This window comes from Paenibacillus sp. Aloe-11 (assembly GCF_000245715.1).
In the GTDB taxonomy this organism is placed as follows: Bacteria; Bacillota; Bacilli; order Paenibacillales; family Paenibacillaceae; genus Paenibacillus; species Paenibacillus kribbensis.
Genome location: NZ_JH601050.1, coordinates 15,826 through 73,496, shown reverse-complemented (window position 1 = coordinate 73,496; position 57,671 = coordinate 15,826). Strand labels below are relative to the sequence as shown.

The 57,671-nt window shown below is 44.5% G+C and carries 53 protein-coding genes, 2 pseudogenes, 3 CRISPR repeat arrays and 1 riboswitch (1 of these 59 running past the window's edge); of the genes and pseudogenes, 20 read left to right on the top strand and 35 right to left on the bottom strand.

All coding sequences use genetic code 11. From position 1 onward, the window contains the following. The 5 genes from WG8_RS06410 to WG8_RS06390 all read right to left on the bottom strand — a co-directional run. A protein-coding gene (locus tag WG8_RS06410; protein WP_007429319.1) for a hypothetical protein crosses the window boundary here: on the bottom strand, positions 1-1,952 show its 5' portion. Its footprint begins 73 nt before the window's first position; 1,952 of the gene's 2,025 nt are visible here — the first part of the coding sequence; its start codon is at positions 1,950-1,952; the stop codon falls past the left edge of the window. 21 nt (positions 1,953-1,973) lie between these two features. After that, positions 1,974-2,687 (bottom strand): CRISPR-associated protein Cas6, encoded by a 714-nt coding sequence (locus WG8_RS06405; RefSeq protein WP_232289063.1) that lies wholly within the window; start codon positions 2,685-2,687, stop codon positions 1,974-1,976. 299 nt (positions 2,688-2,986) lie between these two features. Then, positions 2,987-3,278: direct repeats of the CRISPR family, unit length 30 nt. A gap of 692 nt (positions 3,279-3,970) precedes the next feature. After that, positions 3,971-4,192 (bottom strand): hypothetical protein, encoded by a 222-nt coding sequence (locus WG8_RS06400; protein WP_007429317.1) that lies wholly within the window; start codon positions 4,190-4,192, stop codon positions 3,971-3,973. A gap of 92 nt (positions 4,193-4,284) precedes the next feature. Further along, positions 4,285-5,242: a CRISPR direct-repeat array (repeat unit 30 nt; unit sequence ATTTCAATACATCACATGTTGTGGTTAAAG). Between the two features lie 715 nt (positions 5,243-5,957). Further along, positions 5,958-6,083 carry a hypothetical protein gene (locus tag WG8_RS29300; RefSeq protein WP_007429316.1) on the bottom strand — a complete coding sequence of 42 codons (126 nt, stop codon included), beginning with the start codon at positions 6,081-6,083 and terminating at the stop codon, positions 5,958-5,960. Next, positions 6,076-6,273 carry a hypothetical protein gene (locus tag WG8_RS06390; RefSeq protein WP_007429315.1) on the bottom strand — a complete coding sequence of 66 codons (198 nt, stop codon included), beginning with the start codon at positions 6,271-6,273 and terminating at the stop codon, positions 6,076-6,078. Before WG8_RS06390 ends, WG8_RS29300 begins: the two co-directional genes overlap by 8 nt. Before the next feature lie 297 nt (positions 6,274-6,570). Beyond that, positions 6,571-6,930: direct repeats of the CRISPR family, unit length 30 nt; unit sequence ATTTCAATACATCACATGTTGTGGTTAAAG. Between the two features lie 840 nt (positions 6,931-7,770). Between WG8_RS06390 and WG8_RS06385 the strand changes: the two genes are divergently transcribed. The 6 genes from WG8_RS06385 to WG8_RS06360 all read left to right on the top strand — a co-directional run bounded on the left by WG8_RS06385 (position 7,771) and on the right by WG8_RS06360 (position 14,726). After that, positions 7,771-8,478, top strand: coding sequence for a response regulator transcription factor (locus WG8_RS06385; protein WP_007429314.1), 708 nt, complete (start codon positions 7,771-7,773; stop codon positions 8,476-8,478). Position 8,479: 1 nt separating this feature from the next. Beyond that, a complete protein-coding gene (locus WG8_RS06380) occupies positions 8,480-9,424 on the top strand; it encodes a sensor histidine kinase (RefSeq protein WP_007429313.1) in 945 nt (314 codons plus the stop codon). Positions 9,425-9,525: 101 nt separating this feature from the next. Beyond that, positions 9,526-10,449 (top strand): ABC transporter ATP-binding protein, encoded by a 924-nt coding sequence (locus tag WG8_RS06375; protein ID WP_007429312.1) that lies wholly within the window; start codon positions 9,526-9,528, stop codon positions 10,447-10,449. Continuing rightward, positions 10,442-11,137 (top strand): ABC transporter permease, encoded by a 696-nt coding sequence (locus WG8_RS06370; RefSeq protein ID WP_007429311.1) that lies wholly within the window; start codon positions 10,442-10,444, stop codon positions 11,135-11,137. Before WG8_RS06375 ends, WG8_RS06370 begins: the two co-directional genes overlap by 8 nt. 75 nt (positions 11,138-11,212) lie before the next feature. Further along, positions 11,213-11,357: riboswitch (FMN riboswitch) on the top strand. 137 nt (positions 11,358-11,494) lie between these two features. Beyond that, the gene (locus WG8_RS06365) at positions 11,495-12,442 is read left to right on the top strand and encodes a DMT family transporter (RefSeq protein ID WP_007429310.1); all 948 of its coding nucleotides are present in this window, start codon (positions 11,495-11,497) and stop codon (positions 12,440-12,442) included. A 256-nt stretch (positions 12,443-12,698) separates the two neighbouring features. Further along, on the top strand, positions 12,699-14,726 hold the full coding sequence (locus tag WG8_RS06360) for a methyl-accepting chemotaxis protein (protein ID WP_007429309.1): 2,028 nt from the start codon (positions 12,699-12,701) through the stop codon (positions 14,724-14,726). A gap of 126 nt (positions 14,727-14,852) precedes the next feature. Here WG8_RS06360 and WG8_RS06355 read toward each other — a convergent pair whose 3' ends face one another. Together WG8_RS06355 and WG8_RS06350 are read right to left on the bottom strand one after the other, a co-directional pair. Beyond that, positions 14,853-16,334: a carboxylesterase/lipase family protein gene (locus WG8_RS06355; protein ID WP_007429308.1), complete on the bottom strand. Its 1,482-nt coding sequence runs from the start codon at positions 16,332-16,334 to the stop codon at positions 14,853-14,855. 196 nt (positions 16,335-16,530) lie between these two features. Beyond that, a complete protein-coding gene (locus tag WG8_RS06350) occupies positions 16,531-17,094 on the bottom strand; it encodes a GbsR/MarR family transcriptional regulator (protein WP_007429307.1) in 564 nt (187 codons plus the stop codon). A 425-nt stretch (positions 17,095-17,519) separates the two neighbouring features. Here WG8_RS06350 and WG8_RS06345 point away from each other — a divergent pair, with 425 nt between their 5' ends. Further along, the gene (locus tag WG8_RS06345) at positions 17,520-18,743 is read left to right on the top strand and encodes a quaternary amine ABC transporter ATP-binding protein (RefSeq protein WP_007429306.1); all 1,224 of its coding nucleotides are present in this window, start codon (positions 17,520-17,522) and stop codon (positions 18,741-18,743) included. After that, positions 18,718-20,472, top strand: coding sequence for a glycine betaine ABC transporter substrate-binding protein (locus WG8_RS06340; protein ID WP_007429305.1), 1,755 nt, complete (start codon positions 18,718-18,720; stop codon positions 20,470-20,472). The genes WG8_RS06345 and WG8_RS06340 overlap by 26 nt, the downstream gene beginning before the upstream one ends. A 106-nt stretch (positions 20,473-20,578) precedes the next feature. Here WG8_RS06340 and WG8_RS06335 read toward each other — a convergent pair whose 3' ends face one another. The 6 genes from WG8_RS06335 to WG8_RS06310 all read right to left on the bottom strand — a co-directional run bounded on the left by WG8_RS06335 (position 20,579) and on the right by WG8_RS06310 (position 27,244). Next, on the bottom strand, positions 20,579-21,802 hold the full coding sequence (locus tag WG8_RS06335) for an ABC transporter permease (protein WP_007429304.1): 1,224 nt from the start codon (positions 21,800-21,802) through the stop codon (positions 20,579-20,581). Position 21,803: 1 nt separating this feature from the next. After that, positions 21,804-23,168 (bottom strand): HlyD family secretion protein, encoded by a 1,365-nt coding sequence (locus tag WG8_RS06330; RefSeq protein ID WP_007429303.1) that lies wholly within the window; start codon positions 23,166-23,168, stop codon positions 21,804-21,806. Between the two features lie 22 nt (positions 23,169-23,190). Further along, on the bottom strand, positions 23,191-23,775 hold the full coding sequence (locus WG8_RS06325; RefSeq protein ID WP_007429302.1) for a TetR/AcrR family transcriptional regulator: 585 nt from the start codon (positions 23,773-23,775) through the stop codon (positions 23,191-23,193). 259 nt (positions 23,776-24,034) lie between these two features. Continuing rightward, positions 24,035-25,402, bottom strand: a complete 1,368-nt coding sequence (locus tag WG8_RS06320; protein WP_043890906.1) for an ABC transporter substrate-binding protein — start codon at positions 25,400-25,402, stop codon at positions 24,035-24,037. Positions 25,403-25,460: 58 nt separating this feature from the next. Then, on the bottom strand, positions 25,461-26,282 hold the full coding sequence (locus WG8_RS06315) for a carbohydrate ABC transporter permease (RefSeq protein ID WP_007429300.1): 822 nt from the start codon (positions 26,280-26,282) through the stop codon (positions 25,461-25,463). Continuing rightward, positions 26,279-27,244, bottom strand: coding sequence for a carbohydrate ABC transporter permease (locus tag WG8_RS06310; RefSeq protein WP_043890905.1), 966 nt, complete (start codon positions 27,242-27,244; stop codon positions 26,279-26,281). The genes WG8_RS06315 and WG8_RS06310 overlap by 4 nt, the downstream gene beginning before the upstream one ends. A 210-nt stretch (positions 27,245-27,454) precedes the next feature. Here WG8_RS06310 and WG8_RS06305 point away from each other — a divergent pair, with 210 nt between their 5' ends. The 6 genes from WG8_RS06305 to WG8_RS06280 all read left to right on the top strand — a co-directional run bounded on the left by WG8_RS06305 (position 27,455) and on the right by WG8_RS06280 (position 32,651). Continuing rightward, positions 27,455-27,775, top strand: a complete 321-nt coding sequence (locus tag WG8_RS06305) for a hypothetical protein (RefSeq protein ID WP_007429298.1) — start codon at positions 27,455-27,457, stop codon at positions 27,773-27,775. A 217-nt stretch (positions 27,776-27,992) separates the two neighbouring features. Beyond that, positions 27,993-28,784, top strand: coding sequence for a polysaccharide deacetylase family protein (locus WG8_RS06300; protein WP_007429297.1), 792 nt, complete (start codon positions 27,993-27,995; stop codon positions 28,782-28,784). A gap of 116 nt (positions 28,785-28,900) precedes the next feature. Next, the gene (locus WG8_RS06295) at positions 28,901-29,212 is read left to right on the top strand and encodes a hypothetical protein (RefSeq protein WP_007429296.1); all 312 of its coding nucleotides are present in this window, start codon (positions 28,901-28,903) and stop codon (positions 29,210-29,212) included. 91 nt (positions 29,213-29,303) lie between these two features. Beyond that, complete coding sequence (locus WG8_RS06290; RefSeq protein WP_232289062.1) at positions 29,304-29,945, top strand: class F sortase; 642 nt, start codon at positions 29,304-29,306, stop codon at positions 29,943-29,945. A gap of 2 nt (positions 29,946-29,947) precedes the next feature. Continuing rightward, positions 29,948-31,072, top strand: coding sequence for an amidase domain-containing protein (locus WG8_RS06285; protein ID WP_007429294.1), 1,125 nt, complete (start codon positions 29,948-29,950; stop codon positions 31,070-31,072). Positions 31,073-31,160: 88 nt separating this feature from the next. After that, the gene (locus WG8_RS06280) at positions 31,161-32,651 is read left to right on the top strand and encodes an oligosaccharide flippase family protein (RefSeq protein WP_232289061.1); all 1,491 of its coding nucleotides are present in this window, start codon (positions 31,161-31,163) and stop codon (positions 32,649-32,651) included. 27 nt (positions 32,652-32,678) lie between these two features. Here the strand turns inward: WG8_RS06280 and WG8_RS06275 are convergent, their stop codons facing one another. The 8 genes from WG8_RS06275 to WG8_RS28075 all read right to left on the bottom strand — a co-directional run bounded on the left by WG8_RS06275 (position 32,679) and on the right by WG8_RS28075 (position 39,186). Then, complete coding sequence (locus tag WG8_RS06275; protein WP_043890843.1) at positions 32,679-33,131, bottom strand: SRPBCC family protein; 453 nt, start codon at positions 33,129-33,131, stop codon at positions 32,679-32,681. A 226-nt stretch (positions 33,132-33,357) separates the two neighbouring features. Then, the gene (locus WG8_RS26295; RefSeq protein WP_083837549.1) at positions 33,358-33,768 is read right to left on the bottom strand and encodes a YmaF family protein; all 411 of its coding nucleotides are present in this window, start codon (positions 33,766-33,768) and stop codon (positions 33,358-33,360) included. Between the two features lie 128 nt (positions 33,769-33,896). Further along, entirely contained in the window at positions 33,897-35,222 is a 1,326-nt protein-coding gene (locus WG8_RS06265; protein ID WP_007429289.1) for a prolyl oligopeptidase family serine peptidase, read from the bottom strand. A gap of 97 nt (positions 35,223-35,319) precedes the next feature. After that, positions 35,320-36,204: an AraC family transcriptional regulator gene (locus WG8_RS06260; protein ID WP_007429288.1), complete on the bottom strand. Its 885-nt coding sequence runs from the start codon at positions 36,202-36,204 to the stop codon at positions 35,320-35,322. A 339-nt stretch (positions 36,205-36,543) separates the two neighbouring features. Next, complete coding sequence (locus WG8_RS06255) at positions 36,544-37,425, bottom strand: glycosyltransferase family 2 protein (RefSeq protein WP_007429287.1); 882 nt, start codon at positions 37,423-37,425, stop codon at positions 36,544-36,546. 402 nt (positions 37,426-37,827) lie between these two features. Then, complete coding sequence (locus WG8_RS06250; RefSeq protein WP_007429286.1) at positions 37,828-38,871, bottom strand: fibronectin type III domain-containing protein; 1,044 nt, start codon at positions 38,869-38,871, stop codon at positions 37,828-37,830. A 67-nt stretch (positions 38,872-38,938) separates the two neighbouring features. Beyond that, positions 38,939-39,064, bottom strand: coding sequence for a hypothetical protein (locus WG8_RS28080; protein WP_007429285.1), 126 nt, complete (start codon positions 39,062-39,064; stop codon positions 38,939-38,941). Next, on the bottom strand, positions 39,016-39,186 hold the full coding sequence (locus tag WG8_RS28075) for a phage holin family protein (RefSeq protein WP_232289077.1): 171 nt from the start codon (positions 39,184-39,186) through the stop codon (positions 39,016-39,018). The genes WG8_RS28080 and WG8_RS28075 overlap by 49 nt, the downstream gene beginning before the upstream one ends. Positions 39,187-39,714: 528 nt before the next feature. Between WG8_RS28075 and WG8_RS06240 the strand changes: the two genes are divergently transcribed. Then, the gene (locus tag WG8_RS06240; RefSeq protein WP_043890842.1) at positions 39,715-39,921 is read left to right on the top strand and encodes a hypothetical protein; all 207 of its coding nucleotides are present in this window, start codon (positions 39,715-39,717) and stop codon (positions 39,919-39,921) included. A gap of 25 nt (positions 39,922-39,946) precedes the next feature. Here WG8_RS06240 and WG8_RS26290 read toward each other — a convergent pair. Next, positions 39,947-40,307, bottom strand: a pseudogene (locus WG8_RS26290) (TCP-1/cpn60 chaperonin family protein); the annotation flags it as partial. Positions 40,308-40,504: 197 nt separating this feature from the next. Between WG8_RS26290 and WG8_RS06235 the strand changes: the two are divergent. From WG8_RS06235 to WG8_RS06225, 3 genes are all read left to right on the top strand, one after another. Further along, positions 40,505-41,578 carry a hypothetical protein gene (locus tag WG8_RS06235; RefSeq protein WP_043890841.1) on the top strand — a complete coding sequence of 358 codons (1,074 nt, stop codon included), beginning with the start codon at positions 40,505-40,507 and terminating at the stop codon, positions 41,576-41,578. 2 nt (positions 41,579-41,580) lie between these two features. Then, positions 41,581-42,309 carry a protein kinase domain-containing protein gene (locus tag WG8_RS06230; RefSeq protein WP_043890840.1) on the top strand — a complete coding sequence of 243 codons (729 nt, stop codon included), beginning with the start codon at positions 41,581-41,583 and terminating at the stop codon, positions 42,307-42,309. Positions 42,310-43,242: 933 nt separating this feature from the next. Beyond that, a complete protein-coding gene (locus tag WG8_RS06225; RefSeq protein ID WP_007429279.1) occupies positions 43,243-44,052 on the top strand; it encodes a hypothetical protein in 810 nt (269 codons plus the stop codon). 259 nt (positions 44,053-44,311) lie between these two features. On the opposite strand, the gene WG8_RS06220 is transcribed toward WG8_RS06225, so the two are convergent. Further along, positions 44,312-44,800: an ArpU family phage packaging/lysis transcriptional regulator gene (locus WG8_RS06220; RefSeq protein ID WP_232289060.1), complete on the bottom strand. Its 489-nt coding sequence runs from the start codon at positions 44,798-44,800 to the stop codon at positions 44,312-44,314. A 1,240-nt stretch (positions 44,801-46,040) separates the two neighbouring features. On the opposite strand from WG8_RS06220, the gene WG8_RS06205 reads away from it, so the two are divergent. Next, positions 46,041-46,370, top strand: coding sequence for a hypothetical protein (locus WG8_RS06205; RefSeq protein ID WP_007429276.1), 330 nt, complete (start codon positions 46,041-46,043; stop codon positions 46,368-46,370). Positions 46,371-46,519: 149 nt separating this feature from the next. Here the strand turns inward: WG8_RS06205 and WG8_RS06200 are convergent, their stop codons facing one another. The 9 genes from WG8_RS06200 to WG8_RS06160 all read right to left on the bottom strand — a co-directional run bounded on the left by WG8_RS06200 (position 46,520) and on the right by WG8_RS06160 (position 53,036). After that, positions 46,520-46,723, bottom strand: coding sequence for a hypothetical protein (locus WG8_RS06200; RefSeq protein WP_007429275.1), 204 nt, complete (start codon positions 46,721-46,723; stop codon positions 46,520-46,522). A gap of 110 nt (positions 46,724-46,833) precedes the next feature. Beyond that, positions 46,834-47,550 (bottom strand): hypothetical protein, encoded by a 717-nt coding sequence (locus tag WG8_RS06195; protein ID WP_007429274.1) that lies wholly within the window; start codon positions 47,548-47,550, stop codon positions 46,834-46,836. A gap of 219 nt (positions 47,551-47,769) precedes the next feature. After that, on the bottom strand, positions 47,770-49,398 hold the full coding sequence (gene groL / locus WG8_RS06190; RefSeq protein WP_007429272.1) for a chaperonin GroEL: 1,629 nt from the start codon (positions 49,396-49,398) through the stop codon (positions 47,770-47,772). A 72-nt stretch (positions 49,399-49,470) separates the two neighbouring features. Further along, positions 49,471-49,752 (bottom strand): co-chaperone GroES, encoded by a 282-nt coding sequence (groES, locus tag WG8_RS06185; protein WP_007429271.1) that lies wholly within the window; start codon positions 49,750-49,752, stop codon positions 49,471-49,473. 335 nt (positions 49,753-50,087) lie between these two features. After that, positions 50,088-50,855: a twin-arginine translocase subunit TatC gene (gene tatC / locus WG8_RS06180; protein WP_007429270.1), complete on the bottom strand. Its 768-nt coding sequence runs from the start codon at positions 50,853-50,855 to the stop codon at positions 50,088-50,090. Positions 50,856-50,945: 90 nt separating this feature from the next. Next, on the bottom strand, positions 50,946-51,197 hold the full coding sequence (locus WG8_RS06175) for a twin-arginine translocase TatA/TatE family subunit (protein ID WP_007429269.1): 252 nt from the start codon (positions 51,195-51,197) through the stop codon (positions 50,946-50,948). 60 nt (positions 51,198-51,257) lie between these two features. After that, complete coding sequence (locus WG8_RS06170; RefSeq protein ID WP_007429268.1) at positions 51,258-51,740, bottom strand: MogA/MoaB family molybdenum cofactor biosynthesis protein; 483 nt, start codon at positions 51,738-51,740, stop codon at positions 51,258-51,260. Positions 51,741-51,853: 113 nt separating this feature from the next. Beyond that, the gene (gene moaC, locus WG8_RS06165; protein WP_007429267.1) at positions 51,854-52,342 is read right to left on the bottom strand and encodes a cyclic pyranopterin monophosphate synthase MoaC; all 489 of its coding nucleotides are present in this window, start codon (positions 52,340-52,342) and stop codon (positions 51,854-51,856) included. A gap of 43 nt (positions 52,343-52,385) precedes the next feature. Beyond that, positions 52,386-53,036: a 5-formyltetrahydrofolate cyclo-ligase gene (locus WG8_RS06160; protein ID WP_007429266.1), complete on the bottom strand. Its 651-nt coding sequence runs from the start codon at positions 53,034-53,036 to the stop codon at positions 52,386-52,388. A gap of 278 nt (positions 53,037-53,314) precedes the next feature. Between WG8_RS06160 and WG8_RS06155 the strand changes: the two genes are divergently transcribed. Continuing rightward, positions 53,315-55,279 (top strand): ABC-F family ATP-binding cassette domain-containing protein, encoded by a 1,965-nt coding sequence (locus tag WG8_RS06155; RefSeq protein WP_007429265.1) that lies wholly within the window; start codon positions 53,315-53,317, stop codon positions 55,277-55,279. Between the two features lie 550 nt (positions 55,280-55,829). Here the strand turns inward: WG8_RS06155 and tsaD are convergent. The 3 genes and pseudogenes from tsaD to WG8_RS06140 form a co-directional block, all read right to left on the bottom strand. Further along, entirely contained in the window at positions 55,830-56,894 is a 1,065-nt protein-coding gene (tsaD, locus tag WG8_RS06150; protein ID WP_007429264.1) for a tRNA (adenosine(37)-N6)-threonylcarbamoyltransferase complex transferase subunit TsaD, read from the bottom strand. Further along, on the bottom strand, positions 56,891-57,406 hold the full coding sequence (gene rimI / locus WG8_RS06145; RefSeq protein ID WP_007429263.1) for a ribosomal protein S18-alanine N-acetyltransferase: 516 nt from the start codon (positions 57,404-57,406) through the stop codon (positions 56,891-56,893). The genes tsaD and rimI overlap by 4 nt, the downstream gene beginning before the upstream one ends. Before the next feature lie 17 nt (positions 57,407-57,423). Next, a pseudogene (locus WG8_RS06140) lies at positions 57,424-57,671 on the bottom strand (tRNA (adenosine(37)-N6)-threonylcarbamoyltransferase complex dimerization subunit type 1 TsaB); the annotation flags it as partial.

Genomic DNA, 57,671 nt, shown 5'->3' with positions numbered 1-57,671 from the left:
TTGTCCGAAAATAACCCCGCCAGGAACATCTCTCTTGCATCTTCATGCTGGAATTCTTTGTCTGGCTGGTAGGCATTCACATTCGCTAAAGCCCAATTTAATTTAGTATATTGCAGCAGTATTTTGTGGCGGTGCAAATGATATGCTTCTTCAAGCCGCTTTTTAAGCTGTGTGCTGCGTTTTGCCATGAAAAAAGGTCCAAGCAAATCCCCCTTTTTCTGTTGGGCTTCGGACTGGCTTTTCAAATAAAAGGCAAGTTGTCCTGCCAAATAATAAAACTCATCATCCGTTACTACATAGATCGGCTCTATATTTTCCTTTGGTTTCCGCTTTTCCAACGTATCCAGTTTATCTTTCAGTCCATTGGACACTGCAATCAGACGATTTCCCATAGCTGTGTATTCCTCCCCTTCCAAATATGCCATTAGCGAAAGTCTTACATTCATCGCATCGGCCAATCCACGTAGATCCAACCTCGACTTCTCTTGTCCTGCTGGCTCTACACGTAGTAGCTGTTCCTCTATGAGTCGAAGCGTCACTCGTGCAAATTGAGAGCGGATCGTGGCGGTCGTTCCCTTGAAAAACCAGTCATGGAAGCCCTTTTTGCTCTGCATAAACAATGCAACCATCCCACTGGTAAAATCCTTTTCTCTCGCCTTCGGCTCATCACGAAGAAAGTCACCGTTCATCCGATTGCGAAAAAATTGTCTGCTAATCTCTTTTTGCAGTTGCTCTACATTTTCCAGATAACCGTAATCCTTAACAAACTCTTCACCAGACTTATTTTTGGTCATCACACCCAATACATTCTTGAGTCGGATGTTAACATGAACTTTTTTGGAAAAAGGTACATTCTCAAAGTCTTGTACCTCGTTGTCCTTGCCCTCCACGTAAACCAAAAAATAGCCTTCTGCGACTTTCTCGGAATTCTTGGAAAAATCTGTATGATAGCCAAATTTGTTCATTCGGAACTTCGGCTGAGAAAGGAGCCATTCAGACGCTTCCTTGACCAGCAATGCTTCCTCCAGAGATAAACGGACAGGCGCTCCGACACGCATCGTTTTATGCTCCAAATACGGCTTCTTGCTGTTCATGCTCATATTAAAACCGGGAAGACCTGTCAAAGCTCCGTCTACCATTTGGTTATAGTCATTACTATTAAAGATTTTTGGGATGGTATATAGCAAATATTCATAGCCATACATTTCGTCCCATGAATAAAAGCTGGAAGATTCGTTAGATGGGTGATCCATTGATGAGTGAAGTGGAGTAGATTCTGAGGTGAAAAAGATTTTAACGTAATTCTTAAAAGGAATCGTTCGGATATGGTCGATGAAAGCAGTCAGGTTTGTAGCATACCATTGCTCAATCTGTGCAATACTTGTCCGGCGTTTCTCACTTACGAGATATTCCAGCACAGATGCATAGTCCGTATCAGAGAAAAATTGCTGCGTAGGACTGGTGAAGATAGTCTCGGTGCTGCTTTTCTTACTAACAATCTTGCTGCTAGTCTTCTTGGTACCTATCAGCTCATCCCACTTTTTCTGCACCTCAGATGCCTGAGTCTTGTCCAGAAAACGGGCAAGATGCGTGCTCATCCCGGTAGTTCCATCTGCCAGTGGCTCAGCTAAAAAAACATCCCTTTTTGCATATAGGGTGTACGGATTATTGGAATGAAGCTGTTTGCCGGGATCTACGGCTTTGTTCATGGAGATCAGAGAACTCACATAATCTTTTTGTTGGAACCATTCAAAAAGCTTCTCACGTGCTAAATCAGGTTCTTCTTTGGTAATGATCATATGTTCGCTTTCAAACTGGCTGACCTGTTCGTTCCAGTCTTGATCCGGCCGCAAACGAATATACAGCCCTTCCTTGGGTTGGTGTCTTAGAAATGTGATGTTGGGAAAATCATTCCTCGCCAATAGATAGCTGTTCGTCAAATCCTTCAGCATACCTCGCGCCTCCTTTCCACGTTATTCCAGTCCTTTGGCGATACAAAAGCCTGCCCCAAGGATGCTATTCTTTTCTGCCGCTCCTGAGCCTAATACCACACTTGCCAACTTCTGTGAATACTCATCTTCTCTGACAAGCAGTCGCAGCTTATTACCTAATAGCTTACGTCCTTTGTAGGCCAAGGCAATCGGCTTATGATTCAACACCTGAATCCCTTCGATAAAAGGTTGTTCTAATCGTACAGGCTGGTCGGGGTATAAATGATTGTATTTTTTCTCCGCATTAGCATGAATCCGTTGCAGTAAAAGCTCCACACTCAGACCCGGCACCCACGGTTTGCCTTCAATCGTAACAATAGCAGGAGTAACAGTGGTAAGCTCGGTAATATGCGCCAGCTTCTTGGACTGCACAGGGGATGCGGCGATAAACTGGAAATACTCATCTTCCTGCAAGGCTTGCAATGCTGCGGATATTCGGCGTAGCGTAAGCTCTACGGAACTATGAATCGTAATGACGTATACACGACCTTGCTTGTATACCCCCTCCTTTTCACGCGGGAAAGGCGATCCAAATGTATAGTGCTTGTAGTCCTTGTCGTAGTGCGTCTGCTTCAACGCTTCATCCTTCAACCCAGCCCGACCAATCCACGCTCCAATACGCTCCGGTATCTCCAGATGATGAGATGATTGTTTCATTAACGTTGTTATATGAATTTCATAATACAATACGTTCACCTCCTAATCTGATATAGAGTATAGACCTCGCTCCATGATTTGTAAACTATCATTTTAATTCTATTTAAAATCGGCTCCGATGATACCCGAACCGCTACACGTGCAGATTGTTCTTTCGATTGCTGTTATCCCCGAATTTTATAGGATTGTATAAACCCTTCAAAGGTTAACATTCGAGGATAAAGGCAACCGCTTACGCTTCTCCAGAACAATTCTGCCCGATTGGTTGGCTAGGACTTGGTATATTTTATGTTGAGGTTAAAGTCGTTAAATACGTGGTGTCGCCGCCCCATTACGTAATTTCAATACACCTCATGTTGTGGTTAAAGCGGACAGTGCAATGGTTGTAATGTATTGTTCGATCAATTTCAATACATCTCATGTTATGGTTAAAGCCGGTGGGTGACTATTGGACAACCTTATGTACTCCATTTCAATACATCTCATGTTATGGTTAAAGGCATTCTCACGAGCACCACCATGAGCCTTTTTAACTATTTCAATACATCTCATGTTATGGTTAAAGTGTGCTGGAGTTTTTTCGTGGTTTTTTATACAGATATTTCAATACATCTCATGTTATGGTTAAAGCCTAGTAAAATCAAGCTTTTGAGATTTAACAATGTGCTTATTCTACTACAGCACCAAGGGTTTCGCAATTTTTCCCCAGCCGTAAGTCCCTTCTTGCCAAATATATAGAAAAACGGTTATATCCCTTGTGGTTCTAAGGAATTCACTCTTTCACACCAGCTATGAGGTTGGGAAAAAAATAGACCTTTGGTCTATGTTGAGTTCCCTTGCCCAAGAGTATAATGTAAAATGTGTATCGAAGAAAAAATATGATTTCAACTAAACACTTGGTGTATTGAAATTTTTAATTCTAGTTTAAAACTACTGCAAACTAGACTAAAACCTTAACATTGGATGTTTCTTTTCATCTTGTTCGTGAGTCTTACCAAAAAAGATGCAGCCACTAAAGTTGACCACATCTAATGAAACATCATTGATCAGTAAGTTAAGAATACATGAAGATAACTATCACCGTATCTATCAAAACATAAGCGATAACTGATGCCTTTATTTCAACGCCTCCTTTCGACATACGGGTCCAGTCAGTTGGAACAACTACCTCGTTACTTGAAGGAACTACTACTTTCCCTGAAACATTCAAGACAAACGCCTTGCCTTGATTTTCTACGAGTACAACCTTCTTTTTAACATACTATACAAAAAAGCTCACTCCCATTTTTATTGTTAAAGGAGCAAGCTCAAAATATACTTTTTCAAATTTCTATGTTATCCCACAATTCTAAAATAGTCTTATCGTCAATCTTCCCCTTAGCAAACAGCTCTCGTGCTGATTCAAACGACTGCGAAAAACTGTCTCTTTCCCGAGTAAGAAAGTATTCTTCTTCATTCTGGCTAATCCAGTAGCTATCGTTTTTATAGTAGAACTGAAACTCTTCTCCCATTTCAAAACGTTCTATCAATTCACTGTACTCCAAAACTATCCTCCCTACTTTTTATTGACTCTTTTAAATGTTCCGTCTTCTTTCCACAAGGGCGATCAAGCAAATGATTATGCTGGTAGAATGGCTATTTCAATACATCTCATGTTGTGGTTAAAGCACCCCTCCTGTCTATCAATGGAGGTATCAACCTTTATTTCAATACATCTCATGTTGTGGTTAAAGACATTCACATCTAGGAAGAAATGCAGCACATCATCCAATTTCAAAACATCACATGTTGTGGTTAAAGAGTGAATATGAGGATGCCAACCGTTTGCCCCATAAGATTTCAATACATCACATGTTGTGGTTAAAGGCAAAAACAAGCTGATCCTAATACTGCTGAGTTCTTATTTCAATACATCACATGTTGTGGTTAAAGTTCTTTCTTATCCTGGTCATTTCGATGGTGAGCAAAATTTCAATACATCACATGTTGTGGTTAAAGGATGGTGCGGACCCTATACCAAACTCAACACTGACTGATTTCAATACATCACATGTTGTGGTTAAAGAGCGATCACTATTACAGCAACCGGCCCAGTAGATATATTTCAATACATCACATGTTGTGGTTAAAGGGTGCTAATGGCTGGCATCCACATATACATTTGCTTTATTTCAATACATCACATGTTGTGGTTAAAGCAACGGTCAGATTGACACTATTACCATAACACTGGAATTTCAATACATCACATGTTGTGGTTAAAGAAAGTTGGAGTTTAAATACAAAGATAGCGGCACAACATTTCAATACATCACATGTTGTGGTTAAAGAGACCTATCACCGCAAGAAAAACGGAGAAAAACGCAATTTCAATACATCACATGTTGTGGTTAAAGATCTTTAGAAGTGCTGACGGCATTAGGGTTTGCCTAATTTCAATACATCACATGTTGTGGTTAAAGATGATTTTTTGTGGTTTGGCAGTGATGCGTTTCCAAATTTCAATACATCACATGTTGTGGTTAAAGTCACGGACGACATGTTTCCCGACTTCCAAGAAAAAAATTTCAATACATCACATGTTGTGGTTAAAGACTAGTAGAATCAAGCTTTTCAGTTTTAACAATGTGCTTATTTTACTACAGCCACAAGGGTTTCGCAATTTTTTCCCAACCGTTGGCCCCTACCCTCTGATTGTAGAAAAAAACGTCTAAATCCCTTGTGGCTCTAAGTAATTCCCTGTCTCATACCTTTTAAGAGGTTGGGAAAAAATTTAGGCCTTCGGCTATGTCGAAATGGTCTCTAAGGATAAACGTAAAAATTACCTACAGCGCTTAATGAAATATCTTAATTTATTAAAATTTATAATTTTAGTTATAGGATTGCTGAAAATTAGACTATAACTATAGCATCCCAGTATCGAGATAATTTTCACCTTTGCTTACACAAAAAATGAGAAGCACACAATTACTCAACTTTTGCCCTGTTACAAAGCAAAATCGGACAATGGAACATCGCTAGGATGTACACTATCCGATTCATTCTTGAAATAAAGCCAATCCAATGCCCTCCTTGCTCTACACGTGAAGCAACTCGGTCAATATGCATCTGTACATCCTGAAGTCCAATATAGTACATAATAATATTATAATGATGATCCTTTGCAATCTGCATATGTCTCAAAGCAAAGGTACCTGATAAGGTAGTCTCAACGGCAAAGTTGTCCTTGTTTTTAATTAAAGATCTTATTCGCCTTACTGCTTCTCTGCCAGCAGATAAATCTGCACCTCTAGGGTCCTCCGGCTTTAATTATTTGGCAATTTGATCAGGATCAATGATGGTTCCGATCCAATCTCTCATTTGTAAGCTGATTGTACTTTTTCCCGCACCATTAGTTCCAGCAAAAATCGTCATCGCAGGTGTGGAACTATTCATGGAATTCATACTCTTTACGAATTCCCAAAGTATCGAAGACGATTTCATACTTCTGTCCATTAGCATCTTCGCGTACACGCTTGCCATTTTTAATATAGTAAATAGAAGCTCCTGCTTCCTTTGCTTGCTTACGGGCAAATTCATTTGCTTGTTTTAATATTCGTTGAAGTTCTTCTCTATTCGTATGCATATTCTTTCCTCCTAACAAGTCAGCAGTAATCTTATTTTAGCATAACCGAAAAACATTTATTAAGTACAGAGACTTATTAAAGAGCATCACTACAACCAATTTTTAAATATATCTTTATGTTTTTGTAAAAATCGGACTTTCACCATTGTCGCTTTCATTTCCTTCAATTTCACTGCATCTCATATTGCGGTTAAAGGCTAGGGCGTGGACATGAAAAAAGGTAAATTACTTATAATTTAAATACATCCATGTTGTGGTCAAAGGGCAAGAATCGGCAGCCAGTGGATCTGTATTACCAATTTCAACACATCACATGTTGTAGTTAAAGGATTGGTACCCAAGTGAAACTGTAGCTGCTGACAAATTTCAATACATCACATGTTGTGGTTAAAGCCGGATTTGTCCGGCGTATACAATACCCCAAATTCTATTTCAATACATCACATGTTGTGGTTAAAGGCTTTAAAGAATCGTATAGCCAAGTTGCTGACAGCAATTTCAATACATCACATGTTGTGGTTAAAGCTTCTGCTGCTGCTGGGAATAGCGATCTCAGTACAGATTTCAATACATCACATGTTGTGGTTAAAGTCCAATTCCTGCGCAGCGATCCGGACGGCGACACCGATTTCAATACATCACATGTTGTGGTTAAAGGCTAGCAAAATCAAGCTTTTCAGTATTAACAATGTGCTTATTTTACTACAGCCACAAGGGTTTCGCAATTTTTTCCCAACCATAAGTCCCCTCCCCTTTGAATGTAGAGAAAAACGTCTGAGTCCCTTGTGGTTCTAGGTAATTCCCTGTATCATGCCATTTAGAGGTTGGGAAAAAAAGTTCTTCCTTAGCCCTCCACCTTCTCAATTTCAAGCAACTTCAAGGACTACGATATTTTTATTTTTAATATTGGAATCCGTCCTCAAAATGGACCTTTAGTCTGTATTGTAATGGATTTCTTGGAGGTATAATGGTAAATATATTTGCTATATAATTCGAACTCGAAAATGAACATATAAACGGAGTAGGCGGAATAGTGCTGTACAAGCGAAGCGGTCGCTTTTGTCCCCGGATTTCTACCCTGATCATAGGCTTTATCCAAGAAATCCGGGGGCGGTGGCGATGGGAAGCACTATCCGACTGCGCAGTGGCACGATATGAAACTTTTAAGTTCGATGTATATAGTTCAATACAATGAAATTAACACTTGGTGTATTTAAATTTGTAATTCTTTGTTGAATCTAATGAAGTTTAGCTCAAACCATAACATTTGATGTATTTCTAATCTCCTCCTAAAAGCTATTAAGTTGCCACTTTGCAGTATTCAGTATTTTATTACATTTTTTTAAATTCATCTTAAAATTCCTTGTATTTCATTGTTGATTTTAAAGGCTTAAATATATAGAAATCCTCCCCAGACCCGTATATAATCTAATCAGTTTCATCTAACATTCCTACTTATGAACTGATCCCCAAAATTAGGAGGTGCTACACACACCTATGAATCCCCACATACTACTTATTGAAGACGATCTATCCATCGCCGAAATGCTGCACAAAGCGCTCAGCAAAGAAGGCTACAAACTAACCACCGCCTATGACGGGGAAGACGGGCTTGCTGCCTTTGAACGTCACACCTACGATCTGGTGCTGGTGGATTTGATGATGCCGAAGGTAGATGGCATGGAAGTGATTCGTCGAATCCGTACCAGTAGCGCGGTTCCGATCCTGATTATGTCTGCCAAGGATACCGACGTGGATAAAGCGCTTGGACTGGGATTTGGTGCGGACGATTATGTCGCCAAGCCTTTTTCGATGTTGGAAATGACCGCACGTATTCAATCTGCCATCCGCAGATCCACTACATATGCCCGTCAGCAACAGCAGGAGGAACAACCGAAAGCACCAGTTTTGACCTATGGCAAGCTGCATATTGATTTGGATCATTTTACCGTCATTCGCAATGAAAATGAAATTCAGCTAACCGCCAAAGAATCCGATATTCTCAAGCTGTTTGTAACCAATCCGAACCGGGTATTTACGAAAGCGCAATTATACGGATTTATCTGGAAAGAGGACTATATGGGCGACGAGAACGTGATTAATGTCCATATTCGCCGTCTGCGTGAGAAAATCGAAGAAGATCCCTCTCACCCTGCCCACATTAAGACGCTTTGGGGGATAGGCTATAAATGGGAGAACGGCTGATATGAACATCGAGAACATGTCGGGATGGATTGTCGTCATCATCCTAACCGTCGTTATTTTATGGTTTTGGCGGGAGCGTATGGCCTACAAGCGCAGTATTCAGGATGTCCGAACCCTACTGGAGCGGATTGTGACGGTGAACCATGCGGAAAAGCTGCTATATGTCACAGGTGATGCTGAGCTGCAACGGCTCATGACAGAAATCAACCGTCTGCTGGACCTGAATCTCAGGGTGTCGGTGGATTACAACCGAAGCCAAATCGCCATGCGCAAAATGATTTCAAATATTTCGCACGATCTCAAGACCCCGCTTACGGTGGTGCTTGGATATGCCGAGATGCTGGATGGTGATCCGAATATTTTGCCGGAAGAACGTACAAAGCTGCTATCCAAAATTCATCAAAAAACAAACGAAGCGATTGAACTGATCGGCAGTTTTTTTAGCTTGGCGAAGCTGGAGGCCAATGATACGGACATTCCACTAACACGGCTGGAGGTGGGAGAACTGTGCAGACGCAGCATTTTGGAGTTTTATGATCTGCTGACCGCACAGGGGTTTGCAGTGCATATTGATATCCCGGAGCATCCCGTTCATGCCTTGGGAAACGAAGGAGCCATTGCACGGGTGCTGAACAATCTGATTTCTAATGCAATTCGCTACGGGGCGGACGGCCAGACGCTGGGACTGAGTCTATGGGAACAGCAGGACACCGTGCGTATAGAAGTATGGGATCGTGGGAAAGGCATACAAGAGCCGGAGCAGGACAAGGTTTTTGAGCGTATGTACACACTGGAGGACTCACGCAATAAGGCGGTACAAGGCAGCGGACTGGGTCTTACGATTGCCAAACGACTGGTCGAGACGATGAACGGAGAGATTCAATTGACCAGCAAGCCTTATGACCAGACAGTCTTCTCTTTTACCTTGAAGAAAATCAACTATTAACTATTCATTGAACTTAATAAATTTGTAAGAATCACGAAAGAAAAATGAATATTTCACCCTTTATTCTTGAATCATCAACAGTATACGAAGGGAGAACACCCATGACTTACATATTACGTACACATCAGCTGACCAAAGCCCTGAAGGGCAATGAAATTGTAGCAGAGGTCAGTATGAATGTCCGAAAGGGGGAAACCTATGGCTTTCTCGGTCCCAATGGGGCGGGCAAAACAACGATAATGAAAATGATCACCAACCTGCTCAAGCCGACATCGGGTGAGATTGAATTGTTCGGTGAAAAATTGACGCCAAAATCGTACCATCTGCTCGGACGGATGGGTTCGATTATCGAATATCCGATTTTTTATGACAGGCTGACGGCCCAGCAAAATCTGGAGCTGCACTGTGAATACATGGGCTATTATAACAAGCAGGCTGTTCGGGATGCACTGGAGCTAGTGAACTTGCGCAACGCGGGTGACAAGCCGGTAAAGGACTTTTCCTTGGGGATGAAGCAGCGTCTCGGGATCGCCCGAGCCATCGCGACCAAGCCGGAGCTGCTGATTTTAGATGAACCGATTAATGGTCTGGATCCGGTAGGAATCAAGGAAATCCGCCAGTTATTCCACATGCTGTGCAAGGAATACGGGATGACCCTGCTTGTGTCCAGTCATATTTTAGCGGAAATTGAGCAGATTGCAGATACGGTGGGCGTCATTAATCACGGGCGGCTGATTGAGGAAGTGTCGATGGAACAGGTGCGGGAAACCAATACCGAATACATCGAATTTTCAACCAATGATTGCAAAAAGGCAGTCTACGTCCTCTCGCATCATCTGAATCTGAATAATATTCGGGTACTGAACGAGCAATGTGTACGTATTTACGATACAAGTGTACCGCAAAAGCAAATTACAAAAACCCTCATTATCAATGATGTAGAGGTGGATTCCATTCATCAGAAAAACAGTACGCTGGAAGATTACTTTTTGCGTCTGCTAAATGGAGGTGATCTCCATGCTTAAATTGATGCAGCTAGAATTGAAAAAATTCCATCTGGCAGGATATATCCGTTCAGCCCTGATCGCCAATGTCTGCATTCTTGGGCTTACCTGCCTCATTGCGAAGACCACCCAAAGTGAAGGTATACACGAATTTGCACAGTACACTCAGATTCTGGATCTCATGGACAATTTGGTCAGGGCCACTTTTATCGTATTTGCCTCTGTTCTGCTGTGCCGCTTTATTGTAGACGAATTCAAGTCCAAATCAATTACCATCTTGTTCATGTACCCGATCCACCGTAAAAAGCTGATGATTGCCAAACTCTTGGTCGTGCTACTGTTTACGTTCCTGTCCATTATGATATCGGAAATTGTCATTACAGCTGCCATTCATCTGCTTAATCAATTTGTCGTTATTGTACCCGATCAGCTTACGCTTGCTGTGTTGGGCCAGCAATCAGTACGGACGCTGATGAATGCCGTTGCCGCCAGCTTTATGGGATTGGTTCCGCTGTATATGGGAATGCGAAAATATTCTGTACCCACAACCATTGTGACCTCCATCCTGATTGTAGCATTGCTTTTCTCCAATAATAACGGCCCTACGCTTAGCTCCTTTGCCCTCGTGCAAATTGGCTTTTCTGTGCTGGGAATGCTTGTCGCCTATGCAGCGATTCGCCGCATTGAGTATAAGGATATTACCTCGTAAAATGAGTACACACATTTTTCACTGGACTTCATTCTAAAACGGGTATATCCTATAGGAGAAATTAAAAAACGGAATAAGGATCTTCGGGGTAGGGTGTGATTCCCAACCGGCGGTATGGCTCATGGAGCTAAGCCCGCGACTCTGTATCTGGCAACAGGATACGGACTGATTTGGTGAGATGCCAAAGCCGACGGTAAAGTCCGGATGGAAGAAGATCGAAGCATGAACATGCCGTGAAGTGGATGAGTGCGGCAAGTTTATTTGATCAACCCCCGTCTTGCATGGCCTCTTGCCATGGACGGGGGTTTTTGTGCCATTTGTGCCACCGGTCCTGTATTCGCAAGGAGCTAATTGAATATGAGTCAAACATCAACTGTACTAACTTCCAAGGGTTTTGATCGCAGTTCTCACATGAAAAGCGGTTTTTGGCTAGTCGCGATTGGAGCAGCCTTGTGGGGTGCTGACCCGCTGTTTCGTATTATTTTGTTAAAATCATTCACATCAGCCCAAATTGTACTGATGGAGCACGTGCTGCTTTTTATTGCTTTGGCACCGATCCTGTGGAAGCACCGTGAGGAGCTTAAAGCAGTACGGCTCCGCCAAGCTTTTGCTATTTTGTTCGTCTCGTGGGGCGGTTCAGCTTTGGCCAGCGTGATTTTCACCATGGCACTCAGCAACGGTGATTTGAATGCCGTTCTTTTACTCCAAAAACTGCAGCCGTTGGTCGCTATTATTCTGGCACGTATTATTTTGAAGGAAATGCTGCCGCGTAATTTTGGAATTCTTATTGTTATCGCTTTGTTAGGGACGTATCTTCTTACCTTCGGCTGGTCACTCCCCTTCGGGCATGCTCGTGATTTTGTCCAAGTCGGCAGTCTGCTGGCATTGGGAGCAGCGGTACTATGGGGCGGCTCGACAGTTATGGGAAGCTATTTGCTTCGCTCGATGAAATATGAGACGGTAACCTCCCTGCGCTTCATGGTGGCGCTCCCCATGCTGATTGTTCTCACCTCTGTGGAGCATGCGCCATGGAATATGCCTGCTGGTACATGGGCGGGCGCAGCCGTGATTATCAATCTATTATTGCAGGCACTGCTGCCGGGTCTTCTCAGCCTGCTGCTGTATTACAAGGGATTGAGCACGACCAAAGCGTCTTATGCCACCATGGCGGAATTGAGCTTTCCTATGGTCGGTGTCGTGATTAACTGGATCGCATTCCAGCAAATTGTTACCATAGCACAACTGACTGGTTTTATGCTTATCTGGATTACACTGTTTATGATTTCACGTCAGCAAAAAAACTAACAGGTAAGTTCATATCCATTTCATCACTTATCCGAGTCAAATCCCTAAGCCAAATCGCGATGATGCTTTTGCGTCTCCGATTTGGTTTTTTATGTATAAGTATTAATACATAATATGCTACTTTTGAACTATTTTTAAATAAAAACGTCTAAAACATGCAACTATTCTTCGTTTGCCATAGATTACATCTATAAAATCCACTGCTTTTTGTCGAATAAAACAATGTAGTGATCATCAGACACAGAGGAGAACAACTATGACTAAAGCAAAACAAACAGTTCCATGGTGGACCAGGTTTCTCAGACAGTTTTATTTAATGAGAACAAGATTGATTGTAGCTTTTTTGGCTGTCTTATTGATTCCAAGTGCACTTATTGGATACTTTTCTTATCAAGGTGCTACAACGCAACTCAGTCAGCAAATGAGCGGTTCTGTGTACACGAATCTGTATCTGATTCGAAGCAATGTCAATCAGTATGTATCGCCTATTATGAAGGATGTGGACGTGCTTGCCACTGAAATCAAATCTGATTCCATTGCTGCCGACGAAGATGCCCTTCAGAAAAAATTGAATGTCATCGTCAAGGCTCATCCCGAGTTGGATGCTGCGCTCCTCGGCAATGCGAAAGGACAATATATTCGTACGCCGAAAAAAAAGGAGGCCGATTATGATCCAAGGGAGAGAAAATGGTACAAAAATGCGATGCAGGAAAAGGACAAAGTATCCGTCAGTGTTCCAGCTGTCAGCGTCACGACAGGAAATTTAGTGGTTAATTTATCAAAAACGCTGGAAGACGGTCAAGGAGCTATTGCCCTCTCTTTGAATCTGGACAAAATGAGTCAAAGCCTCCAGTCTGTTAAGATTGGCGAACGCGGGGGACTCTTTATTGTTGATTCTAATCATAAAATTGTGTCTGGAGCTGGAGCAGCCTTTAACAATACAGGCAAAAAACCGGCAGACACCATTGAGGGACTTCCCGAAGCGAAAAACGCTGAAAATGATACTCCTTCCATATCACAAATTCAATTTATGAATAGAGACGTGCTAGCCTTTACACTCAAGGACCCTGTCACCGGATGGAGCATTATCGCACTGTCGGATCTGGAGGATTACAGTGATGCTGCCCAACCGATTTTGAAACAAAGTCTCATCGTTATCGCCATATCCGTACTGGTTGCTGCTATCATTATTTTCCTGATGATTCGTTCATTCCTGATTCCGCTGCGCAAGCTGCAAGCAGGAACACGTATCGTCCGGGATGGGAATCTGACCGAACGTGTTAACCTGTCCAGTAAGGACGAGTTCGGCGAGCTGGCCCAGAATTTTGACCAGATGACACATGCCTTGCATACGATGGTTTCCGAGGTCAATCAAACGTCCTCCCGACTTGCTTCCTCTTCCCTGATGATCAAGGAAAGCACGGAGCAAACAACGGAATCTGTACAGCATGTAGCGGAAACCGTCATGGAATCCGCCGAAAATGCGGCCACCAGCGCCGAGGCATCCGAGCAAACCGCCAATGCCGTTGAAGAAATGGCCAAAGGTGTCAGCACCATTGCCGAATCAGCCAGCTCTATCGTGGATTCAGCAGGACATACCGAGCAGGATGTTGCTCAAGGCAGCAAAATGATTAGCAATGTGCGGGCACAGATGGACCGTATTCTGGAAGCTGTAAGTCAAACGGCTAGCCTGATGGATGAGCTGTCACAGCTCTCTGACAATGCGAAGCAGATGAATAGTGCTATTGCTGCCATTGCCAAGCAAACGAACTTGTTGTCTCTAAATGCATCCATTGAGGCTTCCAGAGCAGGCGAAGCCGGCCGTGGATTTGCCGTGGTCGCTATAGAAGTACGCAAGCTGTCGGAGCAATCCAAGGAAAGCGCCGATTCCATCAGTCAGATTATTACGCAGATGCTGGATCTGATCCAACGCTCTACTGCTACGATGAATGGCAATGTTCGTAATCAGGTGGGTGAAGGATTGCGCATCAGCCAGGATGCAGAAGGTGCTTTTGCGAATATTGAGCGCTCCACGTCTCATATCGTAGAGCAAATTCAAAGCGTATCCGCTGCTGCTGAAGAAATCTCGGCCAGCACGGAAGAGGTTTCGGCTACCGTGACCCATCTGGCAAGCCTGTCCCGCAGTTCGGCGGACAGCTCACAGACTACATCCGCTGCCGCTCAGGAGCAGATGGCGGCCATGGAGGAAATCGCTTCTTCGTCCCAGGAGCTGTCCAGGATGGCACAGGATTTACAAGCACTCGTGAAGCGATTTAAAATTTAGCTTCCACATTAAAACAAGCCTTCGTCCAAATACGAGGGATTGACCCCTGTCTCACTAACAAGGTCAGTCCCTCATTACGAGCGAGGGCCTTTTTAATTAAATGGGCTAAATGAAGTTGTTACATGCTTATACACCTATCTGCCCCATTAACTGGCGCCGTTTATCCCCTTCCGGGTCATACTCCACAGTGATATTCTCATGAAAAATGGTCGTAGCGCGTTTTTCCCTGTCATACGCCGACCATTCCCTTTCTGGCAGCTCAGGCCTTCCAGTACGTGCAAAAGTCACCCATGCCTGCTGCATTTCCTTAGCCAACGTCCGCATCGACGGTTGAATCTCTAATCCGAGCTTGTCCAGCAGCTCCAGATTATCGAAAACAAACGCAATTTCCGCGCCATGAACGGCCTTTCTAAAGGTTGGATGCCCCTGAAATGTCCAGTCAAAACGATACATCCATACTGGCGCATAGGCTGACTGCGCAGCCGCGAGAGCTAAGGCAGGACGCCAAAAAATTAGATCGGTCAGCATTTGCGCCTGACCCTCAATCGTCACAGGAAAAGGTTCTGTCACTTCGGGGATATCCGGCATACCCGTCATCATTTCCAATGCGAGACACGCTGTCTTTTTGTCCATAAGATGGGATTCTTTACGGATGAAATAGTCACCCTCATGCAAGTTTGTTCCGATCAGAACACTTACCTGCTTCGCTGATCCTTGCGCAATCGCAGTCAGAGGCTCGCTAGGCAAAATCACACCGTCCACAACGGGCTGGTAAATCATCGCCATACCCGGTCCAATCACTTCATGCGTCTTCGCCATCGCAAGCATCAGGGCATCCGTCGGCAGCGTAAACAACCGTTCAGGATGTTGAGTGTCCACACCCAATTGCTGCAGATACACAGCTGCTATTTGCTCCGCCTGCGGAGTCGGCAGCACCTGCGAAGCACCGCTCTGCAAGATCGCGCGCTGGAACAAGCCTTCAGCAGCCGGCATCGCCAATAAAGCGGCAATACTCATCGCACCCGACGATTCACCGAACACTGTCACCTCGTCCGGGTTACCACCAAAGACATCAATGTGGTCCCTGATCCATTCCAGTGCGGCAATTTGGTCCAGCAGCCCCGCATTAGAAGTCAGACCATCTCCACGTGGAGTCAGATGCAAAAATCCGAACGGTCCCAGCCGATAATTGATCGTAACAACGACAATATCACCCTTTTGCGCCATTCGCGCCCCATCATATAAAGGAATGATTCCAGACCCGGTGACGAAGGCTCCCCCGTGAATCCACACCATCACTGGACGTCCCTCCACAGGAGCCTCTGAAGCTGGTGTCCACACGTTCAGGTACAAACAATCCTCCGACTGCTCAGGCGGTTCTGCCAGATTCCCGGTCATACTGTCTGCTGATGGCATAGGTTGCGGACAGATCGGCCCAAACCTCGTCGCAGCCCGCACACCCTTCCAAGGCTTCAAAGGCTGAGGTGCGTGAAAACGGAGTTCTCCAACAGGAGGCTGGGCATATGGGACACCTTTCCATGCATGATATCCCTCCCCCGACTCCCCACGCAACTGACCTAGACGGGTATGTACTGTAATACTCTCCATCATCAACCCCCCTTTATCTCGTATGTTCAACACAAACGGCATAATATCAATCCTTACATAGTTCTATTATACCTTGTGCACTGGGACAAACCAAAAATCGAGTTAAGCCAATTAATCCTTTATTAAGTGAAACACAAAAAAACCGGAAGCGCTTTTGGCGCTCCGGCATGTTGTAGACAGGATAGGATATAGGCAATTAATCTTGTACTTCTTCCTTTGGAATCAGCTTGTAAATTTCTTCACTCTCCAAAGAGTCAATTAATCGGTCTAACCACTTATAATAGGCTACGGCCTGCTTCATTTTCAGACGGTCTTGCTGGAGAATCGCCTTAAATTCATCATATTCTCCACCCTGCTCTATCAGCCTGTTCAGCTCATCAATGGCTTTACGCAGCACCAGCAGATTCGTTTCCACCGCTTTTCTCCATTTAATAGCGAAGAAGTCAGTAAATGTTTGATGCCAATCATATTCGACTTCATACAAGTCCTTGCGCGAGCCTTTGCTCCACACCTTGTTCACCATTTTCAAATCCAATAGCGTCCGGACGCCCGTACTCATGCTGGTTTTACTCATTTCCATTTCACGGCCCATCTCATCCAGCGTCATCGGTTTATCCGCAAAAAACAGCAAACCGTACAAATGCCCCGCAGACAGAGTGATCCCATACAAGTCCATGTTTTTACCTATAGCTTCTATGACACGTTTGCGAATTTTTTGCAGCGAAGCCTGCTGCTCATCACCTAACTGGTACAAGCTCATGCTTGCAACCTCCTAATTTTAGAGCATTTTGCATAACTTAGTATGAACGAATTACCCGTGGTCGTTCAAAATCATAATTCGCAAAATTGCTAATGATAGTTAATTTTCAAAATTATGGATATTTATAATTCTTTTTCTTATGGTTATATTTCATTGTCTATTTTAAAAAAAGCACTATCGGTTGTAAAGTTCCGAATGTTTGAGCATTCTAAAGAACGAAGGAGCATTTCGGAGTAAACTTTGTACAGTTTTTTCTGTACGATCTTTATAAACAGTTTTTTCGTTTGAAAAGTAAGCAAGGCTTCTGTTACAATTTATTTTGTCATTAACCGTTCAGGATGCCCGGAATTATGATTTTTTATACCCAATCCATCATGCAACACGGGGTTAATACCAAGCAAAGTATAGAAAGAAGAGGTGTATGTATGACGATTTTGGAAGTCAAAAATGTCAGCAAACTCTTTGGTCCTCACGCAGAGCAAGGTGTTCCGCTCCTGGAGCAAGGCTGGGGCAAGGAAAGGCTGGCCAAAGAGAAACAAATTACTGTTGGTGTCAATAGAGCCAACATGGAAATTAAGCAAGGTGAAATTTTCGTGATTATGGGTCTATCAGGCAGTGGCAAGTCCACCTTGGTGCGAATGCTAAATCGCTTGATTGAGCCTACCTCAGGTGAAATACTTGTCCACGGCAAGGATCTCCGTAAGATGAACAAAGAACAACTCCGCGAAGTTCGCCGTAAAACCATCAGTATGGTTTTTCAAAAATTCGCATTGTTTCCACATCGGACTGTATTGGAAAATGTAGAATACGGCCTTGAAATTCAAAAGGTAGAAAAAGCGTTGCGCCAGGAAAAGGCACAGCAAGCGCTGGAACTGGTAGGTCTTAAAAATTGGGGCGATAAAATGCCCGATGAACTGAGTGGCGGTATGCAGCAGCGTGTCGGTCTGGCACGGGCACTGGCTAACGACCCTGAAGTGCTCCTGATGGATGAAGCGTTCAGCGCATTGGACCCTCTCATTCGCCGCGACATGCAGGATGAGCTGCTGGAGCTTCAAGATAAAATGAAGAAAACCATTGTTTTTATCACCCATGATCTGGATGAAGCGCTGCGGATCGGAGACCGGATTGCATTGATGCGGGACGGGTCGGTTGTACAAATCGGTACACCGGAAGAAATCATGATCCAACCGGCTAACTCATATGTAGCGCGCTTCGTCGAGGATGTGGATCTGTCCAAGGTATTGACGGCCGCCCATGTCATGCTTCGTCCAGAAACAATTACTATGGATCGTGGTCCACGCGTTGCTCTGGAATTGATGCGGGAACGCGGGATTTCCAACCTGTTCGTCATTGACCGTGCCAAAAAGCTCCTAGGTGTTATTAACGCCGAGGATGCTGTTCATGCACTGCGCAACAATTTGAAGATTGAAGATATTTTGATGACAGACGGGCCGCAGGTTGCTGCCGATACCGTCATTAACGATTTGTTTGAAATTACAAGCTCGTCCAAGGTTCCGCTGGCTGTCGTCGATGATAAGCAAAAGCTGCTGGGCGTTATCGTCCGTGGAGCTTTACTGGGCGCACTTAGTGGAGATGTACCCACTACAAAGGAGGTGAATGTCCATGATACCGAAACTGCCAATCGCTGAGTGGATTCAATCCATTGTAGACTGGATGGGTATTCATCTGGCAGGATTATTTAATGTTATTTCTTCCGTTATTGAAGCGGTAGTAGGCTTTTTCTCAGGCTTGTTCATGCTTCCACACCCGCTGGTGTTTATCGTAATTATCGGGATTATCGCCTTTATGATCGGTCGGGTTCAGCTTACGCTGTTTACTGTCATCGGCTTCCTGCTGATTGACAATCTGGGCTATTGGAGCGAAACGATGAACACGCTTGGACTGGTCATCACGTCTGCGCTCATATCCGTTATTATCGGGATTCCCATCGGAATCTGGTGTGCATACAGCAAATCGGCGTCACGCATAATCACGCCTTTGCTTGATTTTATGCAGACAATGCCCGCATTCGTGTACTTGCTACCTGCGGTTACCTTTTTTAGCCTTGGTGTTGTACCGGGCGTAATCGCCTCGGTCATCTTTGCCATCCCGCCGACCATTCGCATGACGAATTTGGGGATTATGCAGGTGTCGGGTGAGCTGATTGAAGCCTCTGACGCATTTGGTTCAACATCAGCGCAAAAGCTGTTCAAAGTACAGCTTCCACTGGCATTGCCCACTCTAATGGCTGGTATTAACCAGACGATTATGCTGTCACTGTCCATGGTAGTTATTGCTTCCATGATCGGTGCGGAAGGCATCGGTGCGGTTGTGTACCGTGCTGTGACACAGCTGCAAATTGGTAAAGGTTTTGAAGCCGGCCTGGCTGTCGTTGTTCTGGCTATTGTACTTGACCGTTTTACGCAAAACCTGTTCAAGCCAGCGAAAAGAAACAAAAGCCGTGTATCCAGCAAACAAAAAGTGTGGATTGCCTCTGCGGTTACAGCCGTCATTCTGATCGCTGGCGCATCACAATATTTTGTTGGAGCCGATCATTCTGCATCTGGCAAAGGTAACGCCGCCGCCAATCCGGTTGGCGAAGAGGTTGATTACAAGATTATCGGGATTGACGCCGGGGCAGGCATTATGAAATCAACTGCCAAAGCGATTAAGGACTACAATTTATCCGATTGGAAGCTGGTAGAAGGCTCCGGTGCAGCCATGACGGCAACACTGGACAAAGCCATTAAAGCGAAAAAACCGATCATCGTTACAGGCTGGACTCCTCACTGGATGTTCAACAAATATGATCTCAAATATTTGGAAGACCCTAAAAAGTCTTATGGTGAAGCAGAGGGAATTCATACGATTGCCCGTAAAGGACTGCAAAAGGATGCCCCTGTCGCTTACGAATTCCTGAAACGCTTCAAATGGACTCCGGAGGATATGGGTGAAATGATGGTTGCCATTCAAGCCGGAACCAGTCCTGAGCAAGCCGCCAAGGATTGGGCAGAGAAGCATGCCGATAAGGTGCAGGAATGGACTCATGGGCTGCAACCTGTCAATGGGGAGCCTTTTAAGCTGAGTTATGTGGCTTGGGATTCTGAAATTGCGAGTACGAATTTGCTGAAATATATTTTGGAAAACAAACTGGGTTACAAAGTAACCGCACTGCAGGTTGAAGCAGGTCCGATGTGGACGGGTGTCGCTAGCGGCGATGTAGATGCCTCGCCAGCTGCATGGCTGCCGTTGACACATGCGGACTACTGGGCTAAATACAAGGATAAGCTTGACGATCTGGGCGCTAATATGACCGGTGTTAAAACCGGATTGGTCGTTCCAGCTTATATGAATGTTAAATCGATTGCTGATTTGTAGGACAGCGGAGCCGCTTCAGCTTCACACTTATGTATTTATAACCAAAAGGCAGATCAGGAGTAGCATCTGATCTGCCTTTTTATATTTGGAATATTTAGAGTTACTTTCAGCCTTTAAGCGTGACACCTTCTTGAGCGGGAACATCGGCATGCTGCCCTGTCGTCTGGTGCTGTCTAAAAAATAGCGGATAAATAGCGAAGGACACCAGAAGAGTCACACAGCCGATGACGCCCAAAGCTATCGTATCCTTAAAGACGTATGTGATGTCCAGTCCTTTGAGCGTAATATTTCGTACAGCATCCAGATAATACGTCAGCGGTAATATTTCGGCAATCCCCCGCAAGAAGCCAGGCATTGCTTCCAGTGGCCACGTATAGCCTGATAGCATAAAGGAAGGAACAGCAATCAGCATCAGGGTTTGAGTAGCATCCACTCTTGTCTTGGAAAAAAGACTGAATAGAAACCCTAAACCGCACAATGCAAAGTTGAAGGCCAGCGACACCATAATCAGCGGAAGAACCTGTCCCCTGAATGGAATATCAAAGTATAACGCGCTGATACTGAATACAGTCAGCACATTGAAGGCTCCTGCCACATAATACGGTGTCAGCTTGGCAATAGCCAAGCGCCAGGGAGTATTTTTCCATGCACCAAATCTCCCCCACGTTCCTGTCTCCTTATCACGTGTGCAGGATAAGGCAATACCAAGCAGCAAGCACTGCTGGAGTGCCGCCGAAATAACCCCTAAGGGCATGAAAAGCTTATAATCATAGACCGGGTTAAACAGAACTCTGGATCGGAACGGGATCGTAGTCAGCGTTGAGGCAGCCTGATCGGCGTTCATTCCCTTTTGCTTCATAGAATTGATAGATACTCCGGCACTTACACTACTGATGACCTGATTCGCGATCCGGCTGGCGCTGTTGGAATACATCATATTGCTGCCGTCAATCAGAGTTAGCACCGGCGGGTTCTCCCCATGCTTAAGCCGAGTGGTGAAATTGTCAGGAATGACGATCCCGACCTTAGCTTCCCCCGTCTCCACCTGATGGACAGCATCCTCCTGATTGGTTGCTTGCCGTGTAACGGCAAATGAATCTGTCGCGTCGAACGCCTGAATGATTTGGCGACTAAGCTGTGAGTTATCTCCGTCATATACCGTGACAGGCATCTCGGTAATCCGCTGATGTGAATACAGGAAGCCGAACAGTATCGTATACACAATCGGCGTAATCAGCAGAATAGCCATAAAGCGACGATCCCGGAAGATGCTCAGCCACTCCTCGCGAAACACATCGCGGATACGAAGTCTTTCCTGTTGATCCTGCATATTATTGCGCCCCTTTGCCTGTAAACAGAACTGTAGAGCCCGTTGGAACCGAGGCAGCAAGATCCGGCAAAGCTACCTTAACGCCAAAGGAACGGACATCCTTATCACCGGAGCTTTGGCTCGGTTTTTGAATGGCGAAGTCGGCAGCGGATTCCAACAGAATCACTTTACCCTTCAGCTCCTTACCACCCGACAGCAGTTTAATTTGAACGGTATCCCCTGCTTGCAGACCATTCAGAGATGTTTCCGGTACATAGAACTTAGCCCAACGCTGTGTCGAAGTTTCAATCGTATAGACCGGGAATCCTGCACTAGCCATTTCCCCCAAGCTAAGTGATTTGGATTTCACGATTCCATCCTCGGACGCACGCAGTGTGGTGTAGCTCAAGTAGGTTTGTGCTTCCTGGAGCGCGGCTTCCGCTTGTGCTACCTGTGCATTGGCACCTGCAACCGCAGATTGTGCCTGCTCCACCGTGGATTGCGCTGCCTTCACTGCAGATTGCGCTTGCTCTACCGAAGCCTGTGCGGCTTTGACATCTTCCTGCTGCAAAGCAACTTTGCCTGCTCCAGCCTGTGCTTCCTTCACTGCAGCCAATGCCTGACGGTACTGCGCTTCAGCCGCTGTGATTTCCTCCTTGCGGCTTCCCTCACGTACCATATTCAGCTGTTGAGAAGCTGAATTGTACTTGGCTTCTGCCTGTTGATGATCCAGTGTTGCTTGATCCAATGACGCCTGCGTTGCCGCTCCGGCTTCTTGGAGCTTTTTGGCACGCTCCAGATTTTTAACGGTCAAATCCAGCGTTTCCTTGGCTGCCTTCACAGCTACTTGCGCTTGCTCCAGCTCCTGCGGTCTTGCACCGCTCTTGAGGGCATCCAGTTTGGCTTTAGCTGCAGCCGCAGCTGCTTGTGCCTGTTCAATCTGGCTGGAGGAAGCCTGTGCAGTTACACCCACTGCTGTTGATCCCTGGCTTTTCTTGGCCTGAGCTGCACTCACAGTAGCCTGTGCCTGGCCTACTCCTGCTTGAGCCTGCAGCACACTGGCTTTCGCTTTGGACACATTACTCTTGGCTGCCAGCAATGCAGCCTGTGCCTGCTTCACCTTATCTTCCAGCTCACGACTTTCCAATTTGGCTAATACCTGCCCCTTTTTCACCTGATCGCCCTCTTTTACGAACATCTGGTCAATGCGTCCTGCCATCTTAAAGCTGGCATTAAGAGTATCCGATTCTACGTAAGCGGTAGGAATCGAAGAGGATTGATCCGCAGATAAGCTGTTGCCTCCTCGTGGGAAAGCCGTCAAGGCATAGATCCCTACAGCGATTAAAATAATAAGTACGGCGTAAATCGTATATTTTTTAGCTTTCATGTTCCATCACTCCATCTGTCTATTAATGATGAATGCCTAGTGCATTACATACAAATAATTCAGTACTTTCACGAACTTCCTGCAGATTCATCGTTTCGCCCCATACCATCGAACGCATCGGAATAAAAATGTAAATACCGAACAGGCAATTTGCCGTCGTTTTTGCATCCAGCTTGCTCGAAATTTTCCCGTAGAACTTGCCGGATTCGATCTCTGCCTCCATAAAATCAAAATAGCCAGCCAGCACCTGCCTGATATTAAAATGCTGCTCTTGTGAAACCCATCCTTTGCTGACCAACAGACGGCAAAAGTCAGGCTCTCTCCCAATAAACTCAATATGTACCTGGATCAGCTTGCGAATCCTTAGTTCTACCTGATCCTTGGGAGTTTGAGCCATTGCTTCATGGATATCCAGGACAAAACGTTCCATCCCCATCTTCAAGATGTAGATGTACAATTCTTGCTTATTTTTAAAATTATAGTACAGGGTTCCTTTGGCAATGCCACATACCTTAGCGATCTCCTCCATATTCGTCTCGTTAAAGCCTCGTTCGGAAAAAGCCTTGAGTGCTCCGTTAAAAATAATTTCCTTTGTCTGCTGTTTCATGCTTCCTCCTCTTTTGAACTGACCGTCCAGTACAAAAATTATGTATTTATTATAAGCCAGCTTTTAGTTATCCAGCAATAGGAAAAATGCAAATCATTCATTTTAGACACTTCGTCTAAACAGTCGTTCTAAAAAGAAAATAACGCAAAAAACGGATTGAATCAGTGAGAGGGTCACTCATTCAATCCGTTATTTTATAAAAGCGGCCGATAAAGGGGGACGTATTACAGTTTACCCGTCGCTTTTAAGGGAAGGCCGATTATTTTTTGACCGTTTGATTATATTGTGCAATTTTGCCTGTAATCTCCTGCGCCGCCTGATCCAATGCCTGTTTTGGCTGTTGCTGGCCGCTCAGAACGGCCTCGATTGCACCTTCAACAATTTGACGCGCTTCCGGGAATACACCCATCACAGCACCTTGTGTAGCGGTAGATTGCACCGAAGCGTGCAATTGGTCAACCGCCGTTTGGAATTGCGGGTATTTGACCATATTGTCTTTGAGTACCTGCTCATGATAAGCCGCTTTGGTGATCGGGAAGTATCCGGTATTCACACTCCATTGAGCCTGCACAGCCGGGGAAGCGACAAATTTAATGAATTCCCAAGCTGCCTTTTGCTGGGCTTCAGGCTTGTTGTTCATAATGTACAAGCTCGCTCCGCCTACAACGACACCGCCTTCTTTAGCATCCGTTGCTCTTGGCAGGAAGCCCGTACCTACTTCGAATTTATCGCCAACCTGCTCCACAATATTACGCAGTGAAGCGGTGGTATCCAGCGTCATCGCAATTTGTCCTGCGGAAAAGGCTTTGGCAGTATCATCCGAGTTACGTCCCAGATTGGATACAACCTTTTCATCCATCATTTTCTTCCACCACGTCAGGGTTTTCACACCTGCATCCGAATTCAGCAACGATTCCGTTGCAGCCTGATTGCGTCCGTTGCCATTATTCACATAATCCGCATTCTGATTGGCAAACAATTGCTCCATAAACCAGCCATAGATGGCGATGGATGCTCCGGGTTTACCATCCTTGCTCAAGGCTTTGGCAGCCTTTTCGAATTCATCATAGGTTTTCGGAGGATTGGCCGGGTCAAGTCCCGCCGCTTTGAACGCATCCTTATTGTAGTACAAAATCGGGTTTGACGTGTTGAACGGCATGGCGTTCAATTTACCATCAATCGTGTAGTATCGCGTAATATTCGGCTCAAGCTGAGATAGATCGAATTTGTCTGCATCAATAAATTGTTGTACAGGCGTGATCATTTTGGAGTCGATCATGAATTTGCTGCCGATTTCATATACCTGAATGATGTCCGGGCCGCTATTGGAACCAAGCGACGCTTTCAGCTTGTTCAGGCTGTCATCATATTTGCCCTGGTATACGGGCTCCACCTGAATGTCCTTGTGGCTGGCGTTAAAGTCAGCCGCGATCTGTTTGATCGCTTTTTCACCGTTACCGGACATCGAATGCCACCAGGTCAGCTTGACTGGAGAACCCGCTGCAGCCCCTGCATTACTGTCATTCCTCGGCTTTTCTGCTGCCGTATTGTTGCTACAACCTGCTGCAACCACCATTGCAGTCAGAATAAGCAGGGTCAAGGCACTTTTCAGACGAACAAATCTTATCATCTCTCTTCTCTCCCTTGGATTAAATCATTTTCGATAAAATTTTATATGGGCTTGGTCAGCCTTTCAGCGCACCCGCGGCCATCCCGCGTACCAGTTGCTTTAGTCCAAAGACCAGCAGGAGCAGTGACGGTAAAATGACAAGCGCAGTGCCCGCAAACACCAGATTCCATGAAGTGGATTCCTGAAATTCAAGCATGGAAATGCCAATCTGTACGGTACGCATATTTTCGCTATTCGTAATCAGTAAAGGCCACAGATACGAATTGTACATGTTCAGAAACGAATATACAGCCAGTGTTCCGAGCGCCGGGCGCGATAATGGAAGCACATGGAAGAGAAAGTAACGGATATGTCCACACCCGTCCATGCGGGCAGCCTCGAACAGTTCCTTGGGAAGCTGGAGAAAAAATTGTCTTAACAGGAAGGTCCCGAAGGCTGTTGCCAAAAATGGAACCGTCAGCCCCTGATACGTATCAAGCCAGTTCCAGCTGCGTACTGTCAGGTAATTCGGAATAATAGTCACTTCCCAAGGGATCATCATCGTGGCTACAAACATGCTGAAAATAAAGTTTTTTCCCTTAAACTCCATCTTGGCAAAGGCATAGGCCGCCAGACTGGCTGTAATGAGCTGACCGATCATGGTCAGGCCCGAAATGAGAAAGGTGTTGCCGATAAAGGCTGCTATTGGAACGATTTCAAACACTTCGGTAAAATTGGCCAAATGAAAGGAATGCGGAATAAAGTGCGGCGGATAAGCACTCGCTTCCTCAGGCGACATCACCGCCATAAAAAACGTATAGATGACGGGATATAAAATCAGAGCAGCCGCAATCGTGAGCAATACATACAGCAATGTTGAATGAAGGCGTCCTTTCATTGGTAATGCACCTTTCTTTCCACCCATTTGAACTGAATCATCGTGAGCAGCAAAATGATGACAAACAATACAATCGCCTGTGCGCTTCCCGTTCCGAATCGGAAATTAACGAAGGCCTCCTGATAAATGGAGTATACAAACACATTCGTACTGTTCACCGGCCCGCCCTTGGTCAAAATGTTAATTTGCGCGAAGGACTGAAAGGCCCCGATAATGGAGACTACCGTCACAAAAAAGATCGTTGGCGATAGCAATGGCATGGAAATACGCCAGAACGTGACCAGCGGACCGGCCCCATCCATTTTGGCACTTTCATACATGTCGTCCGGAATCCCTTGCAGTCCGCTGAATAAAATAATGTAATTGAAGCCTAGATTCATCCAAATGGTCATGATGGCTACGGAGAGTAGCGCCCAGTCCGGGCTGGTCAGCCATGGAACCGGATTGATATGTAACAGGGAAAGCACGTAGTTGAACATCCCGAGTGTCGGATGAAAAAGAAACTTCCATATGACGGCAGATGAACCGACCGACAGCACCATCGGTAGTGAAAACGCGAACTGAAAAATGCGCATTCCGCGTAGTTTACTATGGGTAAGTGCAGCCAGCACGAGCGCCAATAAAATACCTGCAGGCACCGTCAATAGCGCGAACAGGAGCGTGACCTTGATCCCTTGCAGAAACTGACCTGAGCTGAAAAGTACAGCAAAATTATCCAACCCTACATAAGCTGCAACGTTTCCTGCCGGATCTGTGGAATGCAGGCTGAGATAAACCGACTTCAACATCGGATAAAACATAAATACAGCAAATAAAATGAGCGATGGAGCCAAAAAGGTGTACGCCAGCGCATTTTCGCGCAATCTCTGAATTTTTAGCGAACTTGTGCGTATGCGGGCCTTAGATGAAGCCAGATGCCGACTTCTTGTACCAAGTCCCATCGATTTGTTAAGCTCACTCAATTTGTTAAGCTCACTCAAAACGAAACGCCCCTTTCTTTTCAAACCAGCCTCAGTAAGTGTATCGTTTCGATGTAAAGGGATCATCAAGTGGACTGGTGTATACTGTAAATTCTTCTCCTCTTTGTAAAAAAAAGATCCCATAGGTATAAGCACACAGACATAGACTCCCGCATAGGATGCATTATTACATGGTATGGAGGTTAGAGGCGAATGTCCTACAGTACCGTTAGTCCACAAACGTTATATCAAGCCAAACCGGAATTCCAGACAAAGCTTGTCAAGGCTCGCCAGCACCTGCATCAAAGGCTCAAACCACACCTCAATCAAACCGTCCGGGTCCAAACGATGGATCACCATGTGTATGAAGGAACGATTGTTCACATGGACGCCGATCATCTATATATAAGGGTTCCTCAGCCGTATCATTCGCCTTCCCCAGGCACTCCACCCCCTTACCGTCCCTATACCTACAGCAATGTCATTCTACTGTTGGTACTGTACACGCTGCTAGTGATGATACTGCTGAGCTGACGAACGACGCATTCAGTTCATGACAAAAAAACCTCCAAATTCGTTAATATGCCGATAGTCGGCTATTCACAAATTTGGAGGTTTTACGTATTTATTTTACATATTGAAACAGGAATTTAAAGGAATCTAAAAGCAGATAATTTCGCAAACGAGGAATGGTATGTGTACCTTCTTGGCAAGCTAATGTGAGAAAACGTCAGAACGGAGAAGATGCCTGATGAAATATAACCGATTACTGTCTACAAGTGTCGCTGTTGCCTTGTTCTGTGCTAGCTTTTGTTCCACACCCTATACCGATACTACACAGGCCGCATCGTACGCCTCCCCTGCTCCTACAAAAGGAAGAGCCTATTACGAAGAACGAGGGGACATTGTATGGGAAGTTCCTACCTCTTGCAAGGTGATTGCCCTCACCTTCGACGATGGGCCAGATGAGACCAAAACGCCGGCCATTCTGGATTTGCTCAAGCAATATGACGCCAAAGCGACCTTTTTTGTCGTCGGCAGCCGTGTAGAGAAACTCCCTCACATTGTAAAGCGGGAACGAGAAGAAGGACATGATGTCGGCAACCATACCTTCCATCATTCATCCTTCCATCGTATTTCCCGTAACAAAGCTCTGTCTGAAATGGATCAGGGCCAAGCCAGCATCGTTCAAGCAACGGGTACAGAAACCCACCTTTTCCGTCCACCGGGTGGTTCCTATACCGACTCGCTCGTCAAACTATCTAAAGAAAAAGGGCTCAAAATGATTTTATGGTCCTGGCATCAGGACACCCTGGATTGGCGAAGACCCGGCGTACACCGCATCGCTAATAAAGTGCTCCGCAACGCCAGAAACGGCGATATCGTCCTCATGCACGATTATGTATATAAAAGTACACAAACCGTTGAAGCCCTCAAAATCATTTTGCCTGAGCTGAAAAAAAGAGGGTTTACCTTCGTCACCGTAACCGAACTGCTTGCCAATCGTAAGACGCCCGAAGGACTTATTGAAGTGAATAAATGATTTCATAGGAATGAATTTCAAGACAATTTCCCCCTATGAAATTATTGGCTACATAAAACGTTCTTCGTACGGAAAATATAATGGAGAATTACCAACTATCTCAAGGAGGCAATAACATGAAAAAAGCAATATTGGCTGTAGCGTCCCTAGCTGTATTTCTGTCAGCAGGATCCATGGTATCTGCATCTGCACCCGCAACAGAAAAGCATGAGCACAAAGTACACCAACATAAGGTTAAGGCTCATGCGAAACATGAACACAAGCTGCACGCCAAGAGCAAACATGAGAAAGTCCACAAGCTACATGCACATAAAGCTGCACCTGGCAAAATCATTGGAGGAAAAAGCATTCATGCGAAAAGCATGAAAGCAAAGGCTACTAAATTACCAAAAACCGGATTTGGTGGCGCAAGCGAGCAAATGGATTAGGGAGGGTAAAAGGAGAGGGTTAGCTTGTAGACCCTCTCTCTTTCTTCATATGAACAAAAAGTGGATCATTCGTATCATAGTGCTATTGATTTTGCTGGGTAGTACTAGCTGTTCTTCTTCGGCTAAACATGATGGTAACCCCACCCAGGCCCCGGCTAAGCTTGAAATTCAACAACCTAAAACGCCGAAGCCATTACAGGTTAAAAATAAACCCTTTCCAGGGATCATTCCACATAAAATTGATATTCCTGCGGTTCGTATTCATTCGATTATTGAACCAGTTGCCTATTTAGAAAATGGACAAATGGGCGTTCCAGGCAACACGGATCGAGTAGGTTATTTATCTACTGGAATATTGCCAGGAGCCGCGGGTAATGCAATTATGGATGGACATGTTGATACATACACGGGTCCGGCAGTTTTTTATCCTCTTAAAAAACTGAAAAGGGGGGATTACGTGTATGTGACTGGCGATGACGGCTGTAAGCTTCAGTTTGTTGTGGAGTCTGTGAAATTTTACCTAACCTCCGAAGCACCGATTCAAACGATTTTTGGGCCTACTGAAGAGCACCGTTTAAACTTGATTACCTGTGCCGGACGCTACAGTCGAAGCAAGAAGGAACATGAAGGAAGACTGGTCGTCTTTACCAAATTAGCACACATGAATTCAGCTTGTGAGAAACTTACGGTTCAAAACAAGGACATCCCAATCATTTCCAAGGAGAATGAATAACTGTGCTTAGAATCACAAAATTACAATTGCTGTGCATGACCTTAATATTGATTCCCGCTTGCAGCTTCTCTTTATTTCGTGCACAAGCCGAGCCAGCTAAAAAGGAAAACGTCGTCCCCTTTCTTCAAGAATTGTTTGAAGACCGCACTCGGTTGTTGATGGATCAGGATAAAAGGCATATTGAGGACCATTACTTGTTAACAGATAAACGAAGCAACTACGCGTACCTTCATGAAATGAACAGGGCCGAATACATTCAAGAATGGGCCAAGCATCGTAAAATGAAATTTGTGAATGCGGAAAGTTCCATTCGGGTAGCTCGTGCTGACGTGTTGGGCGATACGGCAAAAGTGTCTCTTGTTCAGTCCTTGAAATTGAGTTATGAGTATATCGACGACTATCCAGGTCGGCATGATTTTGGAATTGGAACTCGTCATGGCATTACATTGAGAAAAAAAGACAATCGTTGGTACGTGGAACGTGAATGGTATTCAGACCCTCTAGAAGAAAATGCAAAGAAAATTGAAAAATCCGATTTATTTTTCACTCCCCATAAAGATCCAGCAACACCAGAGAGGGTTATTCATAAATACAACAGAACCCGCGCAGTTGACTATGCAAACAAGTATGCAGGAACGACATGGGGGGCAGGTAATGGTCAGCGATATAATCAAAAATATCTGGATTATAATTCCAAAGGAGGCGACTGTACCAACTTCTCCTCTCAAGTAATCGGGGACGCGAAGGAAGGCGGAGGGCTGCCTATGAAATCAGGATGGCATTACTTGTATGGCCACGGTGGAAGCCAAGCCTGGGTTCAAACGGACGCATTTAAAAATTTTCTGATACGCTCCGGCTATGGCAGAATTATAGGGCAAGGAAGCTTTTCTAATATTGTCCAATCGATAAATGAACGGCAGCAGCAGCTTGACAAACCCCAGCTGATGCCAGGTGATTTAATTGCTTACGTGTTAAAAGGAGATGTTGACCATTTCTCTATAGTTGTTGGATTTGATCAGCGTGGCTTTCCTTTAGTCAACTCCCATACCGCAGACCGTTACAGAGTCCCCTTCGACTTGGGGTGGGATAAAAATACCAAGTATTTGTTGATTCATATACAAGATTAAGCATTAAATGACCTGTCACACTTGTTCATATCCCGGAGGATGCTGTCATAGGAATAATATGGACAGCTTCTAATGGGGTGAAAATAATTTGAAATTACCTCTTTTATTAAAACAAACCATGGTAAGAGCTAATGCGATGATTGTTGTGAAAGCCATCGGTTTGGTTGGAAAAGTATTTATGACGCGACTTGTTGGAGCCGAAGGAATGGGCCTTTATCAGCTAGCCTACTCCTTCTATAGCTTAATATTGATGATTATTTCAGGGGGATTGCCGACAGCTTTGGGTATGTTCACAGCGAAGCATACTGCAAGAGGCTGGCGTTTGTTCAAAATCTTTTCTATATTTCTGATGCTCACGGGATTGACATGCAGTGTCTTAACCTTTTGGCTTTCAAAACCGATCGCTTCTTTGCTTGGTTATCCACAGCTTGATTTTGTGATTCGATGTCTCTCCCCTGCTATACTGGCAGTCCCCTTGCTAAGTCTGCTGCGCGGATATTTGCAAGGGCTTGAGAAATACACCGCAATTGCTCTTTCGGAAATTATAGAACAAACCGTCAGGATTGGTACTTTAATGTGGCTGGTGCCACTATTTATTCAATACGGCATTGAGTCTGCTGTAGGCGGAGCGGTACTTGGAACCTTTACAGGCGCATTGTTAGCCTTTGCAATGCTTTCTGCTTTTTTTATGTACAATCGTCCCTCTGTAGCTTTGTCTCCCCCATCAACTCGAACAGATCTACCTTTGGTGGTACAAGCTTCATTTGCTATTGCACTTACACGCTTGCTTATCCCGGCTTCCGACTTTATGGATGCGATCATCATCCCTCAACGATTACAGGTTGCCGGAGTTTCTCCCAAAGAAGCAGCGGAGATGTTCGGTATTGTCACGGGTATCGCTCTTGTGGTCGCTTATATGCCTACTTTGATTACGGGCTCGCTAACACATACGCTCACAATGAAAATAACTACAGATTGGCAAAATAAGGAATATAACATCTTCTACAAAAAAAGCAATACCGCCCTTCAGATAGCATGGGTCTGGGGATTAGCCTCAGGTTTTTTTATTTTTGAATATGCCTCCGAAATTTCCCTATTTGTTTTTGGTATACAACATGCCGAAATTCCCATTAAATCATTGGCAATGCTACCGTTATTCGTCGGATTGCGGGAAATCACAACAAGCATCTTATGGGCACAAAATCGGAAGAAAACTCCCTTTATTGGCCTTGGCACTGGAGTCCTTGTCAACTTCATTATTCTTTATTCCTTAGTTGCCGTTCCCGGGCTCGGATATGCCGGTATGTCTTTGGGAATCATCATGCTCGAATGGATCGCAATGGCCTGGAATTTCAAAGCCCTGAAACTCTTCCAGCAAATCAAATCCCGCATAATCATTATGCTGTTAGTGGACATTCTTGTTTTTGAAGCCATTCTGATTATGGTTACGCTGTGTTCCAAGTCTTTATCCTCATTGGACTGGCCGCAGATGGTCCAAATTATTGCTGAGATACTTCATTACTGCTTTTGGTGTGCACTGTATTTGAAAGTACGATTAAAGAGCGTTTTCGAAGAGTAGACAAGGCCTGCTTTCAGTTTTCTATAATCAGCTATTGGTCATCATCTTCTTGTCGAGCTGATCAAGTACCATCGGCCATGCCTGCTCGTGTTGGTCCCTCGAATTTGTATCTGGAAAACCTGCGTGCGTTAGGCGAAGCTGTGTGCCATTTCCGTTGAGTTTAAGCTCAACGGTGAGCACCGTTTCATACCCTTTTGTGCCTCCTTCCCCAGTAACCCAGGTCAATTCGATAAGGCGATCTGGTTCAAGTCTTAGAAACCTTCCGTAATGCGGATGGCGTTTCCCCTCAAAATGCGTTTCGAAAAAGAAGGCCGTATTCACTCGGGCCTCCATGATGACTGTCCCTGGGGCTGCAAACCATTGGTCGAACTGCTTGGTCCACGCTTGATACAGAACAACAGGTGACGCCTCCATTTTTCGTTCCACCGTCAGATGATGCGGCCTTTGTGAAATATCCGGCAAAGAAATAGGTAATGTCATTTCATCTTCAATCCCTTCAATTCAACAGCATTTTGATCATGTCTACATTATTATACCCATAATCAAAGAAAAAAAAGCTACTCAAAAGTTCAACGAACTCATGAGAGCCTCAAAACAATCTGATAAGAGTTAACATCTCCTAACCCCTTGCTACAACAAGGGTTTTTGGCATTTTCACATCATGCCGTCCATGTTGTGCGAATTGGGATATTGGAGGATAGGCTTTTCAATACGGTTGAGGCCGGCATTCTTCCTCATTACCAGTACTTCCACCGTACTTATGAACGTGAGGAATTTTACCACTTACTGTGGTACATCCTTCAAAACGGTGGTAATGGCCACCTCTTGGCAAGGGAATGGCTGGCCCTGTTGTTCCTTTAATAAGATGCTTATGTTGCTCGTTACATGATGTTTCCACACAATAATGATGAACATGCGGAACACCACTTGGAGCCTGCTTTGTTTCTCCACAGTAATGGTGGCAGTGTCCCACATCAAATGATGTAGTCCCCTTAATAGGATGCACGTGAACCCTATTAACTGGTCTACCGTCCCACGAAGTAATAAAAAGCCTGTGCGAATGGCCAGAGTCGGAATCACCGGAATGTACAACAAAACCTGTTACTGGTATTTCCATCAGCAACCTCCTCTCTTCATCAACTGCTACATACTATGAAGGAGGTAGTGTAAATGCTCAATCTAAACGAAATATTGGCGTATTACCTAGATTTTTGTGAAATAAGGCTTCTGAAACAGCTATACCTTTTAGTTCAATGTTTTGGAGGCCAGCCATTCCATCATCGTTGTTTTCTTTCCGTTAATCAGCTTCGATACTTCGTTGTTATACACGTAAATCCAGGACCAGTGGCCATTGTATTCATACGGTGTTTTGTCGCTTTTCTTGTACAAGCCGGAAGTATCCACTACGTTGTCAAATAACGACATATGAACATCCTTTGCTCCGGCATTCACTAAACGGTTGTAGGTCGGAATCATATAATCGTTAGGCGGCACTATGGTGTCGGTTTTGGCGGCCACAAACCAGATCGGCAGGTTCTTCATTTCGTTAATTTGTTCATCGGTTATAAGGCTATCCTTCAAGGCTTCACACACAACCATAGCTGCTGCAAAATAATCTTTATAATCACGGATCATCAGCATAGTCATGTAACCGCCGTTGGAGTCTCCACCAATGTAGATTCGATCTGTATCAATGTCTTTGTTCTTGGCCACATAATCCTTAATTAAGGACATCAATGCTTGCTCATATTTGGAGGTTCCGTCTCCAAAGTCTGTGAAACCATCCATCCAGTAGGTTGGAGTCTGAGGTGCCAACACATAAGCCCCGCCAAAATAGGATTGAATTTCCTTAGAAGCAAAATTCGCAGCTTTATTGCCGGCAATCGGAATCGTTGGATCTGTGCCTCCCTCTCCCATACCGTGCAGCCAGATCACTAGAGGGTTTTTCACTTTGTCTTTTGCCGGCGCATAGTCCGCATAGGTTAAAGTAACCCCGTCAAAAGAAGCTTTGCCGGTTTTAAATTGATCTACAAGCTTCCGTATCTCACCTGTGGAATTATCAATTTTCAAGCCGGAAATCGTTCCTGATTGGGTTTTGATAGCTTTTTGCTGCGTGATCGTGTATTTGTTATCATTCCACCCGTTAAACCCGGAACCTGCATCATAATGAATAGCGGAGCCTAATGTTATGGCCGGGCCGATCTCCATTTCCAACACAACGTAGCTTCCGGTTTTCTTTACAGGGTTGCCGTTTTTGTCCGATACATAGGCCTTGGTGACCTTCCGGTTGCCTTTCTCAATAAAGGGATTTACCAGCCTGCTATCGCTTCTTTCTACATGCACCTTAAATGTATCCTTTGTTACCGCATCTTTAGGTACCGGCTTACCCAGATTAACAATGATCTTTGTAATGGTTGCTCCCCAATCCTTTACCTCCGCAACCGTCCGGTATGAGGTGGGCTGTATCTTTGCGTCCTTGGCCCATGCACCAGAACTGAAAGCAAGGGTCGTACTGACAGCCAGAGTTAATAACATAGTTGTTTTAGCAGCCTTTTTAAAACATTTAAACATAGTGTCTTACCTCCCAAATCCATTTGTAAAACGCTTACATTATTTATTTTAATAATTTTTTTTATTTGCATCATGCCTTTTATTAACCTAATTAGGGTCAATTACTGACTCCTTGCCCCAGAATCCCCCTTGTCCTCTTTCGATATTGATGTGGTGTTGCCTGATAAACCTTCTTAAATACCCTGGCAAAAGATTTTTCGTTCGGAAACCCGTGCTCCAGCGCAATTTGAATGATAGAATGGTCCGTATTCATAAGAACACGAAAAGATCTCTCCAGACGGATGGCATTGATATATTGAAATAGGGTCATCCCGACATGCTTGACAAAAAAACGGGACAAATATTCGGGAGATAACCTAAAAACCTGGGCTATGGAATCCAGGGATAAGCTTTGATCGTAATTCTCTTGGATATAATCGGTGATCAACGTCAGCCGTTCCAAATATTTATTGGAATTAAAGCCGCGGATAGATTCATTGTCAATTTTAAAATGCATTAATAAAAGATACACCAGCTTATAAGATAGAGACGTTAAATGGATATGTTCTAAAGGGTCATTATGCCGGTTGAGGTAAGCCGCAAATAATGTGTCTAGCAAACCACGCAGCTCCGCAAATTGCTGCAATCTCTGCTCATTAGTTTCGAAAATAGATATACAGTCAAATGAAATGGGGTTACTGCTGTTAACATTTTCTCTAATAAATCCATAAGGGATCAGGACGGTTATAGCCTCTCTTCCTTCTCCCTTAGCCACAGAAAAGGAATGAATAGCATTCGAATTGATGAGCACAATATCTCCTTCTTTGGAGCTATAATTCACGCCATCAATGTAAATATTGTCGATTCCTCCTGAAAGCACATAGGATATTTCTATGCTGTCGTGCCAATGCCTAGGTATGTATGCTGGTTCATTTGAAGAATGAACTATAATTTTTAACGGAAAATGATTGTCTGCCTGGACCAACTCATATTTGTATTCCAAGTTTGTCGCTCCTCTCAGATGTGAACATAGTAAATAGAAGAAAATGGCTTCAGCAGAGTGCCGAAACCACTTGTATTTAACCTTTCTCTCTCAATAAACAAAAAAACCTAAGTACAACAAAATACATAAGATCCTTGGATCTTAACATTTTGCTCCTTAGGTTTTGCCTGCGTAACAGTAACAATCCTAATGCCATTCATTTAACTAAAATAAGTATATAGCGGGTTAAAAGGTATGTCAACGCTTTCATTTTAAAGCGTACCTCCAAACAGAAAACACCCCACCAACTTAGCCAGTAGGGTATCAGCGATGCTTTCGAATCGCTTGTTGATATCTTGGTTAATATGGAACATGGGAGATGCACCGTGAAAAAGCCATGTTTAATAACTCCTGGTTATAAACCAAGTACTTCCTGTTTTGATCAAGCACCCAGTTTGTAAATCCTACAGCTTTGACGTAGCTATTATAATCGTAGGCATTAATTTTAAACTCAAGAATGTCCAGCATAATCCGATTCTCTTCATCTGATAGCTCCAGCCCCATCTGGCTAAACTGTCTTTGTCGGATTCTCCGAGCGGTGGTATCTTGTATTGCTTTGTGCTGATTAGACACTTGTCCATTATGGTGACGATAATACAACAAGTTTATAGGAATGTTCGCCATTTGTACCTGAAAAGCTAATCGGTTCCACAACTCATAGTCTTCTGCGTGGGGATAGTCACTATCATATTGAATGCCTAGCCGATGGATCATGCTGTTGCGTATTATTGTAGCAGGATGGCAGATACAGCAATGAAATAACAACCATGTTTTAATTTCCTCATGACTGGCCGGATTCACCTTCATTGCTCCTCCACTAGTACTGGTAAAAGCAGCACCACATACATCAATCAACGGATTTTGATCCATAAATGATATTTGTATAGCCAGTCGTTCTGGCGTAGAAATATCATCGCTATCCATACGAACGATATATTCACCAGTTGCCTTATCTAATCCTTCGTTTAAAGTAGCGACCAACCCTTGATTGGTACTATGGAAGATTTTAATCACTCTGGGATCTGCGATTTGTGAAATAAGAAAGGCAGACCCATCTGTCGAGCCATCATCAATAATAATTAATTCAAAATCCGAATAGGTTTGGGCTAAAATACTGTTTATTGCTTCCAAAACAAAAGCCGCAGTATTATAAACTGGAAGTAAAACTGAAGCGCGTGGCACAATAAATCTCCTCCATTCTACATTTTGGGAATTCGAGAAGAATTAGCTTATATGAATCGAACTTTTTTTAAAAGCTGTTTTTCTTATATTTATGTTCTAAGTGTATGTATTTGAAATACATTTCGAGACGACTTCTTGGTAAAAAAGGTCGATACTAGAAGAGAATTAGAAGAACACAATGGGAATTGTCACTTTAAGATTATTAAATATAAAAGCCATCAAGGAAAGGGACTGAATGCGAATTGAGTTATAGGTGTTGTAAAAACCTACTCGGCGACAGTCGCGAATATTAATGTTTATGATGAAAAAGGCAATTTGATAATTATGTACGTCATTACAGTAAAATAGATTGGCGCAGTAAAAAGCTCTGCCTACCAATTAAGGTTAGCAGAACTTTTCAATTTATTTAGAGTATTCACTTACTTTAAATGTTAGAATCTTATCAAAGATTACGTATTCATTACGACTGCTGAATGGACCTTTGTTGTTATCGTGTTTATCGATTTTATAAAATGATTGACCACGACCGGCATCTTTTGCATCATACCACGCTATGAAGTCGTTGACCTCTTTCAGACTTAGGTCAAATTCTTTTTCAAGACCGGTTGTCATAGTGACCATCAATATGGCACGGTTTCCTGAAGGTTGCTCTGGATCAGGCTTCTCCCCTGCTTGTGGGGTTGCTGATGCTTCATTGGAGTAATCAGAATCCACACCATTGACCTTAGCACTTACAACAAAATAGTATTTCGTCCCGTTGGTTAACCCTGGAATAACGAAGTTGCCATAGGAATCTTTTGTTGCTGTTACCGTTTCAACGTATTTCCCTGATTCTGTTCCGTATTTTACTGTATAACTTTCTGCATTCTCGACTTGATCCCATTTTAAAGTGACCTGACTGTCTCCAGAAGTGGCTGTCAATTCCTGAGCTTGAAATTTTCCAAGAGTTATCTCGTTTATGGCAATCCATGTATCAGAAGATTGAGCAGCAATTTTTATACCACTATACTTACCTGGTGTCACATCAAAAGGGGGTAAAATACACGCTTGATTAAGCTTTTGTTCAACTTTAACTTTGTTGGCACTACTAATGGGAACCCAAGTTCCATTTACTTGACCATAAATTGTATAGTTAACATTAGATGGGTTGGGAGTTGCCACAACAGCCAATTGGACGTTTTTGAGAGTCATCGGCGCCGGGAAAACTAATTGCAAATACTCTGAGTAACCGCTACTATTCCAATGTGTTTTCAGATTATTATCAAATGCATATTCTCCTGACAAAGCACTGGCAGTACTACTGACTTGTACAGTTGTTCCTTCAGGAGGTCTAACTCCTAGCATTCCATCAACAGTTCTATTTTCATCTGCTGCATATACCATTGAGCCACCAAATAAAAATAATAAACTGAACATGATTACCGCTTTTATAATATTATCCTTCACATTATTTTCCTCCTAGTATTCAATTGAACAGATTTTAAAATAATATATTCCTTATGACAGTCGCTTCTCAGATTTCCTCTTTGCTTGCTCCAATATCAGTATCTTTTCCATCTCCCTTCTCATTCAGTTGATGCAGAGACTGCTTCAGCTTAAACGGTAAAGGCACACCCATTGTACCCAGATTCTTGGCCAATGATAATCCTGCACGACCATCAGAACCGTAGCCTTACGGGTGCCGCCCCAAAACACCACATCACTGTCCACCTTCTTATTTTTAATAGCTCCTGCAACATTAGAAATATAATCTAGCACCATCAATATAAGCAGAACCTACAGTGTTTTATCCCATCCATCCAAAAATATAATTATCAGTCCGACAAGCGCAGCTCCCCTACCGCTGCTTCCTTCCCTGATGTGCCTACCTTGCGGCCCGCACGATGCTACCAAACATTTTTATTTGGCTCATTCTTACTCCCCTTTACAAAATAAAGCACCCGACCATCACCATATTCAAAACCACAGAAAAATCAAAAAGGCCAGCACATTGGCCGACCTGATCACCGGGGCATTAGGGCCTCGATGTATTCCTCATTTGATTTTCCATGATACAAATTTACCACAGCAAAAGTCCTAGCAAAACACCTTACTGCTAAATAATCCTTAAATGCTTCACCTAAATACCATTGATTAAATTAATAAAGGAGCTGTTTAAATATACAAACCATCCATTCAAACCGTTCTTCTCAAAAAGATATCTATAACTTTTGCTTTAAAACGTTATCGCTGAGAAAAACTATACTAGTTTTGCAAGCAAAATTATGAAGGTTAATTTGGAATTTAACTTTGAGTAAGATCTTACAAGATAGTGAATCTTCTAAAGTAAGCAAAGAAGATGGTGAGGGCACGCCTTCATACAGTGATGCTGATAAAAAAACTACCCTTGAAATTGAAAGCATTATTTATAAATATGAAAAAGACATGGACCCTTATGAGCGGCGTGGTGCCAAGGTTTTTGAAAAAAAGGCTCCCTCTCGGGTGCCTTATAAATAGCGGTATTACAGGTTTTTCAACCCTATTACATAATGCCGCCCATTCCACCCATGCCGCCCATATCAGGCATTGCAGCCTTTTCTGGTTCTGGCTTGTCAGCGATAACTGCTTCGATAGTCAGTAACATTGCTGCTACGGAAGCTGCGTTTTGCAATGCATAACGAGTTACTTTCGCAGGGTCAACGATACCTGCGTCGATCATGTTCACCTACTCGCCAGTAGCTGCGTTGAAACCAACGCCTACTTCTTCGCGTTTCAGACGCTCAACGATCACCGAGCCTTCTTCCGCCTGCGTTAGCAGCGATCGTACGGATTGGAGCTTCCAGAGCGCGCAACACGATGTTTACGCCTGTTTGCTCGTCGCCTTGCAATTCAACGGCTGCAACCGCCCTAGAACTTGGGTCTCTTTTTTTCTTTTTATAGGACAAAGTCTGATGCTTTTACGCTTGGTTTTCATATTATAGATATTGTAAGCATGACTAAAGAACAGATAGGGAGGTAGAAATTTGAGTAGAACCCATAACAACTAATTATAGAAAAAATAAAATTTCCCTTGTAATGGATGAGAGGAGGAGTTCAACATATGAATCCTGAACTGCATTTATTTATCATCTGGGAACATGCAACATATTGCGCACAACAAATCATTGAAGACCTTAAAGTGAAATTCACAATAAAAAGAGTTTATCAAATATATTGGAATAATTCTAACTTCTCTAAAAACCTTTCAAGACTATACGGACAAAGTCTTCCACCCGGTTGTGAAAAGCAAATTCATTGTGGTATGGGACCTTTTATACTTGTTATTGTACAAGACGAAAATCCGGTCTATGCAATACGATCTACTTCAAAGGGAATGTGCAATGTCAACATTAACACTTTTGATGCTAAAAGCTTATACCGGAGTTGGACTGGCGGAGGTCATCGAATCCATGGAACGAACACGCAAATTGAATGTGACCACGACCTAACTTTATTTATTAGCTGTAATGCAAAAACGTTTTTATCTTATTTTCCAGGAAACTGGGATGGCGTGATTCATCCCTTGTATCAAGATCTTCTAGGAACGAATGGATGGCAAGACATTCAACAGCTTTTTACTGTATTAAACTGGACGACGGAATATGTCGTTTTGCGGAATTTCGAGTGTTTACCAAATCAGTATCATTTGGAACTCCATGGGGATATTGACCTGCTTGTCAAGGATGCTGTAGAGGTTTCGTTTATTACGAACGCAACAAAAGTATTTTTGGAAGAATATCGAGTCCATTATCAGATTAATATAGCTGGTAAAACGGTATTATTTGATTTTCGTTATATTGGAGATAATTATTATTGTAATGATTGGGAAATGTCAATATTAAGGAATAAGGAATTATCCCATAAAGGCTTTTTTATACCGAATCAAGAAGATTATTTTTTTAGTCTTATTTATCATGCATTCATTCATAAACCAACGATTGCTCAAGACTATATCGAGAGGCTTATCGCTATGGCAAGTCAATTGAATATAGAACATTTTTCGTATCAAACCTTAACGAATAATAAGGAACTGAAACTTTTCTTGGATGCCTATATGAGTAAGAAGGGATACCACTATTCCGTTCCTAATGACTTATCTGTCTTTTTTAATAGTGCTGTTTTGGGAGGAGGATAACATTGGAACAAAACCAATTTATCTACTACTTGCAGAACCGTTATGGCTTTAGATATCTTTCTGAATATTTCCCAAAAAAATCTTATTTAAATTTTCATTATTTCTCAGGAATGGATATATCGGGATCAAAACCTATTTTCATAAAAATGGACGGAACTCTAGGTCAAGCCTCGCAACGTGAAGCGATCCTGCTACAATTATTAAATTCATCAACTCAAACCAAGTATTTCCCCCAATTGATTGCATATGAGATGGAAGGCCCTTATCCCTTTGTTGCTATGGAGCTTTTACAGGGTATAACGTTGGAACAACTATTAATGCAGGGGCCAAGCTTAACTTACAATCAGAAGTGGGAATTACTGAGGCAAATGCTTGAGATTTTAACGATCTTGCATAAAACAAATGTAATTCATCGAGATGTTAGACCCGGCAATATGTTAATTCAAATTGATGGAGTTGGTAATTCAGTAAAGTTATTTTTAATTGACTTTGCTTTTTCAGTAGGATTATGGCCGAACCATTTGCCAGATCTCCCTTATCTTCTTACACAACCACAATACTTAGTAGACTTAGGAGGGGCAAACTATAAGCCCGATCAATTCAAATGGGATGATGCGTATTCCTTTTATCGAAGCGCGCTAATGATAGATTCTAATTATGAGAATCTTTTTCCCGAGTTGTGGAATCAACTTTATTCCTCTATAAATAAGATCATTTATTCTCATCAATAATTCCCCTATCATTAAAAAAAAACTAAAACCACTGAGGATGTGAATGAAAAAATAGAAATAAACAGGAGGAAAACCGACCCTGATAGTGGCTATATGATCCGTGACGGCAAGCCGTGAAGAACAAGAAGAAGATGGATAAAGAAAAAACCCCGCGTCTGTAAAGACCGGGGTTTCTCGTGCTCTTTCTGCCCAAATTTAATAAATAACATTGGTTTTCTGTTATTCATTTTCTAATCCCCCCTTTTCTGTTTATATCGACAGAAAAGGGAAGTTGATTAGCTACTTTAAATAGACACACTGCGGAATTGAACAGCGTAAGGGTTCTGTCCGGGTCTGTATGACGTTTCCGTCGGATATCTGTTGCCTTGCCGCCTGCGCGTGCTGTGAATAATGTGGGTGGGGCCACTCTCCCCTGCATGGATGACTTACCGTTTAACCGCAACCTACATACTGTGCCGATACCGCTGTGCGTTACAGGTGCCCGCTAAGTGATTGCAAGGCTTCACCCTTGTTCGCGGCCATATCCCGGGCCTTCCCTTGCTCGCACTGGTCAATGCCAATGAGCAATACGTCCTCTATCCCCTTGCAGGAGTCGCTGAGCTATCAGCTATCGCGTGTACAGGTATCATCCTACGTTGTAGCGTCTCTCTTCCGCCACCACATTCAAAACTACAGAAAAATCAAAAAGGCCGACACATTGGCCAACCTGATCACCGAAGCTCGAAAGCTACGGCGAGTTCCTTATTTGATTTTCCATGATACAAATTTACCACATGAAAAGTCCAGTGGCGGGCCACTTCAAGGCCATATTCAGGACAATTATAGGCCACAAAAAAACTTTTCTGTGAAAAAGGTTATATTTGTCATTAGTGTATGATAGTATTGTATTTAGCTGGCCGGCTACCAATTTTATCTAATCTGGAGGATGAAAGAATGAAAAAGCTGTCTGCAACCTTGCTGACACTCATTTTTTTATTGGTATTTTCCATCCCTGTTTCCGCAAATCCAGCAGAGTCAGACTCACAAGGATTAGAACCCTTTAAAGATGCAAGTACAAAAAGCGAATCGGAAATTGACGACTACTTAAAACAAATGGGCTTTACTGACGAAGAATTAGGCTTTACATCATTGGAATTAAAAAAAGACATTGCAAGTAATGGTGGCACAAAAATAAAAGTCGAGAAATTAGACCCTGAAGTGGTTGTTAAAGATGAATTTGGCAAGACAGTCGCACCGTCAGATAAAATCTCCACTCAGGATGTCAGGGATGGAATTTTCAAATTGTACGGCTATGCAATTAAAAATGGTTCTGCAAACAGCGCAGAAAATAGCTACTCCATTTATGCTCAGTATAGCTGGGACAGAGGCCCTCTAAATTATTATACCGATACACTTGCAATGGCTTGGCAAAGTAAGGTCACTCCTTATGGATCACCTTATAGCGTCCATAACTGGAGAAGTGGTTCCCATCTTTATCAGTACACCAATGAAGTACAGAAGAAGCAAAATGAAGGCGATTCTTTTGAGGTAGATGTGTTTGGATATCCAGATCCACAAGATGGTTATGCAAAACAAGAAGTAAGAGCTCCAAAATCACTTGCCGGCCAAACTGGTTCAGTGGAAATTGGTTATGCTCACAAGACCATTCCTGGTGTAGCATTAGCAATACTTAATTATTTCAGCATTGACTTCTCTGGCGCAGGACAACAAGAATACACAGACAGATTCAATTTCTCTTTCTAAAATAATTCACAAAAAAATAAAGGTACTGGGATAAATCTTTGCTCGGTACCTTTAAATCAGTTGGAGGTAATAAATATGGTCTATCTATACATGCTCGTCGGTTTAATAGTGTTTTATGTCGTGGTTTTCATTCTCTCTCTGTTCAATATTCATATAATTAAAGGTGATGAGACTATCTATATTTTATTGGTCCTCATAATCGGAATCCTCCTTTACAATTCAGAAAACAAAAAAGAGAAGTAGGCATGCTCCAATAAATTCAGCTATACAACCTCCCTTTGACACTCCCTTCCTCATACACTTCGACTCTCAAGGCAGCGGCAAGAATGTTAAGGGCTTCCGACTTTATACGGCGGAACGTCCTGTAGCTCAAGCCCAACTCCCCACAAGCTATAAAATCAAACTCACCTTCATCATCCAAATAGCTGCACTGAATGACTTCACGCTGAATACTGGAGAGTTTATTCAATGCCAGTTCCAGCAGCCTATCCTTTGCCTGAAGCTCTGCTTCCTTATCTACATTATATGTGGCAATATCCTTCGTCTGCTTACTGATCGCATTGGTGGATTGATGTTCTCTATATGAATATGCCTGCGTAATCGCTGCCTCGCGCCGTACAAAACCAATCTGCCGATACTGCCGAACCGTCTCCAGATATTCTTCAACCGCAAGGCGGGTAGCTTTCTCATCAATCGGCAGAATGTTAAAAGTCAGTTGTAAGTTGTTTTTTCTTCTTTTCCCCATCATGTTCCCCTCACCCGTGGTATAATTTGGTGAGGTTAAGAGTGATGGCCCCTGCGAGCCCGACCAAGGAATGCGGGGGCTTTAATATGTTTATGATTGCTCCGATAATGTAATAAAGGAGCTGATCAGATGTATAAACATTCAGTGCACAACATCCTAATGAATAATAAAATATATGATTACTGCTTTAAAACGCTCTCCCTTAGGAATACAATTTTCAGTACTTCAGCAAGGTATTTCGAGATTATATCTTTAGTGTCTATTACAACTTCTCTAATAATGTATATATACGGAGCTACGCAAAGTTTTAGTTCCGATGAAGAAATACCCTCATACATTCCAATATATTTAATTTCTTCTTTCTTTTTTGGTCTAGGTAGTCATCAAATTTCTGTTCTTCTGTCACGAAGTTTTTTAAAGAAAAACTATCCAGAATATAAACCATTGATGAATAATAAACTTTTCAGATACAACGGAGAAGTATTATTCGCTATTAGATGTGATAAACTCTACTTATTTCTAAAAAATAACAAATTCCATAGTGAAGACTTAGATTCTTTGATTCAATATTACTCTGATCATGGTGATTCAATTAAAAAAAGACGGTGGACGCCTATAGCCATCTTCACCACTTTAGCATTCCCTATATGGAATACGACAGTGAGTAGGTTTTTTTATACTGACGAAATAATTTTCATGCTTATAATCCCACTCTCAATTTTCCTATTAGTTTTGTTAATATGGAACACACGTAACATGATTGAGCAATTATTTTTCACTAAAGAGACCAACAATTTGGAAATAGCCAAAATTCTTAAGACAATTAAAAGTTTCCCCAAATTCTAATATAGAAAATACACATTAAGGCATTGGTCTTGGTGTGCTTTTTCAGATTCCCTCACAGAATGACATCGCTTCCTGAACCAGTGCCTTTGCATAATCCACGTTTGGCGGCTCTTGGTAGAGAGCTGCTTGAATGTCTCGCAAATGAAGTAACACACGCTCTACCGCCCCGGCCTACTGGCGGTCGGCTACTGCGGGGTCATATCCCAGCAGCCGTATTGCCTCGTCCAGCTCCAGACGCATATCCAGGAGCCGCTGCACCGCAGCGTTAACGTTCGCCAAGGTATTCACCTCCAAATTCACTCATATTCATAACATAATTTAAAAATTTCTAACTCCTTATATTTGGAATAATATTAATAAAAAAAGGGAACAACTAAGTTTATAAGGAGGTGATTCAATGAGAACTTTAAAAGTTAGTAATGGAGATCCTGGCGTCTTCTATGGTGAAAATGAATACTTTTATTGGGCGTGGGCCCGCTTTACCGATTTAGACCCTGGTGAAACTTATAGAGTCGAGTTTAATGGTGTCCCAGGTAAAGGCCCTGTCTCTGGCTCGTTTTCCGAATGGGAAATAGAAACACACAGACCCAAAATAGGCAGTGCAACATTCAATGTTATTGGATCTGAAAGGGGAGTAGATAGTGTTCGTATCTCCGGTAAGTATGAATGGACCCGTACCTTACCTACCGCTTTCGGATTTATAGCTGCAAAAGCTGAATTTGCCTAAGATTATCTTGAGCATGACTGAAAGTGATTGGTCATGCTCAAGATGCTCATCAAAAAATCAGCTATTCTCCCTATGTGATTGCCCCCAATGCCTATAACGTTTCATAATTTCAATGATTTCATCTGCCTACGCTTCATTCATATTTATGACTAGATAGGAACTTCCCGGCTTGGTTCGATACCACTGATATTCTTCTCAAATCGCCCCCCCCAGCCGACCCACTGTTTAAAACGTCCTAATTTCGCATTCTTCCCACTTTGTTCTTCTATCACTGTTACAACTGCCGCATTAAAAGGAGATTCCACCAGTACGTATTGCTTACCAACATGAATTTCACTCGCTTTAAGAGTCATATAAACTTGTTCTTTCGGGATGAAATAAGATCGTATGTTCTGTCTATTGCATGTAGTTGATCACCCCGGCCAACTCGACCGGGGGATGCTACTATTTTTAAAGAAGTGGCTTATGCTGCTCCGTTGTCCTTCATCATCTTGGCTACACGTTTTTTATAAACACCGTACTTGGAGCTAATCTGTCCACTTGGAACATTAATCTCCTTTGAAATTTCCATCCATGTTTTACCTTCATGCCGCTTCTGCAGCAATGTAGGAAAATCAGCTGGTTGATCAGCCAATTTAATGTCATCGAAGATTGGACGCTGCTCCATGATGAATTTTTCCAACTCATCCTTATCGACTACCGGTTCAGAATCTGTGTCAATAGCAGGATTTTGATCATTCTCTGACTTGTCACTATCACCAGGTTTGTTTTCTCCAGACTGCTCGGACGGATCTGTATTGGTTTCATCTTTCTCTTCCTGCTGATCGTCATTTTGTTGATCTTCTTGCTGACCGTCTACGGTCTCGCCACCATCTTTCGGTGGTACTGTATTGACTTGGCCTTTACGCCATTCATCCCACCTGGTCGCCATAGGCGCAACCCGCTTCCGATATTCATCTACTATAACCACAAACACGCCAACACCCATACCAATATCAGCAGCTATCTTTAGATAGGTATCTCCGTCGGCCAAGCGCTCTGTAATTTCCAAAAAGTCATACTGCATGTCGTCAAAGCGCGGCGCCAGGCCGCTGAGTATAAAGTCTTGAATAATTTCAAGGCCAATCTGCTCTGGATCAGCTTTAACTTCCACTTTCTCAGGTGGAAGCCCCAGGTCCATGGAGAGCTGCTCCCCTTCCGGCTTCGCTACGGACACCCTGCCGCCATCATCAACGGTGTATTTCGTGATTGGCTTGCCCGTTCTGGAATTCTTTAACACTTTGTACGTAACGATCTGTGAATCCAAGCAGAGAATGTGATTTTTATGTGATTTTATTGAAAAAGGCTCCCTCTCGGGAGCCTTATAAATAGCCGTATTACAGGGTTCTCAGGCCCTTTGTTACATCATGCCGCCCATTCCACCCATGCCGCCCATATCAGGCATTGCAGCCTTTTCTGGTTCTGGCTTGTCAGCGATAACTGCTTCGGTAGTCAGGAACATTGCTGCTACAGATGCAGCGTTTTGCAGTGCGTAACGAGTTACTTTCGCAGGGTCAACGATACCTGCGTCGATCATGTTTACCCACTCGCCAGTTGCTGCGTTGAAACCAACGCCAACTTCTTCGCGTTTCAGACGCTCAACGATGACAGAGCCTTCTTCACCTGCGTTAGCAGCGATCGTACGGATTGGAGCTTCCAGAGCGCGCAACACGATGTTTACGCCTGTTTGCTCGTCGCCTTGCAGTGCAACGGCTGCAACCGCATTGTATACGTTCAGGAGCGCTACACCGCCACCGGATACGATACCTTCTTCAACCGCAGCACGGGTTGCGTTCAGGGCATCTTCGATGCGCAGTTTGCGTTCTTTCAATTCTGTTTCAGTAGCCGCACCGACTTTGATTACTGCTACGCCGCCGGACAATTTAGCCAGACGCTCTTGCAGCTTCTCTTTGTCGAACTCGGAAGTGGTTTCTTCCAATTGTGTACGGATTTGGCTAACACGAGCGTCGATGTCGGCTTTGTTTCCAGCACCGTCAACCACAATCGTATTTTCTTTCGTGATACGCACTTGACGTGCTGTACCCAGTTGGTCTACGGAAGCAGATTTCAGGTCCAGACCCAGTTCTTCCGTGATCACTTGGCCGCCTGTCAGGGCAGCGATATCTTGCAGCATTGCTTTGCGACGGTCACCAAAGCCTGGAGCTTTAACAGCTACAGCGTTGAATGTACCACGCAGTTTGTTGACAACCAGCATCGCCAGCGCTTCGCCTTCGATGTCTTCAGCGATCAGAACGAGCGGCTTGCCTTGTTGTACGATTTTTTCAAGCAATGGCAGGATTTCTTGAGTGTTCGTGATTTTTTTGTCTGTGATCAGGATATACGGATTGTCCAGTACAGCTTCCATTTTGTCCGTATCGGTAATCATGTACGGGGAAATGTAGCCACGGTCAAATTGCATACCTTCAACAACTTCCAGCTCTGTTGCAAAACCGCGGGATTCTTCAACAGTGATGACACCGTCTTTGCCCACTTTTTCCATAGCTTCGGCGATCAGTTCGCCTACTTCATCGTCAGCAGCGGAAATTCCGGCTACTTGTGCAATGGATTGTTTGCTTTCGATTGGTTTGGAGATGGATTGCAGTTCAGCAACAGCCGCTTTAACCGCTTTGTCGATCCCTTTGCGGATACCGATTGGGCTTGCGCCAGCAGTTACGTTTTTCAGACCTTCAGTGATGAGGGCTTGAGCCAAAACCGTAGCCGTAGTTGTACCGTCACCAGCTACATCGTTGGTTTTGGTTGCTACTTCTTTAACCAGTTGAGCACCCATGTTTTCGAATGCGTCTTCCAGCTCGATTTCTTTTGCAATCGTTACACCGTCATTGGTGATGAGCGGGCTACCGAATTTTTTCTCAAGTACAACGTTACGGCCTTTCGGTCCGAGTGTTACTTTAACAGCGTTAGCCAATGCGTCTACCCCGCGCAGCATGGAGCGGCGAGCGTCTTCACTGAATTTAATGTCTTTAGCCATTTGTGTAAAACCTCCCTATGGATTATGAATGATTCGTTCGATTCCTATATTCAGGTCCTGTCCGGATTCCGGTTAACCGATGATCGCGTGGATATCGCTTTCTTTCATAATCAAATATTCTTTACCTTCATATTTGATTTCTGTTCCAGCGTATTTAGAAAAAATGACACGGTCGCCTTCTTTTACTTCCAGAGGAATACGGGCACCGTCTTTCAATGCGCCTGCGCCAACCGCGATAATTTTGCCTTCTTGCGGCTTTTCCTTGGCAGAGTCAGGAAGTACGATTCCGAAGGATGTCGTTGTCTCTTGCTCAATTGCTTCCACCAATACGCGTTCACCCAAAGGTTTGATCATGAAAAAATAGCCTCCTTATTAAGTGTTTTATTCTTTGAATTCGGTTGTTATGCTGTATGTATTAGCACTCGACAGTCGTCAGTGCTAACAACCAACTTTATGATACTCAACTTGAGATTGAATTTCAAGTCCCTAATGTATTTTTTATGGGAATTTTTACGGACAGCCCTTCTCGATTATTTCCATCTGCCTTAAAAATAACCGTTGTCCTGGGCAAATGCTTATTTTTAAGGCAGCCCAACCGCTGCTTTTCATGATCTGCAAGTAGCCAGTTTAGCTACAGAACCTGAAAAAATCGTTTTATCAAGCCCATTCAGGTCCTGCGTCCGGCTCCACTATTCATGTGCTACACGCATGCGGGCCTCACGTTCCTCCTGCGCACGCAGCTGCCTGCGATACACGACCGAAGATAAATACACGCTCACTTCATATAGCACCAGCAACGGGATCGCTACCAAAAAATCGGATATAAAATCCGGCGGGGTAATAACAACTGCAACGAACACAAGCAGAAAATATGAAATTTTCCGCCATTTGCGAAGCCTCATCGGAGTTAAAACATGAATCCCCGTCAGAAACATGATTAGCAACGGGAGTTCAAATAGGAGTGCTACAGGCAGCACGATATTAAACATAAAGGTGAAATACTGCGCGATACCGTACGTTTCATGCAATCCCATGCTTTTGGTGACGGACGACGTAAACTGAATCGCCATCGGGAAAATAATGAAATAGGCGAAAGCTGTACCTATGATGAACAACAGCAGCACGTAAGGCACATAGCGCAAAGTCGCACTCCGCTCCTGCGGCCGCAATCCAGGGCTGACAAATTTCCATAGCTGATAGCACGCAAACGGCAGGGCTACCGCAATCCCGATGATCATAGCGATCTTCATGTAGATACCGATCCCGTCCCAAAAGGAAAATGCATTCAGTTGAAAAGCTTGTGCCGAACCGGAGTGAATAAGCCAGTCATAGACAGGCCCCGCCGCGAACAAGCCGCCTGCCAGCGCCAGGACAAATACAATCAGCACATAAATAATTCTGCGACGAAGCTCGCCCAGATGTTCCATTAGCGACATTTCTTGCTCTGATGGGGCCACGCCCACTCCTCCCTTTCGAACGGAACGCTGTACTGTAGCAACCCTAAAAAATAAAGCCCTTCCCTGAAGAAGAGGCTCATGTTCATAAATTTACGGCAACCGTTTATCCTCAGGCTGAGGCTGAACCTCAGAAGACGTCGGCTGGGATGCTTGAACCACACTATCTTTGACGCCTTTACGTTCCGTCCGTTCGTCTTCGGACAAAATATCGCGTGCCCCGTTTTTGAACTCACGGAATGTCCGGCCCACAGCTCGTCCCAACTCAGGCAGCTTGTTCGGGCCAAACAGCAGCAGGGCCAGAATAATCAACAAAATATAACCCGGTGCTCCAATATTGGGCATGTGCAGTAATCCTCCTTCATCAATCCTTACGGGTATCATACCACACACAAGTGCCGCCTTCTACCGGAACTGGCCTGTCACCATAAGAAGCGCCTCCGGAAGCTGATCCATAATAGCTGCCAGATTTTCATGCACGCCTTTGGGCGTTCCCGGCAAATTTACGATCAGTGTACGCCCACGTATTCCCACAATTCCTCGAAATAGCATAGCCGCCGGATTTTTCTGCATCACGCTCATTCTCATCGCTTCCGCCATACCTGGCACTTCCCGTTCCACGACCCGCCGAGTTGCCTCGGGTGTCACATCACGGATCGCCAGCTCGGTTCCACCCGTAGTCAGTACCAGGTCTGCATGAAAATAATCGGTCATTTCGATTAAAGCCGCAATAATTTCATCCGGTTCATCGGGAACGATCCGGTACTCTACAATCTCTCCGCCCAGTTCTTCTTCGACGAGCTCCCGGATGACCTGTGCGCTTGTATCCTCACGCTCTCCTCTTGCCCCCTTATCACTGGCTGTCAGGATCGCCGTTTTCCACACCATAAGATCACCCTTCTCCTATCATGAAAGAATACTTTCTCTTCTGAAAATCAGAAACAGCCACGCTGCATCCTCCATCACATCACAGTACCCTCTCGGCGACAATGTTATCTATGTCAAGGTTTCCGGTGGTCCTCCCTTTGAAAATCCCCATGCTTGCCTCCTGTTTTGGATTGCAGCATGGTAGGGCCGATGATCATATCTTTCTGCAGCGCCTTGCACATATCATACACGGTTAACGCTGCGGCTGAAGCCGCTGTCAAAGCTTCCATTTCTACACCTGTCTTACCCTCGGTCTTCACTTCAACCTCAATATGGAGCACATCATGTCCATTATCGGAAAAAGTAATATTTACGCCTGTCAGGGCCAGCGGATGACACATGGGAATCCAGTCCGACGTTTTTTTCGCGCCTTGAATCCCTGCGACCTGCGCTACAGCAAGAACATCGCCCTTGCCGATCCTTCCTTCTTTCACAGCCGTCAATGTAGCCGGATTCATCGTAATCTGTGTCACAGCGACTGCTGTACGAACCGTGGACGCTTTGCCCGAAATATCTACCATACGGGCCCGTCCCTGTTCGTTAAAATGAGTAAAGGAATCCACGACTCCCTCACAGCTCCTTTCACATACCAGATACTTCGTTTCATTAGTCATTTCTCAGTTTTGCATAATCACAATCCAAAGACCCTTCCGTGGTAAAAAGAACGTCCACTCTCAAATCCCCCGGCTCCATGGGCACCCGCTCCAGCAATTGTCCCGGCAGCAGCAGCGAGACATAAAGCGGACCCGCGCAGCCGCTGTTACGCTTCCCTGCCTCTACCTGTGCGGTAAAGCGGTCATAGTATCCCCCGCCGTAGCCGATTCTGCCTCCCAGGCGATCAAAGGCCAAGCCGGGCACAACAACCCAGTCGATTTGTGCCCACATTTGAGGGGACCATTCCTTGCATGTCGGTGCAGGCTCAGGAATGTCCCAAATGCCTGGCACGATATCTCCGTGCTGATCCATCTCTCTTAGTTCCATGGTCCGGGTTGCCGGGTCCACTCTCGGAGCCAGCACACGGTCCCCCTGTGACCAGCAATGCTCAATGAGGGGAGCTGTCGAAATCTCGCTGCCGAATGAGAGATAGCTGAATAACGTTAGCTTGTCTCCGTTTCTGTTTATTCTAAGCTGCTCCCATGCCTCGATTGCATGCCGACAAGCCACAGCCGATGCTTTCTGCCTTGTCAACGGGTCCATGGAGTCCCGCGCATCCCGTTGTTGCAAACGCAGCGCGTTCTTCACACTACAGACATCCACATATCCGCCCTCCCGCACAATCGTCGCTAATACTTTAAAACGTTACAATAATCCATTTGAGTTCATTTGTCAGTAAGTGCTGTACGTTGCAAGTTTCTTTCATTCTTTTTCAGTCCTTGTTTAAGTTTATCATTGTTTATACAAATTGACTACACGTGGCTCAAGGGTTTACGAGGCAATAGCAGTGCAATAGTGGGTATTTTCATGTAAACTGGAAGGAAGGCACCTGCAGGGAAAGCAGGGAAACTGTGCAAAATGTAATGGAGGAACGATACGCGATGCTATTGCAAGTAACCGGAATTACAAAATCCTATGGAATTGAGCCCGTTCTGGACGGGATTAACCTTCAAATATTGGAACGTGAACGCATTGGACTGGTAGGTGTGAATGGTGCAGGCAAATCGACTCTGCTCAAAATCATCGCTGGTGAAATATCCTATGACAGCGGACAAATTTTTAAAGCAAAGGAGACCAGCATCGGTTATCTGGCACAAAACAGCGGCTTGAATTCGGACCGATCGATCTGGGGAGAAATGATGCTGGTATTCGCTCCGCTGATTGAAGCTGAGCAGGAGCTGCGGCAAATGGAGCAGGAAATCGCTGACCCGGCCAATGCGCAGAACGAAAAGCGCTATGCTGATTTGCTGGAACGCTATGCACGACGGTCAGACTGGTTCAAGGATCACGGCGGCTATGAAATGGAGACCCGTATTCGCAGCGTGCTGCATGGCATGGGCTTTGGTTCATTTGCACCGGAGACGCCTGTAGCTACACTGAGCGGCGGACAAAAAACACGTCTCGCACTGGCACGCATTCTGCTGCTTGCTCCAGACGTGCTTATGCTCGATGAGCCGACCAACTATCTCGATATCCAGACATTGACCTGGCTGGAGGACTATTTGCGCGGCTATTCCGGCTCTCTGCTGGTCGTATCACATGACCGATATTTTCTGGATCGGCTGGTAACGACGATTATTGAAATCGAACGCCACCGCTCCACCCGCTATACAGGCAACTACAGCCGCTATATGGAGCTGAAGGCTGCCGAGTACGAAACGAATCTCAAGCATTACGAAAAGCAACAAGAGGAAATCGCCCGTATGGAGGCCTTTATACAACGCAATATCGTGCGGGCCTCCACAACCAAACGTGCCCAAAGCCGCCGCAAGCAGCTGGATAAAATGGAGCGCATGGATCGACCTATGGGCGATTTGAAAAAAGCTCATTTTTCCTTCGAAACAGCCTTTATGTCGGGTAAGGAAGTGTTGGAGGTGCGCGACCTCTCCGTAGCGTATGAGGGTAAAAAGCCTTTGTTCCAGCATGCATCCTTTGATTTAAAACGTGGAGATACGGTGGCACTGATTGGTCCGAACGGGATCGGAAAATCAACGCTGCTCAAGTGCCTGACCGGATCGCTAAAGCCTGCTGCCGGCTTCATTCACTGGGGCACGAAAATTAAAATCGGCCTGTATGACCAGGAGCAGACGAATCTGAACCCGGCCAATACTGTGCTGGAGGAGCTGTGGAGCGAGTACCCTCATATGGAGGAAGCACGGATTCGTACGGTGCTGGGGAATTTTCTGTTCAGCGGTGACGATGTGTTAAAAAAGATATCTACATTAAGCGGCGGGGAAAAAGCCCGTGTATCTCTGGCCAAGCTGATGCTTCGCGAAGCCAATGTATTGATTCTCGATGAGCCTACCAACCATCTGGATCTGTTCAGTAAAGAAGTGCTGGAGGCTGCTTTGATGGACTATGACGGCACGCTGCTATTCATTTCCCATGACCGTTACTTCCTGAATAAAATGGCGGAGCGTGTCATTGAGCTTCATCCCGAAGGGATACAACATTTCCTGGGGAATTATGATGACTATGTAGCCAAAAAACAGGAGCTGGAGGAGATAGCGCAGGAAGCTCTGGAGGCAGGTCAGGCCACACGCAGCAAAACATCGGCGGCCTCTGCATCCGTAACAGACGAGACCTCACCCAAATCACGCGCGGCTACCTATGCGGCAGACAAACAAGCCAAGAGCGAGGAGCGTAGCCGTCAGCGTAAGCTGGAAGCCCTGGAAAACCAAATCAAAGCGTTGGAGGAGCAAATTTCAGGGCTAGAGGAGCAAATGACTCTGCCAGAGATTTATCAGGACTATGAGGCGCTTCAGGAAATTCAGTCACAACTCGACAGCCATAAACAGGAATTGGCTCAAACCTATGTGTCTTGGGAAGAACTGTTAGAGGATTAAAGCAACTGCATAAAATCTTGGCCCTAGAAATTTCACATTTGCCTCTTCCTACTTTTTGTACACAGGGATATCCACAGCATATGTGTATTAATGATATTGAAAAATGGCCTTTTGGGCCATTTTTTTATTGTTAAAAAGCCATTTTCAAATGAAAACCAAATTTATCCACCCCTTTATCCACATTATCCACAGATTTCACAACAGCTAGAGGTGCAAAATATCCCCTAGCTTGCAATCTCCAAAAAGTCTTAGCCTGCTTGCTTCGAGAATGATTATCCACATTTTCAGCGGCATATGTGGATAACTTTGTTCACAACTTGACAAATCAGATCATTGTTCGAGGAGTATTAAAACCTCTGAGTTTTTTGATGAATCATGAAAAACCGTGCACGATTTGTGACGAACCATGCGGGAGGATAAGATGCTATCATGGATCAGCCCAAACTCCTTTAATTATACCTATTGAATTTTTATTCTTTTTATATTAAGCAGGATGGAACAAAAAAAGACACGACCTCGAATGTGCCGTGTCTTGCTCATTCCTGTTCAATTAAGATTGGACAGACCATTCCTCCAGAGACAGCCCTGGATCTGCCTTCATATCCAATGAAGTAAATTCCCCGCGCTTCCACTTGGCATAGGCCGCAGCGCCGATCATGGCTGCATTGTCTGTACAATATTTCATGGACGGTACAAGCAGCTCGATTCCTTCACGCTCGCAGCGCTCACGCAATGCTGTACGCAGTCCTTGATTGGCGGCGACACCGCCACATAGCAGAAGCTGCTTCGCATGGTATTCACGCATGGCACGAATCGCTTTTTCTACCAGCACCTCGACTACTGACTCCTGAAAGCCTCTTGCGATAGCTCCGGCTTGGACGGTTTCTCCGCGCATTTTCGTCTGGTTGATTACATTCAGCACCGCAGATTTCAAACCGCTAAAGCTGAAATCATAAGAGTCCGGCTCCAGCCAGGCACGCGGCAAAGTAACGACCTCCTCCGATTCATGGGCCACACGATCCACATGCGGACCGCCGGGATACGGAAACCCAATAGCTCGCGCTACTTTGTCATAGGCTTCCCCAACTGCATCGTCCCTTGTCCGGCCAATGAGTTGAAACTGACCTTCGGACTCCATCAGCACCAGCTCCGTATGTCCTCCCGACACAACGAGTGCGATGCACGGATATACGATATCATGCTCCAGCAGATTGGCATAAATATGTCCCGCAATATGATGCGTCCCGATCAACGGCTTGCCGAACGCCATGGCGGCGCTCTTGGCGGCGACAATACCAACCAGTAATGCCCCGACCAGCCCCGGACCTTGCGTCACGGCAACTGCTGAAAGCTCGCGGGGCGTAATTCCAGATGCTTGCATGGCTTCGTCCAGCATGTAAGTAATGCTCTCCACATGCTTGCGCGATGCCACCTCTGGCACTACTCCGCCAAAGGCTTTGTGTGTTTCAATCTGGCTGGAAATCAGATTTGAAAGTACCTCTGTACCATTTTTCACGACTGAAACAGCCGTCTCATCACAACTCGTTTCCACGGCCAGTATATAGCAAGGCTCGCCGGAGGCGGTGCCTGTACCTGCTTTTTCCACTTGCGTCATTGCTCCTGCACGCTTCCTTCCTGTTCATCGGATGCCTTATGTGCGGGAAGATCCGCCCACATAATCACGGCATCCTCGTTATTATCCGAATAATAGCCTTTGCGGACACCTGCGGGCTTAAACCCTTTTTTCTCATACAAGCCCTGAGCGATCCGATTCGTTACCCGTACCTCCAGCGTCATACGTTCCATCCCTAAATATGAGGCGGTCTGCATCAGTTCATCCAACAGCTTGTCCCCAAGCTTGCGCCCGCGAAATGCCTCACGAACCGCAATATTCGTGATATGGGCCTCATCCATAATCGTCCACATGCCCGCGTAGCCGATGGCTTGCCCGTTCAGTTCCATAATCATATATTTGGCAAAATGATTCATCGTCAGCTCATTGCGGAATGCTTCTTCCGTCCACGGCAGCGTGAACGCCTCATGCTCAATCTCCAGCACATCGGGAATATCATCCAGCTGCATCAAGCGAAACTCAAGCTTCTCTTCCCGTTGTATGTTCTTTGCCATGTTGTTCACCGCTCTCTTTAGCGCTGACGAAGCAGATTGGCTTCCGCCTCCGCCAGCTGGGTATAATTCGGAACCAGCGTATGTAGCTCGTCATGTTCCTGACGAAGCAGCTTATCCGCCCCAAGGCGGCCAACCCATCTTCCTTCCAGCTCATAAGGTACGATACGAAGTTCACACCATGCACGCAGGCCTTCGGCTGCTTCGGCATGGATCGCCGTTTCACCGACTAGCCAAATGGCAGCTGGACGCTCCTCAGAAGGCAAAG

Coding starts and splice junctions, on each gene's coding strand:
- WG8_RS06195 (WP_007429274.1), bottom strand. CDS start 47,550: ATGGACCTGGGGCTTCCACCTGAGAAAGTGGAAGTTAAAGCTGATCCA.
- WG8_RS29300 (WP_007429316.1), bottom strand. CDS start 6,083: ATGAATAGTTCCACACCTGCGATGACGATTTTTGCTGGAACTAATGGT.
- WG8_RS06235 (WP_043890841.1), top strand. CDS start 40,505: ATGAATCCTGAACTGCATTTATTTATCATCTGGGAACATGCAACATAT.
- WG8_RS06315 (WP_007429300.1), bottom strand. CDS start 26,282: ATGAAAGGACGCCTTCATTCAACATTGCTGTATGTATTGCTCACGATT.
- groES (WP_007429271.1), bottom strand. CDS start 49,752: ATGATCAAACCTTTGGGTGAACGCGTATTGGTGGAAGCAATTGAGCAA.
- WG8_RS06170 (WP_007429268.1), bottom strand. CDS start 51,740: ATGGTGTGGAAAACGGCGATCCTGACAGCCAGTGATAAGGGGGCAAGA.
- WG8_RS06340 (WP_007429305.1), top strand. CDS start 18,718: ATGATACCGAAACTGCCAATCGCTGAGTGGATTCAATCCATTGTAGAC.
- WG8_RS06175 (WP_007429269.1), bottom strand. CDS start 51,197: ATGCCCAATATTGGAGCACCGGGTTATATTTTGTTGATTATTCTGGCC.
- WG8_RS06220 (WP_232289060.1), bottom strand. CDS start 44,800: ATGATGGGGAAAAGAAGAAAAAACAACTTACAACTGACTTTTAACATT.
- WG8_RS06365 (WP_007429310.1), top strand. CDS start 11,495: ATGAGTCAAACATCAACTGTACTAACTTCCAAGGGTTTTGATCGCAGT.
- tsaD (WP_007429264.1), bottom strand. CDS start 56,894: ATGACGCAAGTGGAAAAAGCAGGTACAGGCACCGCCTCCGGCGAGCCT.
- WG8_RS28075 (WP_232289077.1), bottom strand. CDS start 39,186: ATGGTGCTAGATTATATTTCTAATGTTGCAGGAGCTATTAAAAATAAG.
- WG8_RS06225 (WP_007429279.1), top strand. CDS start 43,243: ATGAAAAAGCTGTCTGCAACCTTGCTGACACTCATTTTTTTATTGGTA.
- rimI (WP_007429263.1), bottom strand. CDS start 57,406: ATGGCAAAGAACATACAACGGGAAGAGAAGCTTGAGTTTCGCTTGATG.
- WG8_RS06330 (WP_007429303.1), bottom strand. CDS start 23,168: ATGAAAGCTAAAAAATATACGATTTACGCCGTACTTATTATTTTAATC.
- WG8_RS26295 (WP_083837549.1), bottom strand. CDS start 33,768: ATGGAAATACCAGTAACAGGTTTTGTTGTACATTCCGGTGATTCCGAC.
- WG8_RS06275 (WP_043890843.1), bottom strand. CDS start 33,131: ATGACATTACCTATTTCTTTGCCGGATATTTCACAAAGGCCGCATCAT.
- WG8_RS06205 (WP_007429276.1), top strand. CDS start 46,041: ATGAGAACTTTAAAAGTTAGTAATGGAGATCCTGGCGTCTTCTATGGT.
- WG8_RS06355 (WP_007429308.1), bottom strand. CDS start 16,334: ATGGAGAGTATTACAGTACATACCCGTCTAGGTCAGTTGCGTGGGGAG.
- WG8_RS06265 (WP_007429289.1), bottom strand. CDS start 35,222: ATGTTTAAATGTTTTAAAAAGGCTGCTAAAACAACTATGTTATTAACT.
- WG8_RS06370 (WP_007429311.1), top strand. CDS start 10,442: ATGCTTAAATTGATGCAGCTAGAATTGAAAAAATTCCATCTGGCAGGA.
- WG8_RS06305 (WP_007429298.1), top strand. CDS start 27,455: ATGTCCTACAGTACCGTTAGTCCACAAACGTTATATCAAGCCAAACCG.
- groL (WP_007429272.1), bottom strand. CDS start 49,398: ATGGCTAAAGACATTAAATTCAGTGAAGACGCTCGCCGCTCCATGCTG.
- WG8_RS06325 (WP_007429302.1), bottom strand. CDS start 23,775: ATGAAACAGCAGACAAAGGAAATTATTTTTAACGGAGCACTCAAGGCT.
- WG8_RS06380 (WP_007429313.1), top strand. CDS start 8,480: ATGAACATCGAGAACATGTCGGGATGGATTGTCGTCATCATCCTAACC.
- WG8_RS06300 (WP_007429297.1), top strand. CDS start 27,993: ATGAAATATAACCGATTACTGTCTACAAGTGTCGCTGTTGCCTTGTTC.
- WG8_RS06360 (WP_007429309.1), top strand. CDS start 12,699: ATGACTAAAGCAAAACAAACAGTTCCATGGTGGACCAGGTTTCTCAGA.
- WG8_RS06350 (WP_007429307.1), bottom strand. CDS start 17,094: ATGAGCTTGTACCAGTTAGGTGATGAGCAGCAGGCTTCGCTGCAAAAA.
- WG8_RS06335 (WP_007429304.1), bottom strand. CDS start 21,802: ATGCAGGATCAACAGGAAAGACTTCGTATCCGCGATGTGTTTCGCGAG.
- WG8_RS06390 (WP_007429315.1), bottom strand. CDS start 6,273: ATGCATACGAATAGAGAAGAACTTCAACGAATATTAAAACAAGCAAAT.
- WG8_RS06155 (WP_007429265.1), top strand. CDS start 53,315: ATGCTATTGCAAGTAACCGGAATTACAAAATCCTATGGAATTGAGCCC.
- WG8_RS06345 (WP_007429306.1), top strand. CDS start 17,520: ATGACGATTTTGGAAGTCAAAAATGTCAGCAAACTCTTTGGTCCTCAC.
- WG8_RS06375 (WP_007429312.1), top strand. CDS start 9,526: ATGACTTACATATTACGTACACATCAGCTGACCAAAGCCCTGAAGGGC.
- WG8_RS06295 (WP_007429296.1), top strand. CDS start 28,901: ATGAAAAAAGCAATATTGGCTGTAGCGTCCCTAGCTGTATTTCTGTCA.
- WG8_RS06385 (WP_007429314.1), top strand. CDS start 7,771: ATGAATCCCCACATACTACTTATTGAAGACGATCTATCCATCGCCGAA.
- WG8_RS06200 (WP_007429275.1), bottom strand. CDS start 46,723: ATGACTCTTAAAGCGAGTGAAATTCATGTTGGTAAGCAATACGTACTG.